This is a genomic window from Paraburkholderia sp. SIMBA_030 (assembly GCF_046535245.1).
Lineage (GTDB): Bacteria > Pseudomonadota > Gammaproteobacteria > Burkholderiales > Burkholderiaceae > Paraburkholderia.
Window position 1 is genome coordinate 57,672 of sequence record NZ_JAWRXB010000026.1, and the last position, 56,787, is coordinate 114,458.

General features: G+C 63.6%; 55 protein-coding genes (2 of these 55 running past the window's edge). 36 read left to right on the forward strand and 19 right to left on the reverse strand.

What is annotated here, in order from left to right; all coding sequences use genetic code 11:
- On the forward strand, positions 1-50 hold the end of the coding sequence (locus SB772_RS33965; protein WP_410837502.1) for an extracellular solute-binding protein. It extends 1,072 nt beyond the left edge of the window; the window shows 50 of its 1,122 coding nt (coding positions 1,073-1,122); the start codon falls outside the window, past its left edge; the stop codon is at positions 48-50.
- Positions 50-1,876 carry a diguanylate cyclase domain-containing protein gene (locus SB772_RS33970; RefSeq protein WP_410837563.1) on the forward strand — a complete coding sequence of 609 codons (1,827 nt, stop codon included), beginning with the start codon at positions 50-52 and terminating at the stop codon, positions 1,874-1,876. The genes SB772_RS33965 and SB772_RS33970 overlap by 1 nt, the downstream gene beginning before the upstream one ends.
- A 54-nt stretch (positions 1,877-1,930) precedes the next feature.
- Here the strand turns inward: SB772_RS33970 and SB772_RS33975 are convergent, their stop codons facing one another.
- Positions 1,931-3,430, reverse strand: coding sequence for a mannitol dehydrogenase family protein (locus tag SB772_RS33975; protein WP_410837503.1), 1,500 nt, complete (start codon positions 3,428-3,430; stop codon positions 1,931-1,933).
- A 262-nt stretch (positions 3,431-3,692) separates the two neighbouring features.
- Between SB772_RS33975 and manD the strand changes: the two genes are divergently transcribed.
- The 8 genes from manD (at position 3,693) to SB772_RS34015 (ending at position 11,119) form a co-directional block, all read left to right on the forward strand.
- On the forward strand, positions 3,693-4,901 hold the full coding sequence (gene manD / locus SB772_RS33980) for a D-mannonate dehydratase ManD (protein WP_410837504.1): 1,209 nt from the start codon (positions 3,693-3,695) through the stop codon (positions 4,899-4,901).
- A gap of 75 nt (positions 4,902-4,976) precedes the next feature.
- Positions 4,977-6,023, forward strand: a complete 1,047-nt coding sequence (locus SB772_RS33985; protein ID WP_410837505.1) for an L-idonate 5-dehydrogenase — start codon at positions 4,977-4,979, stop codon at positions 6,021-6,023.
- Between the two features lie 89 nt (positions 6,024-6,112).
- Positions 6,113-7,405: an MFS transporter gene (locus tag SB772_RS33990; protein ID WP_410837506.1), complete on the forward strand. Its 1,293-nt coding sequence runs from the start codon at positions 6,113-6,115 to the stop codon at positions 7,403-7,405.
- A gap of 72 nt (positions 7,406-7,477) precedes the next feature.
- A complete protein-coding gene (locus tag SB772_RS33995; protein WP_410837507.1) occupies positions 7,478-8,311 on the forward strand; it encodes a GntR family transcriptional regulator in 834 nt (277 codons plus the stop codon).
- Between the two features lie 383 nt (positions 8,312-8,694).
- Positions 8,695-9,003 carry a hypothetical protein gene (locus SB772_RS34000; protein ID WP_410837508.1) on the forward strand — a complete coding sequence of 103 codons (309 nt, stop codon included), beginning with the start codon at positions 8,695-8,697 and terminating at the stop codon, positions 9,001-9,003.
- On the forward strand, positions 9,000-9,356 hold the full coding sequence (locus tag SB772_RS34005; protein ID WP_410837509.1) for a hypothetical protein: 357 nt from the start codon (positions 9,000-9,002) through the stop codon (positions 9,354-9,356). Before SB772_RS34000 ends, SB772_RS34005 begins: the two co-directional genes overlap by 4 nt.
- A 58-nt stretch (positions 9,357-9,414) precedes the next feature.
- Positions 9,415-9,861 (forward strand): lytic transglycosylase domain-containing protein, encoded by a 447-nt coding sequence (locus SB772_RS34010; protein WP_410837510.1) that lies wholly within the window; start codon positions 9,415-9,417, stop codon positions 9,859-9,861.
- A 253-nt stretch (positions 9,862-10,114) separates the two neighbouring features.
- The gene (locus SB772_RS34015) at positions 10,115-11,119 is read left to right on the forward strand and encodes a lysylphosphatidylglycerol synthase transmembrane domain-containing protein (protein ID WP_410837511.1); all 1,005 of its coding nucleotides are present in this window, start codon (positions 10,115-10,117) and stop codon (positions 11,117-11,119) included.
- 43 nt (positions 11,120-11,162) lie between these two features.
- On the opposite strand, the gene SB772_RS34020 is transcribed toward SB772_RS34015, so the two are convergent.
- The 8 genes from SB772_RS34020 to phnG all read right to left on the reverse strand — a co-directional run bounded on the left by SB772_RS34020 (position 11,163) and on the right by phnG (position 17,946).
- Positions 11,163-11,927, reverse strand: coding sequence for a glycosyltransferase family 2 protein (locus tag SB772_RS34020; RefSeq protein WP_410837512.1), 765 nt, complete (start codon positions 11,925-11,927; stop codon positions 11,163-11,165).
- A gap of 105 nt (positions 11,928-12,032) precedes the next feature.
- Positions 12,033-13,166 (reverse strand): alpha-D-ribose 1-methylphosphonate 5-triphosphate diphosphatase, encoded by a 1,134-nt coding sequence (locus SB772_RS34025; protein ID WP_410837513.1) that lies wholly within the window; start codon positions 13,164-13,166, stop codon positions 12,033-12,035.
- A 72-nt stretch (positions 13,167-13,238) separates the two neighbouring features.
- Positions 13,239-14,003: a phosphonate C-P lyase system protein PhnL gene (gene phnL / locus SB772_RS34030; RefSeq protein WP_410837514.1), complete on the reverse strand. Its 765-nt coding sequence runs from the start codon at positions 14,001-14,003 to the stop codon at positions 13,239-13,241.
- An 8-nt stretch (positions 14,004-14,011) separates the two neighbouring features.
- A complete protein-coding gene (phnK, locus tag SB772_RS34035) occupies positions 14,012-14,782 on the reverse strand; it encodes a phosphonate C-P lyase system protein PhnK (RefSeq protein ID WP_410837515.1) in 771 nt (256 codons plus the stop codon).
- Entirely contained in the window at positions 14,779-15,699 is a 921-nt protein-coding gene (locus SB772_RS34040; protein ID WP_410837516.1) for an alpha-D-ribose 1-methylphosphonate 5-phosphate C-P-lyase PhnJ, read from the reverse strand. The genes phnK and SB772_RS34040 overlap by 4 nt, the downstream gene beginning before the upstream one ends.
- A complete protein-coding gene (locus tag SB772_RS34045; protein ID WP_410837517.1) occupies positions 15,696-16,850 on the reverse strand; it encodes a carbon-phosphorus lyase complex subunit PhnI in 1,155 nt (384 codons plus the stop codon). Before SB772_RS34045 ends, SB772_RS34040 begins: the two co-directional genes overlap by 4 nt.
- Positions 16,850-17,461 carry a phosphonate C-P lyase system protein PhnH gene (phnH, locus tag SB772_RS34050; protein WP_410837518.1) on the reverse strand — a complete coding sequence of 204 codons (612 nt, stop codon included), beginning with the start codon at positions 17,459-17,461 and terminating at the stop codon, positions 16,850-16,852. The genes SB772_RS34045 and phnH overlap by 1 nt, the downstream gene beginning before the upstream one ends.
- Positions 17,461-17,946, reverse strand: coding sequence for a phosphonate C-P lyase system protein PhnG (phnG, locus tag SB772_RS34055; protein ID WP_410837519.1), 486 nt, complete (start codon positions 17,944-17,946; stop codon positions 17,461-17,463). The genes phnH and phnG overlap by 1 nt, the downstream gene beginning before the upstream one ends.
- A 185-nt stretch (positions 17,947-18,131) precedes the next feature.
- On the opposite strand from phnG, the gene phnF reads away from it, so the two are divergent.
- From phnF to SB772_RS34075, 4 genes are all read left to right on the forward strand, one after another.
- Entirely contained in the window at positions 18,132-18,890 is a 759-nt protein-coding gene (gene phnF / locus SB772_RS34060; RefSeq protein WP_410837520.1) for a phosphonate metabolism transcriptional regulator PhnF, read from the forward strand.
- Positions 18,887-19,609, forward strand: a complete 723-nt coding sequence (locus SB772_RS34065; protein WP_410837521.1) for a DUF1045 domain-containing protein — start codon at positions 18,887-18,889, stop codon at positions 19,607-19,609. Before phnF ends, SB772_RS34065 begins: the two co-directional genes overlap by 4 nt.
- 2 nt (positions 19,610-19,611) lie before the next feature.
- Complete coding sequence (gene phnN, locus SB772_RS34070; protein WP_410837522.1) at positions 19,612-20,166, forward strand: phosphonate metabolism protein/1,5-bisphosphokinase (PRPP-forming) PhnN; 555 nt, start codon at positions 19,612-19,614, stop codon at positions 20,164-20,166.
- 121 nt (positions 20,167-20,287) lie between these two features.
- A complete protein-coding gene (locus tag SB772_RS34075; protein ID WP_410837523.1) occupies positions 20,288-21,478 on the forward strand; it encodes a M20 aminoacylase family protein in 1,191 nt (396 codons plus the stop codon).
- Positions 21,479-21,565: 87 nt separating this feature from the next.
- Here SB772_RS34075 and SB772_RS34080 read toward each other — a convergent pair whose 3' ends face one another.
- Positions 21,566-22,390, reverse strand: a complete 825-nt coding sequence (locus SB772_RS34080) for an IclR family transcriptional regulator (RefSeq protein WP_410837524.1) — start codon at positions 22,388-22,390, stop codon at positions 21,566-21,568.
- Between the two features lie 240 nt (positions 22,391-22,630).
- On the opposite strand from SB772_RS34080, the gene SB772_RS34085 reads away from it, so the two are divergent.
- The 8 genes from SB772_RS34085 to pcaF all read left to right on the forward strand — a co-directional run bounded on the left by SB772_RS34085 (position 22,631) and on the right by pcaF (position 31,170).
- Positions 22,631-23,335 carry a FadR/GntR family transcriptional regulator gene (locus SB772_RS34085; RefSeq protein ID WP_410837525.1) on the forward strand — a complete coding sequence of 235 codons (705 nt, stop codon included), beginning with the start codon at positions 22,631-22,633 and terminating at the stop codon, positions 23,333-23,335.
- Between the two features lie 59 nt (positions 23,336-23,394).
- Entirely contained in the window at positions 23,395-24,285 is an 891-nt protein-coding gene (gene ltnD / locus SB772_RS34090) for an L-threonate dehydrogenase (RefSeq protein WP_410837526.1), read from the forward strand.
- 15 nt (positions 24,286-24,300) lie between these two features.
- Positions 24,301-25,611, forward strand: a complete 1,311-nt coding sequence (otnK, locus tag SB772_RS34095; RefSeq protein WP_410837527.1) for a 3-oxo-tetronate kinase — start codon at positions 24,301-24,303, stop codon at positions 25,609-25,611.
- On the forward strand, positions 25,608-26,270 hold the full coding sequence (locus SB772_RS34100) for an aldolase (protein WP_410837528.1): 663 nt from the start codon (positions 25,608-25,610) through the stop codon (positions 26,268-26,270). Before otnK ends, SB772_RS34100 begins: the two co-directional genes overlap by 4 nt.
- A 67-nt stretch (positions 26,271-26,337) precedes the next feature.
- Complete coding sequence (locus SB772_RS34105) at positions 26,338-27,672, forward strand: MFS transporter (RefSeq protein ID WP_410837529.1); 1,335 nt, start codon at positions 26,338-26,340, stop codon at positions 27,670-27,672.
- A gap of 99 nt (positions 27,673-27,771) precedes the next feature.
- On the forward strand, positions 27,772-28,581 hold the full coding sequence (otnI, locus tag SB772_RS34110) for a 2-oxo-tetronate isomerase (protein ID WP_410837530.1): 810 nt from the start codon (positions 27,772-27,774) through the stop codon (positions 28,579-28,581).
- Positions 28,578-29,558, forward strand: a complete 981-nt coding sequence (denD, locus tag SB772_RS34115) for a D-erythronate dehydrogenase (RefSeq protein WP_410837531.1) — start codon at positions 28,578-28,580, stop codon at positions 29,556-29,558. Before otnI ends, denD begins: the two co-directional genes overlap by 4 nt.
- Before the next feature lie 409 nt (positions 29,559-29,967).
- Positions 29,968-31,170 carry a 3-oxoadipyl-CoA thiolase gene (gene pcaF / locus SB772_RS34120; RefSeq protein WP_410837532.1) on the forward strand — a complete coding sequence of 401 codons (1,203 nt, stop codon included), beginning with the start codon at positions 29,968-29,970 and terminating at the stop codon, positions 31,168-31,170.
- Between the two features lie 172 nt (positions 31,171-31,342).
- On the opposite strand, the gene SB772_RS34125 is transcribed toward pcaF, so the two are convergent.
- Both SB772_RS34125 and SB772_RS34130 read right to left on the reverse strand, forming a co-directional pair.
- The gene (locus SB772_RS34125; protein ID WP_410837533.1) at positions 31,343-31,723 is read right to left on the reverse strand and encodes a DUF2917 domain-containing protein; all 381 of its coding nucleotides are present in this window, start codon (positions 31,721-31,723) and stop codon (positions 31,343-31,345) included.
- Positions 31,724-32,153: 430 nt separating this feature from the next.
- Positions 32,154-34,118 (reverse strand): sigma-54-dependent Fis family transcriptional regulator, encoded by a 1,965-nt coding sequence (locus tag SB772_RS34130; RefSeq protein WP_410837534.1) that lies wholly within the window; start codon positions 34,116-34,118, stop codon positions 32,154-32,156.
- 444 nt (positions 34,119-34,562) lie between these two features.
- On the opposite strand from SB772_RS34130, the gene SB772_RS34135 reads away from it, so the two are divergent.
- The 5 genes from SB772_RS34135 to lipA all read left to right on the forward strand — a co-directional run bounded on the left by SB772_RS34135 (position 34,563) and on the right by lipA (position 39,934).
- On the forward strand, positions 34,563-35,627 hold the full coding sequence (locus tag SB772_RS34135; protein WP_410837535.1) for an ATP-NAD kinase family protein: 1,065 nt from the start codon (positions 34,563-34,565) through the stop codon (positions 35,625-35,627).
- A 49-nt stretch (positions 35,628-35,676) separates the two neighbouring features.
- Positions 35,677-36,660: a thiamine pyrophosphate-dependent dehydrogenase E1 component subunit alpha gene (locus tag SB772_RS34140; protein ID WP_410837536.1), complete on the forward strand. Its 984-nt coding sequence runs from the start codon at positions 35,677-35,679 to the stop codon at positions 36,658-36,660.
- Between the two features lie 144 nt (positions 36,661-36,804).
- Positions 36,805-37,809, forward strand: coding sequence for an alpha-ketoacid dehydrogenase subunit beta (locus SB772_RS34145; protein ID WP_410837537.1), 1,005 nt, complete (start codon positions 36,805-36,807; stop codon positions 37,807-37,809).
- 3 nt (positions 37,810-37,812) lie between these two features.
- Positions 37,813-38,925: an acetoin dehydrogenase dihydrolipoyllysine-residue acetyltransferase subunit gene (locus tag SB772_RS34150; protein ID WP_410837538.1), complete on the forward strand. Its 1,113-nt coding sequence runs from the start codon at positions 37,813-37,815 to the stop codon at positions 38,923-38,925.
- A 1-nt stretch (position 38,926) separates the two neighbouring features.
- Positions 38,927-39,934, forward strand: a complete 1,008-nt coding sequence (lipA, locus tag SB772_RS34155; protein ID WP_410837539.1) for a lipoyl synthase — start codon at positions 38,927-38,929, stop codon at positions 39,932-39,934.
- Positions 39,935-39,952: 18 nt separating this feature from the next.
- Here the strand turns inward: lipA and SB772_RS34160 are convergent, their stop codons facing one another.
- The 4 genes from SB772_RS34160 to SB772_RS34175 all read right to left on the reverse strand — a co-directional run bounded on the left by SB772_RS34160 (position 39,953) and on the right by SB772_RS34175 (position 42,166).
- Positions 39,953-40,759, reverse strand: a complete 807-nt coding sequence (locus SB772_RS34160; protein ID WP_410837564.1) for a class II aldolase/adducin family protein — start codon at positions 40,757-40,759, stop codon at positions 39,953-39,955.
- Positions 40,760-40,846: 87 nt separating this feature from the next.
- Positions 40,847-41,053, reverse strand: coding sequence for a hypothetical protein (locus tag SB772_RS34165; RefSeq protein ID WP_410837540.1), 207 nt, complete (start codon positions 41,051-41,053; stop codon positions 40,847-40,849).
- Between the two features lie 92 nt (positions 41,054-41,145).
- Positions 41,146-42,057 carry an acyltransferase family protein gene (locus SB772_RS34170; protein ID WP_410837565.1) on the reverse strand — a complete coding sequence of 304 codons (912 nt, stop codon included), beginning with the start codon at positions 42,055-42,057 and terminating at the stop codon, positions 41,146-41,148.
- Positions 42,014-42,166 carry a hypothetical protein gene (locus tag SB772_RS34175; protein WP_410837541.1) on the reverse strand — a complete coding sequence of 51 codons (153 nt, stop codon included), beginning with the start codon at positions 42,164-42,166 and terminating at the stop codon, positions 42,014-42,016. The genes SB772_RS34170 and SB772_RS34175 overlap by 44 nt, the downstream gene beginning before the upstream one ends.
- Between SB772_RS34175 and SB772_RS34180 the strand changes: the two genes are divergently transcribed.
- The 9 genes from SB772_RS34180 (at position 42,165) to SB772_RS34220 (ending at position 54,746) form a co-directional block, all read left to right on the forward strand.
- A complete protein-coding gene (locus SB772_RS34180; protein ID WP_410837542.1) occupies positions 42,165-43,484 on the forward strand; it encodes an Nramp family divalent metal transporter in 1,320 nt (439 codons plus the stop codon). The genes SB772_RS34175 and SB772_RS34180 overlap by 2 nt on opposite strands.
- Before the next feature lie 184 nt (positions 43,485-43,668).
- Entirely contained in the window at positions 43,669-44,691 is a 1,023-nt protein-coding gene (locus SB772_RS34185) for an aldo/keto reductase (RefSeq protein WP_410837543.1), read from the forward strand.
- Positions 44,692-45,292: 601 nt separating this feature from the next.
- Positions 45,293-46,303 carry a deoxyribose-phosphate aldolase gene (gene deoC, locus SB772_RS34190; protein WP_410837544.1) on the forward strand — a complete coding sequence of 337 codons (1,011 nt, stop codon included), beginning with the start codon at positions 45,293-45,295 and terminating at the stop codon, positions 46,301-46,303.
- Between the two features lie 16 nt (positions 46,304-46,319).
- On the forward strand, positions 46,320-48,713 hold the full coding sequence (locus SB772_RS34195) for an aldehyde dehydrogenase family protein (protein ID WP_410837545.1): 2,394 nt from the start codon (positions 46,320-46,322) through the stop codon (positions 48,711-48,713).
- Between the two features lie 150 nt (positions 48,714-48,863).
- Positions 48,864-49,838, forward strand: a complete 975-nt coding sequence (gene rbsK / locus SB772_RS34200) for a ribokinase (protein ID WP_410837546.1) — start codon at positions 48,864-48,866, stop codon at positions 49,836-49,838.
- Positions 49,839-49,872: 34 nt separating this feature from the next.
- Entirely contained in the window at positions 49,873-50,931 is a 1,059-nt protein-coding gene (locus tag SB772_RS34205) for an ABC transporter permease (RefSeq protein WP_410837547.1), read from the forward strand.
- 117 nt (positions 50,932-51,048) lie between these two features.
- Positions 51,049-52,053, forward strand: a complete 1,005-nt coding sequence (locus SB772_RS34210) for an autoinducer 2 ABC transporter substrate-binding protein (RefSeq protein WP_410837548.1) — start codon at positions 51,049-51,051, stop codon at positions 52,051-52,053.
- A gap of 68 nt (positions 52,054-52,121) precedes the next feature.
- Entirely contained in the window at positions 52,122-53,672 is a 1,551-nt protein-coding gene (locus SB772_RS34215) for a sugar ABC transporter ATP-binding protein (protein WP_410837549.1), read from the forward strand.
- Positions 53,673-53,687: 15 nt separating this feature from the next.
- A complete protein-coding gene (locus SB772_RS34220) occupies positions 53,688-54,746 on the forward strand; it encodes an ABC transporter permease (protein ID WP_410837550.1) in 1,059 nt (352 codons plus the stop codon).
- Positions 54,747-54,808: 62 nt separating this feature from the next.
- Here the strand turns inward: SB772_RS34220 and SB772_RS34225 are convergent, their stop codons facing one another.
- The 3 genes from SB772_RS34225 to SB772_RS34235 form a co-directional block, all read right to left on the reverse strand.
- Entirely contained in the window at positions 54,809-55,534 is a 726-nt protein-coding gene (locus SB772_RS34225; RefSeq protein WP_410837551.1) for a DeoR/GlpR family DNA-binding transcription regulator, read from the reverse strand.
- Between the two features lie 105 nt (positions 55,535-55,639).
- On the reverse strand, positions 55,640-56,485 hold the full coding sequence (locus SB772_RS34230; RefSeq protein ID WP_410837552.1) for an amidohydrolase family protein: 846 nt from the start codon (positions 56,483-56,485) through the stop codon (positions 55,640-55,642).
- Between the two features lie 44 nt (positions 56,486-56,529).
- A protein-coding gene (locus SB772_RS34235) for an MFS transporter (protein WP_410837553.1) crosses the window boundary here: on the reverse strand, positions 56,530-56,787 show its end. It continues 1,041 nt past the right edge of the window; only the last 258 of its 1,299 coding nucleotides appear in the window; its start codon lies off the right edge, out of view; the stop codon is at positions 56,530-56,532.

Here is a 56,787-nt window from a genome sequence, read left to right on the forward strand (position 1 = left end):
AGGACCTGTGGAGCAGAATCGTGTCGGGAGACCGGTCGGAGCGCTTTTGATCATGCGCCCGGGGCTCACTTTCAAGTTATCGGTGCTGCTTGCGTGCATCGGCGTGCTTGCGTCCGGAGCGACCGGCTATTACGCGTATCGCGCCAATCGCACGATGCTGGTGAGCGAAGCCGAACGCAGCCTGCTGACCTCGACGGAACTGTTGGGTCAGCGCTTTTCAGTGGAGATCGGCGACGCCGCCGCCGATGCGCAGGTGCTCGGCGGCATGCCGTCCGCGGCCGCCGTCGCGCAGTTCGACAACGGTCTCGGCGCAAATAAATCGCGCGAAAGGCTGGCGCAGGTATTCGCCAGTTTCATGGCTCACCACGCCGAATATTTGCAGATCCGTCTGATTGCCCGTCAACACTACGGGCTGGAATTGATCCGTTTCGATCGCGATGCCAACCGCGCGGTGCGAGTCGAGGGGAGCGCCTTGCAGGAAAAAGGCCAGTTTTCGTACGTGTTCGATACGCTGGCGCTGGCGCCGGGCCGCATCTATACCTCGCCGATCACGATCAATCGCGAACACGGCGCACATTCCGCCGAAGGCAAACCGACGCTGCGGCTCGGCACGCCGGTGGCGAACGCAAGCGGCGCGGTGGTGGGTGTCGTGGTCCTCGACATCGACCTCGCCGGACTGCTCAAACGTCTACAGAGCGATCTGCCGAGCGACTACCAGGTCTATCTCGCCAACGAGTGGGGCGATTTCCTGGTCCATCCCGATGCCTCGAAAACGTTCGGCTTCGACAACGGACGGCGCGTCTTCATGCAGGACAGTTTTGCCGCTACGCGGCCGCTCTTCGAGCAGTCCAGAAGCGAAGTACTTCTGAACGGTCTCACGCTGCCGGGGCAGGCTGCCGGTCAGGTGCTCGCCTTCGTTCGCAGACCGTTCGGCGTGTCGGAAGGCAACCGCTTCATCGTACTGGGCCTCGCCAAGCCGCTTGCCGACGTACTGTCCGACGCCAACCTGCTGGGCGATCGAATCATTCGGATGGTGTTGGTCTCGAGCGCGATGGCGATTATCCTCGCAATCCTGTTCGCTCGCGCATTGACCAAACCTTTGCATATTCTGGCGCACGCCGCGACCCATCTGTTCGCGGGCCAAGCGATGGAAACGCTGCCGCTCAAACGTACCGACGAAATCGGTGTACTGGCGCGCTGCTTCGATCGTCTGCGCCGCGAAATCAAGGCGCAAATGGATGTACTGCATAACAAGCAACATGAACTCGTTCATCTCGCCACGCACGATGGCTTGACCGGCCTGCCCAACCGCATGTTGTTCATGCAGAAGCTCGAAGCGGCGATCGAAGAAGCGACGAGGCGCGGTGAACGGCTCGCCGTGCTGTTCATCGATCTGGACCGCTTCAAGCAGATCAACGACCAGTTCGGTCATTCCGTTGGCGACAAGGTGCTCGTTGCGATGGCGCGGCGTCTGAGGCATGAGCTGATCGCAACAGACGTCGTGGCGCGGCTGGGCGGCGACGAGTTCATCGCGCTGCTCGAAGGCTCGCGTTCTGCCGACGCGGCGCCAAAGATCGCTGCGCGGATCATGGACACGTTGAATGAGGAATTGGTGATCGACGCACATTGCATGACGGTGGGCGCCAGCATCGGCATCAGCCAGTTTCCGGCCGATAGCGTGACAGCCGAGGAGTTGCTGCTCAACGCCGACGCCGCGATGTACGCGGCCAAATCCGGCGGACGTTGTGCGTATCTGAGCTACCGGGATCTGCTCGATGCGCAGAAGCGCGAGCAGGAGCGGGGTATGCAGGAGCGGGGCATGCAGGAGGACGCGGAAGGCAGCGGGTCGAGCCTGCTGCCTGAAGCGCCGGTTTGATGCGGTGAGCCGTGCCGAACCTTGCGGTCCGGATGCTTGCGGCAAGGAGCGTGTTCATTGCGCAGCGGCTATCGCACCGCGTGCGCCGTGGTCATGGAGCAACTGCAATGCGTCATGAAGGGTTGTTGCGAAGAGCGGCAGCGCGGCAAGCTGCTCCGGAAATACTTCGCGCACGGACAGTAACGCGGCAAGCAGCGCCTGCGGTTCACCACGCGCCGACGTTGCAAGCGCCTTCAGCCTATCGCCAAGCGGATCGCTGATTTCGTAGCGCGTGCCGTCGTCCGCATGGCCACGCAAAAACATCATCCATGCCGCGATCGCCAGCGCGAGGCGCGTGAATGGCTGGCCCGCCTCGATCCTCGCGGCAATCGTGCCGAGCAAACGCGGCGGAATCTTCTGACTGCCGTCCATTGCAATCTGTGCGCAGCGATGTTTGAGTGCCGGGTTCGCGTAACGATCGAGCAATGCGTCCCGATAGGCGAGCAGGTCGAATGACGCGGGCACGGTCAGCGTCGGCGCGATTTCGTGCGTCATCATCGCGTGAATGAGATTGCGCATGGCGGGGTCGGCGATCGCCGTGTCGATGGTGTCGAAGCCGCCTAGCATCGACAGATAGGCGAGCGTCGAATGCGCGCCGTTCAGCATGCGCAGCTTCGCCAGCTCGAACGGCGTGACGTCGTCGACGAGTTGCGCGCCAACCGCGTCCCACCCAGGACGTCCCCCCGGAAAACGGTCTTCGATGACCCATTGCCGGAACGGCTCGCATGGCACCGGCGCGGCGTCCCGATAGCCGAGCGCGGCGGCGGCCGAAGCGCGTTCGTCTTCGGTGGTTGCCGGCACGATGCGGTCGACCATCGTCGATGGAAACGCGACCTCGGCGGCGATCCAGTCGGCCAGTGAAGGATCGAGTTGCCGGGCGAACGAACAGACCACCTGACGCAGTGCAGCACCGTTATGCGCAAGGTTGTCGCACGACAGCACGGTAAATGGTTTGCCGTCCGCGATGTCCGCATCGCCGCGCCGCTCGCGCAACGCGGCCACGAGAATGCCCGGGACTGTGCGCGGGGAGAGCGGGTGCGCCAGATCGTGCGCGACGGCGTCGTCGTCGAGCGCGACCTCGCCGGTTTTCGGATCGCGGCAATAACCTTTTTCAGTCACCGTCAGCGAAACGATTCGCACCCGTGGATCGGCGAGGCGCGCGAACAGCGCTGCATGATCGTGCGGCATGGCCAGCACTTCCCGCAGCGCGCGCACGACGGTCACCTTGGCGCCGTCCGGCCCGCGCTCGACCACGCTGTACAGACCTTGCTGTTCCATGAGCGTGTCGCGCTTGCCGAGGTCGCCTTGCAGCGTCACGCCGCAAATGCCCCAATCGCCACCCGCGGCCAGCATGGCTTCTTCCGTATAAAGCACCTGATGCGCGCGATGAAAATTGCCGATGCCCAGATGAACGATGCCGATGCGCGGCTCGCGCCACTGCGTCGATAACAGGTGGGTTTCCAGCACGGGCAATGCTTGACGGCTGAGGCGAGGCAGGGCGGCGGCAGATGTCATGAGATGGAATCCAGGTAGCGGAAACAGCTTGAAAAACGACGTCGAAATAATGTCGATTAACGGGAACCAGCGGGGAAACAACGGGAAAACCCTGATTTGACGACTTGATATACTTGTATGGTAGCATCGTTCGAACGGCGTGAGTGATGCATGACACACGTGTTTTTGCACCTCGGCCGCCGCTCGAAACCACCACGAAAAGCTGCAAGTTGCGTGCCGCCGTATGTCGCGGTCTGCCACTCGCCTCTGCAAGGAAGCTGTCATGAAGATCGTTCGCGCCGACGTGATCGTCACGTGCCCGGGCCGTAATTTCGTCACGCTGAAAATCGTCACCGACGAAGGCGTGCACGGCATCGGCGATGCAACGCTGAACGGTCGCGAGCTCGCAGTCGCGTCGTATCTGAAAGACCATGTGTGTCCGCTCCTGATCGGCCGCGACCCGGGCCGTATCGAAGACACCTGGCAATATCTGTACAAAGGCGCGTACTGGCGGCGCGGGCCGGTCACGATGACGGCGATCGCCGCGGTCGATATGGCGCTGTGGGACATTCTCGGCAAGGTGACGGGTGTGCCGCTGTACAAGCTGCTCGGCGGCGCGTCGCGCGACGGTGTGATGGTGTACGGTCATGCCACCGGCCGTGACATTCCCGAAGCGCTCGATCGCTACGCCGAGCACATCGAGGCCGGATACCGGGCCATTCGCATTCAATGCGGCGTGCCGAATATGCGTGCGGTGTACGGCGTGTCGAAAGGCAGTGGCATGTACGAGCCGGCCACCAAGGGCGCGGTCGAAGAACAGAGCTGGTCGTCGGAAAAGTATCTCGACTTCGTGCCGAAACTGTTCGAAGCGGTGCGCGACAAATTCGGCTTCGACACGCATTTGCTGCATGACGTCCACCACCGTTTGACGCCGATCGAAGCGGCGCGCCTCGGCAAGTCGGTCGAGCCGTATCGGCTCTTCTGGATGGAAGACCCGACGCCTGCCGAAAACCAGGCCGGCTTCCGGCTGATTCGCGAGCATACGGTCACGCCGATCGCGGTCGGCGAAGTCTTCAACAGCATTTGGGATTGCAAACAGTTGATCGAGGAGCAGTTGATCGACTACATCCGCGCGACCTTGACGCACGCGGGCGGCATTACGCATCTGCGGCGTATTGCCGATTTCGCTTCGCTGTACCAGGTGCGTACCGGTTGCCACGGTCCATCCGATCTGTCGCCGGTGTGCATGGGCGCGGCGCTGCATTTCGATCTGTGGGTGCCGAACTTCGGCGTGCAGGAGTACATGGGCTTTCCTGCCGAAGCGCTCGAGGTATTCCCGCATGCATGGCGTTTCGACAACGGGATGATGCATCCAGGCGAGGCGCCGGGCCACGGCGTCGATATCGACGAAGCGGCTGCCGCGCGCTATCCGTACGACCCGGCCTGGCTGCCGGTCGCGCGTCTCGACGATGGGACGCTTTGGAACTGGTGAATGGGCTCTCATCTTCGTCTTCATCGTCAATCGCGCAGCACTAAGCGTGCGGCCTTTGCCCTACCGGAGTTCACCATGCTGGCAGCCGTCCTTCACGAACCCAAACTGATCCGCATCGACGAAGTCGATCCGCCCGAACCCGGCCCAGGCCAGGTACGCGTGCGCGTGCGCGCCGGCGGCATTTGCGGCTCCGATCTCTCGTACTACTTCAAAGGCAGGAGCGGCGATTTCGCGGTGCGCGAGCCGTTCGTGCTCGGGCATGAAGTGGCCGGCGAGATCGATTCGCTCGGCGCGGACGTGAGCGCGGAAACGAGCCTGACGCCAGGGCAGCGCGTCGCCGTCAATCCGGGGCTGGCATGCGGGACTTGCCGCTTTTGCATCGGCGGCATGCCGAATCACTGTCTCGACATGCGCTTCATGGGCAGCGCTTCGACGTTTCCGCATATGCAAGGCATGTTCCGTCAGTACATCGTCGTTGCGGCGCGGCAGTGCGTGCCGGTGCCGAACGGTGTCGATTTCGCTCAGGCGTCGATGGCCGAGCCGCTCGCCGTCGCGTTGCACGCTGTGAAGCAGGCCGGCTCGCTGGTCGGCGCGAGTGTCTTGCTGGTGGGTTGCGGGCCGATCGGCTGCATTCTGCTGACGGTGGCACGCCGCGCGGGCGCGCATCGCACGGTTGCGCTCGATCTGTCGAGCCGCGCGTTGCAGGTCGCCTGGCAACTCGGCGCGGATCAGGTTGTGAACGCCACCGATCGCGCCACGATCGATCAATGGTCCGCGCAGCGCGGCACCTTCGACGTCGTCATCGAAGCGTCGGGCAGTCCCGCCGGTCTCGACACGGCGCTGCGCTCGGCGCGCGCGGGCGGCACGGTGATCCAGGTAGGCAATCTGCCGGCCGGCCAATCGCCGGTGGCGGCCAATCTCGTGATGGCGAGAGAGCTCCGCTACCAGGGCTCGTTCCGTTTCACCGACGAATACGCGATCGCCGCCGATGAAATCGCCTCAGGCAAGGTCGATCTGCGACCGCTGATGACGCATTCTTTCGCGATGAACGAAGCGAATCACGCGTTCGAAATAGCGCTCGACCGCTCGCAATCGATGAAGGTGCATCTGAACTTCGACTAGCCGCTGACCGTTACCAGGGCGTCGCATCCGCCGCGCCTTCACAATTTCATTCAAGCGCCCGTCACGAGGCGAACCGAAGGAGACATTCGATGATCAGGAGCCAACGCTGGTTTGTCGTCGCGCTGCTGTTTCTGGCAGGCGTGATCAACTATCTCGACCGCTCGGCGCTGTCGATCGCCGCGCCGCTGATACAGAAAGACCTGCACTTCTCGCATGCGCAGATGGGCATCGTGTTCAGCAGTTTTTTCGTCGGCTATGCGCTGTTCAATTTTGTTGGCGGCGTGCTCGCGGATAAAGTCGGCGCGAAGCGGGTGTTCGGCACCGCGATGGGCGTCTGGTCGATTTTCTGCGGCGCGACCGCGTTGGCGACCGGCATCGGTTCGCTGATCGTGCTGCGCGTGTTGTTCGGCATGGGCGAAGGTCCGTTCAGTTCGTCGAACAGCAAGATGGTCAATAACTGGTTCCCACGCAAGGAAGTCGCGAGCGCGATCGGCGTGATCAGTTCGGGCACGCCGCTCGGCGGCGCGCTGGCAGGTCCGGTGGTCGGCTTTATGGCGGTGCAGTTCGGCTGGCGCTGGGCCTTTGTCGCGATCATGATGCTGGGGCTCGCGTGGCTCGTCTTGTGGGCGGCGGCGACCACCGAACATCCGCACGGGAATTCGCGTGTGACGCCTGAAGAGATCGAACTCATCCGCGCGGGCCAGGCCGATGAACATGCCATTGCTCACTCCGCCGATGGCGAGCGGCTCGGCCTGGGCCACTTTCTGCGCAAGCCGATCATTCTGGCGACCGCCTTTGCGTTCTTTTCCTATAACTACGTGTTGTTCTTTTTCCTGTCGTGGTTCCCGACCTACCTGACCGAAGCGCATCACCTGAGCTTGCACGACATGAGCTTCGCGACGGTGATTCCATGGCTGCTCGGCAGCATCGGGCTGGCGGCAGGCGGCTTCATCTCGGACCTCATCTTGCGCTTGACCGGCAAGCCGCTGCTGTCGCGCAAGATCGTGCTCGGCACATGTCTCGGCGCGGCAGCGGTGTGCGTTGCGTTGGCCGGCCGTGTCGCCAGCATGCAGGGCGCGGTCGCGCTGATGTCGGTGTCGATCTTCTTCCTGTATGTGACGGGCGCGGTCTACTGGGCCGTGATTCAGGATACCGTGCCGCGCGAACACGTGGGTGGCGTCGGCGGCTTCGTGCACCTGCTGGCGAATCTGGCCGGCGTGATCGGGCCTGCGGTGACCGGCTTCATCGTCGAAGCGACACACGGCGCTTACGGCAGTGCGTTCGTGCTGGCGGGCGCGGTTGCGGTGCTCGGCGCGGTGTGTTCGCTGGTATGGATTCGCGAACCGCGCGGCAGCGCGCTGCGGATGAAACGTGCATGGTAGTATGGTGCGACACGCCTGCATAGCCTGAACGCGCGTGCCGTCTCCCTCATATTTCGTCCGCTGTTTTGCCTGATGCCGAATAAAAACCTCCGCGCTGCCAAGTCGTCTTTCTCCGCCGATGCGGCGCTCGCTGCACCTCGCACGCGGCGTCGCGCGAGCTTGCAGGGCGGCCCTCGCGTTGCGCTCCCGGATCTCGCCGCCGAGGTCTCGTTCGATTCCCACGAGCCGGTCGGCAAGCAGATTTTCCGCGCGTTGCGCCAGGCGATTTTCGCCGGTCAATTGGTGCCGGGCACGCCGCTCTCGGAGAAGGAAGTCTCGGACATGTTTCAGGTGTCGCGGCAGCCGGTGCGCGAAGCGTTCATCAAGCTGGTCGAAGCGGGCGTGCTGCAGGTATTGCCGCAGCGCGGCACCTTCGTTAAACGCATATCGCCGCGTCAGGTGCGTGAAGGCCGCTTCATTCGCGAGGCGATCGAGACCGCGGTAGTCCGCAAGGCAGCCGTGTCGATCACCGACGAACAGTTGCAGGCGCTCGCCGACAATCTGCGCGATCAGAAGCTCGCGGCGAAATCGAGCGACACCGCCGCGTTCCTCGCGCTCGACGAGGCGTTTCACTATGCGATCGCGCAAGCCATCGACTGCACGGCGGCATGGGACACCATTCAGGACATCAAGGCGCAGATGGATCGAGTGCGCTATTTGAGCCTGCCCGAGGTGTCGCCGCTCGATCTGCTGATCAGGCAACACGCAAAAATTCTGGCGGGCCTGCGCGCGCACGACCCGAGCGCCGCGGAAGAAGCGATGCGCAGCCATCTGCGCGAGATTCTGGTGTCGCTCGTTCCGATTGCCGAGCGCAATCCGGCGTGGTTCGAAGCGGACGAGCCGGAACGCGTGCCGCTGTCGACCTGACGCGCGCCGATAAACGGCCAGCACGCCTTCAGCCTCGCAGGCGGCCTGAGAACCTCGCCGCCTGATCCATTGCTCCCCGATTCATCCATCCCGCCTGTGCCGCGCGTCGAAACCGCTTTTCGACAGCCAATCATCAGACGATTTCACGCCCGAAACAACGAGGCAACTTTGCTTCGAACGGTGCTTCGCCGAGCGCCGGAGCAATCGTTTGCGCGAATCTTGAGGTAACTCCTTTTGATTTGCGCAGGCCAGTTTTCCGTCTATCAACTTTCTCCGTCAGCCTGCCGAAAACCTCGTTATAGCAACAGGACTGACTGGAGATTCGTGTGAAGCGACAGGTGTTGTTTGCGGTACCCATGCTTGCGTTGGCCGGATGCGCACAAATGCCTCCACCGACTGCCGCACGCCCGGACAAGGCGCCGAACGAGGTCATCAGTTTCGAGATTCCGCCGGACGCGCTCGGCGCGCGCGACCCGCAGCTCACCGCTGTGCTCGCCAAGGCAGGCGCATTGGCTGCCGCGCAGAAGCAGTCCACGGTCGTTCTCGTCACCGCGCTGGGCCAGGATTTTGCGTACCTGAATCAGGCTGTCTGGAAGGGCGTGCCGACCCAGCGGATGACAAAGGTGAGCTTCGAGAATCGGACCGCCGGCCTCGGTCAGCCATATAGCGTGTCGATCAGGACGGTTCAATGAAGGAGGCCATCGTGATGGTCCGGATGACTTTACTGGTGTTGGCAACGCTGCTGAGCGCGCCGGCCTTCGCGGGGCAGCCGGGCGCCGACCTGCAGTCGGCGAGCGCTTTTCCCGCTGCGGCGGACAAGGTCTATCCGCCGTTGCCGACGCTGGCGATGCTGCCACCGTCGAGCGGCGACGATGACGAGTTGCCGGCGAAGCCGACGCTGCATCGAAAGAAAGCGCGTGCGCCGGTACACGTTCAGGAGAACAAACCGCCTCCGGTTCCGGTCGCACGGCTCGTCGTATCCGACGCCTCGCATGCTTACCTCGAATCCGTGCAACGGCAGATCGATCAGGCGTCGAGCAGGTAAACCGGCCGGCGACCCGGAGCTCACTACTCTTTATCGCTATCAAGCGAAAGGATGAATCATGTCCTTGAAATTCGGCCTCGCTGCGCTCGCATGCTTGTTGGCGTACGGTTCGGTGCATGCAGCCGACGATTGCTTCAACGAAGCCGCGGCTTATCAGGGCGTCAACCCGTGGGTGTTGCGCGCCGTTGCGTGGTACGAATCGAAGGGCGACCCGAGCGCAATCCGGCGGAACGCGAACGGTTCGATCGACGTCGGTCAGTTGCAGATCAATTCGATTCATTTCGGCGACCTTGCGCGCGAAGGCGTGCCGCATCGCGCGCTGATCGACCCGTGCGTCAACGTCTACGTGGCCGCCTGGCTGCTGAAACAGAAGATGGTCAAGCACGGCAATACCTGGCGCGCGATCGGCGCCTATCATTCGGAAACGCCGAAACAGCGCGACGCCTATGCACGGGGCATTCAGAAGGTACTGGTCGCATGGGGGCAGTTGCCGTCCGAGCGCTAGACATGCCGGGCAGCACGGCACGAGCGAGCCGCCCGTACCGGGCATCGACGCCGGCATGATGTGGGCCGCGCACCACCGTCACGCGGCGTCACGTGCTGTTACGCACTGTCACGCGCCGTCACGAAATCGCAGCTTTGATCGAATATCATGAGGCACCCGAGGGCCTCGATTTCACGCGACGCGACGCGGCGCCATGCATGCCGCGTCGTGCGGAGAACGGCGCCTTGCTAACCGCGCCTGCTGAGGCCTCTCCGTGATCGGATCACATACGCGTAAAGCGGCAGTGCTGGTGGCGCTTGCCGGTATCGGCCTCGCCATCGGCGCGCCTTTTGTCCTCAATTCGCAAGCCGCGCTCGCCGGGCTGCGCGACATCTCCCTGTACGTCTTCGTCGCGCTGGTCGCGAGTGCCGCAGTCAGCGCGCTGGCCAAGGCCGGCAAGCTGCATCTGATGCAAACCGCGCTCGGCTTTCGCGTGAGTTTTCTGCGCACTTTCGCCATCACCCTGGCCACCGATTTCGCGTTTCTGGCCTCTCCGCTGGGCGCGGCGGGCTATGGGGTCAACATCGGCTTGCTGCAGCGCGCGGGCGCGCCCTGGTCACTGGCGACCACGGTCGTCGGTGCGGATCAGGCGCTCGACCTGGCGTTTTTCGCGACCGCTGTGCCGATTTCTCTTCTGTTCGCATTCGGGCCGCTGATGCAAGTGATCCCAGTCGCGAGTGCGCCTGTCGTGTTCGGCGTGCTGGCCGGCGGTGCTTTTGTCGTGGGCGTCTTCTGGGTCAACCGTCAGCGTTTGGCAGCCGCGTTGGATGCCACCGGCCGGCGGGTTCGCTGGCTGAACGAGCGCCGGGCGAGGTGGAGCCGGTTTTGCCGCAGCGTTCGCGGGCAATGGCTGGAACTGGTCGCCGTGCCGAAGTGGCGGCTTGCCGCATTGTTGCTGCTGACGACGCTGCAATGGCTGCTGCGCTATGGCGCCATCTGGTTTATCTTGCGCGAACTCGGCTACCGCCTGCCGTTGGGTTTCGTTCTGGCCGTGCAGGCCGTCGCCCTGCATGCCGCGCTGTGGACCGGCGTGCCCGCGGGCGGCGGCACGGGCGATATCGCGCTGGCTGCCGCGTTCGCGAGCTGGGTGCCCCGTGCGAGCCTCGCGACGGCACTGGTGCAGTGGCGCTTCGCGACGCTTTACTGCCCGCTGATGCTGGGCGCGGCAGGTTTCGTTGCGCTGGCGACGAGGGGCGGCACGCTCACCGCAGCCGAATGAGCCCCGCAGGTTAAAGCAAACGCAACGGCGCGGCGAACGCGCTTCACCGCGAGTTATCGGGTGCTTTTCTGATGCGCGCCGAAAAACGCGCCCGTGGGCCGTGGTCGATGCGCAAGCAAAGCAGTTGAAAGGTTTGTGAAATCAGCGCGAGCGGATAAACCACCTTCAGGAGATCCGCGATCATGCGCCATTCCGCGCGGATGCCCTTCCAGTAGCCGAGTTTCTCGGTCTTGCGCGCCTGCGTGACGTGCGGCCAGTGAGTGACCGCGATGGGCAGACGGCGCTCGATGATCCTGCGATTCATGAACACCTCGACGCCGAAGCGCGGCAAACCGCGAACCTCCTGCAGCACTTCGCCCAGCAGCGTTTTTTTGACCACCCGTTCGCCGGAAACGAAATCGAGGCCGATGGCGCGAAACGCCAACAGGCTGTTCTGGCGCAAACTCAGGCTCACTTGCGCGCTGCCTTGCAAAACGGGCAGGGCGAGCGCGCCGATGTACTCGGCAGTCAGTCCCTTCAAATCGGCATCCAGCAGCATGATCAGCTCGCCTTGCGCGGCCGCGATTCCGGCCGCCAAGGCGGCGCTTTTACCGCGGTTTTCGCCGCACCGGATCAGTTGTACCGATGTGAAGCGCTCGACGACCTCGGCGGTGCCGTCGGTCGAACCGTCGTCCACCACGATGACCTCGCCGAACAAAGGGTGCGCGGCGGCCACGGCCAGCACGCTGCCGATGCGGGGCGCTTCGTTGTAAGCACAGATGACACAGGAAATTCGTGGGGGACGACGCAGTGGGGAATGAACAGTCATTGGCCAGGCCGTGACGAAGAGGGAGGTGCCTCGCTGGACGCGCTGGATGCGTTGGGAAACGGTCGAACCGTCACTGCCCGCGCCCGACGAGGCTTGAAAGCATCTTCAAACGATGCGCGCTCCGGCCCGATAAGTCGCGCGCGGCACCGGCAGCGTGTCGAGCATCGTCACACGCACGAGGTCGCCGCGCAAGCCCGGCGCGATCGCGCCGCGGTCGTACAGGCCGGCCGTGCGTGCCGGCTCGGCCGAAACAGTCGCCATGGCGCGCGGCAAACTCCAGCCGGCCTTGTTGACCAGCTCGAACACGGCGGTCAGCAAACTGGACGGCACGTAATCCGACGACAGGATATCGAGCAGATCCGCTTTGGCCAGTTCGAGCGCCGACACGTTGCCCGAGTGCGAGCCGCCGCGCACGATATTCGGCGCGCCCATGATGGTCGAAATGCCGTGCTGGCGCGCCGTCTCGGCGGCGATGCGCGTGGTCGGGAATTCGGCCAGCACGATGCCCTCGGCCTTGGCCTGCTCGACGTGCTCGATCAGCGTGTCGTCGTGGCTCGCGACCGGAATGCCGAGCCGGTTGCAACGTGCGACGATCTCGCGGCGGTGCAGGTCGGCATAACGCTGCTGCTCGTCGGAGAGTTCGGCAAGCGCCGTGGCGACATGTTCGTCGCTCAGCTTGCCGTTGCGTTCCTGGAAGCGGCGCCATTGATCGCGATCGTGCCATTGACGCTGACCGGGCGTGTGGTCCATCACCGAGGCAAGCCGCAACAACGGATGCGCACACAACGAGTCGAATACCTCCACAACGTCGGCGGTGGCGATTTCGCAGCGCAGATGCAGGAAGTGTTCGGCGCGCAGCAAGTTGCGCTCGGAGAAGCGCGTCAGCGCTTCGGCGCATTGGGTTTGCAAATCGCGGCCACGCAGGCCGACATTCGAACGCGAACCGATCGCGAGCGCATCGAAAACCGTGGTGATGCCGGCCGCTGCCACCTGTGCGTCGTGGATCACGAAAGCGGCATCGGTGTTCCATTGGACGCCCGGACGCGGCGCGAGATGCTTTTCGAGGTTGTCCGTGTGCAGTTCGATCAGGCCTGGCAACAGATAGTCGCCGTCCCAATCTTCGGCTTCGCGTGCCGATGTCGTGCCGCGCTCGACGTCGCGAATCGTGCCGTCTTCGATGCGGACCACGCCGGTGAATACTTCGTCTCGCGTCACGATGCGAGCGTTTCTGATCAACATCGACTTGCTCCGTAGTCAGTCAGACCCGAGTGTTTTAGCTCGGTGCCTAGTGTAGTGCACGTTTCGTGCCAGCTAGTGACGCAGCGGCGGCTGGAGTTCGAGACGGCGTGTCGCCACCTTGCTGCGCGTATCTTCGTCGTGAAAGATACCGACGATCGCCGCGCCACGTTCGCGCGCTTCGACGATCAGATCGGCAACGACATCACGATTTTCCGCGTCGAGCGAGGCGGTCGGTTCGTCGAGCAGCAACACCGGATGCCCGGCGATCAAGCCGCGGGCGATGTTCACGCGTTGCTGCTCGCCGCCGGAAAAGGTGGCAGGCGCCAGCGTCCACAGCCGTTCGGGCACATTGAGCCGGGCCAGCAGCGCGGCCCCGCGCGCACGGGCTTCATCTTCCGCTACGCCGCGCGACACCAGCGGTTCGGCCACGAGCGTGAGCGTCGGCACCCGTGGAATCACACGCAGAAACTGGCTGACGTAGCCCACTGCGCCGCGGCGCAGGCGCAACACGTCGCGCGGCTCGGCACCGGTGATCGACACCGGTTCGCCATTGTCCGCACCGTCACGAATGGCGATGGAACCCGCGCTCGCGAGGTAATTGCCATACAGGCACCGCAGCAGCGTGCTCTTGCCCGCGCCGGACGGTCCGACCAGCACCACGCACTCGCCGCGTTCGACGTCGAGCGAAACATCGGCGAGCGCTTCGATTTGCACGCCGCCCTGGCCGTGCAGCGTAAAGGTCTTGCCGATATTGGACGCGCGCAGCATCAGCGCGGCGTTGTCGATGAAAGCGCGGTCGGCTGAGCGTGATTCACTGCTTGTTTCAATGGATCGCATTGTGAGCCTCAAACCGGCAGAACCGAGGAAACCAGCGTTTGCGTGTACGGATGCTGCGGATCGTCGAGTACCTGATCGGTCAGCCCCGCCTCGACCACCTCGCCGCCTTGCATGACCATCAGACGATGCGCGAGCAACCGCGCCACGCCGATATCGTGCGTGACGATCAGCACCGACAGATGCAGTGTGGACGTCAACGTGCGCAGCAGATCGAGCAGGCGCGCCTGCACCGATACGTCGAGACCGGCGGTCGGTTCGTCCATGAAGACGAGGCGCGGACCCGTGACGAGATTGCGCGCGATCTGCAAACGCTGTTGCATGCCGCCGGAAAACGCCGCCGGAAATTCGTCGATGCGAGTGGAATCCAACTCGACGCGCTCCATCCATTGCGTCGCCGTGTGGCGAATGTCGCCGTAATGACGCGCGCCGACTGCCATCAAGGGCTCGCCGATATTCGCGCCTGCAGAGACGCCGCTGCGCAGGCCGTCGCGTGGATTCTGCTGCACGAAGCCCCACTCGGTGCGCATCAGCAGGCGCCGGCGCGGTTCGGACAAGGCCAGCAGATCGAGCATCTTGCCATGCGTCGCGGCGTAATGCAGCGAGCCGCTGTCGGCTGCGGTCTTCAAGGCGAGCGTATTCAACAGCGTGGTCTTGCCCGAGCCGGATTCGCCGACGATGCACAACACCTCGCCCGGATAGAGATCGAAACTGACATTGGTGCAGCCGTTGCGGCCGCCGTATTGTTTGGTGAGCGAACGGGCGCTCAACAGCGGCGTCATGCTGTCTCTCCTTTGCGTTGCGGGTCCGATTGCAGTTCGAGGTCCTGATCGCCGCGGCGTTCGTGGCAGTAGTCGCTATCGGAGCAGACGAACATCCGCTTGCCCGCATCGTCGACGATCATTTCGTCGAGGAAGCTCTGCGTCGATCCGCACAGCGCGCAGGCGTGCTGCCATTTCTGTATCTCGAACGGATGATCGTCGAAGTCGAGACTGCGTACCGGCGTGTACGGCGGAATCGCATAGACGCGGCGCTCGCGGCCGGCGCCGAACAATTGCAGCGCGGGGTTCATATGCATCTTCGGATTGTCGAACTTCGGAATCGGCGACGGCGAACTCAGATAGCGGTTGTTGACGATCACCGGGTAGTCGTAGGTGGTGGCGATGCTGCCGTGATGGACGATGTCCTCGTATAGCTTCACGCTGATCAAACCGTAGTCGGCCAGCGCGTGCATCTTCTTGCATTCGACGACGCGCGGTTCCAGTTTGTACAACGGCTCGGGCATCGGCACCTGGTAGACGAGAATCTGCTTGTCGGAGAGCGGCTTTTCGGGAATCCGGTGACGTGTCTGGATGATCGTCGCCTCCGCCGTGCGCCGCGTGGTCGCCACGCCGGCGGTGCGCGCGAAGAATCGGCGGATATTGACCGCGTTGGTGGTTTCGTCGGAGCCCTGATCGATGACTTTTAGCGTATCGCTTTTGCCGATGATCGCTGCGGTAACCTGAATGCCGCCGGTGCCCCAGCCGAACGGCAACGGCATTTCACGCGACGCGAATGGCACCTGATAGCCCGGTACGGCGACGGCTTTGAGCAATGCGCGGCGCAGCATGCGTTTGGTCTGCTCGTCGAGGTAAGCGAAGTTGTAGCCATCCGCGGCGCTGTCGTACGCGGTGGCGAGTGAGGTATCGGGTGCGTTCATGCGGCTTGCTCCTGCGTCTGAGCCTGGGCTTGCGCGTGGTTCTCATTCGGCGCGCCGTGTTGCGCACGCAGACGCCGCACGAGTTCGAGTTCGGACTGGAAGTCGACGTAGTGAGGCAGCTTCAGATGCTGGACAAAGCCGGACGCTTCGACGTTATCGCTGTGCGACAGCATGAATTCGATGTCCTGGGTCGGCGACCCGAGCGTCTCGCCGAGTTCTTCGGCGCGCAACGCGCGGTCCACCAATGCCATTGCCATCGCTTTGCGCTCCGAGTGGCCGAACGCGAGACCGTAGCCTTGCGTGAACGCCGGCGGGACCTCGCCGCTGCCGGCAAACTGGTTGATCATCTGGCATTCGGTGATATCGATGTCGCCGATTTCCACCGCTTCGCCCAGTTCGTCGAGTTCCATTTCAACGGCGATCGTGCCGAAGCGGATCTCGCCGGCAAACGGATGCGAGTTTGCGTAGCCGCGCTGCGTGGCATAGCCCATCGCGAGCAGAAAGCCTTCGTCGCCGCGCGCGAGATTCTGCAGGCGCGTTGTGCGGCTCGCGGGAAAGGCGAGCGGTTCGCGCGACAGATCGCCGGGTTCCGGCGCATCCGGCGTGGGGCGTTCCTGTTCGATCAGGCCTTCCCGGTCGAGCAGCGTGATGACGCGCGGCATGGCTTCGGCTTCGGGCAGCGCGGCCTGAATGACGGATGCCGTTGTGGCTGCATCGGTTTCAGTGCCGCCTTCAGTGTCGCCTTCAGCCAGTAACGCGAAATCCAGCAGACGCTGCGTGTAATCGTAAGTCGCGCCGAGCAATTGACCGCCGGGCACGTCCTTGAACGTTGCGGAAATACGGCGCGCGACCTGCATGGCTTCCGAATCGATTGCCTGCGTGTAGCCGAAACGCGGCAACGTAGTGCGATACGCGCGCAGCAGAAAGATCGCCTCGACCAGATCGCCGGCGGCCTGCTTGATTGCCAGCGCGGCCAGTTCTTCGTCATAGACCGAGCCTTCGGTCATGACGCGCGCGACGGCGAGGCGCAATTGCTCGCGAATCTGCGCGACGCTGAGTTCGGCGAGCCGCGTATCGCCCCGGCGCGCCTTGTCGAGCAGACGCCACGACGCCTCGATCGCACGTTCTCCACCTTTGACGGCAACGTACATCAGTTCACCTTCGCTTTGGTTGTGCGCGGCAGACCGATCAGCGTGCCGCCGCAGACAAGATAGCAATCGATGCCGCACGGAAAGAGCGGCGCGAGGGCGGCGCGTTCGCGCCAGAAACGCTCGGGCAGGCCGACCGGCGCGATCGTCGCCGTGTGCTGGATGCCGGGGCCGCTCAGTACGACCGGCGTGCCGCCCGTGAGCGCTTCCACGCGGATCAGCAGCGTCACCGATTGTTCGGGCGATTCCGCTTCGCCAGGCGCAAAGTTCTCCAGCGACGGTAGTGCGTCTGCGTCGTGGATATAGGCGAAGGCGGCTTGCGCAGGTTCATCGACCAGCGGCGCGCCGGTATGAAAGCGCAGCGCCGAAGCCAGGGCCGTATCAGGTTGCGCGAGCCAAACGGGCGTGGCGTAGTCGCATAGCGTGAGCAGCGCGGTGAATGCGGCCAGCTCCGCGCGGGTTGCCCGCACCCCGGGCAACCCGTTCTCGACGACGCCGACCGTGCCTGGTCGCGACAGCGCGTCGAGCAGGGTGCGGAATACCGCCTGGGTGTCGTGGACCGGGTCGGCGAAACCCGGCGTCAAGCTGGACAATGCAATTTGCGAGTTTTCCATCAGTCGCCCCGGACCATCGTGAAGAATTCGACGCGTGTCGACGCGGCGTCATGGCGGTGTTCAACGCGTTTGGCAGCCTGCTGTGCTGCAAACGGCTCGATTAACTGTCGATACAGCGCAGCTTGATGCTCGGGCATTTGCAGCAGCGCGTCCGCTAGCGCGGCGAGTTCGGCACGGCGGCGATCGCGGCCCAGATGACACGCGACGCCAACCGCGGCTTGAGCGTCACCGGCACTGCGCAAGCGCAAGGTGGCGCGCGTCACGGTGGCTTCGCCGAGATTGAACGGGTCGCCGGTGCCGCCGACGCGGCCGCGCACCATCGCGAGGCCGATTTCGGGTGGCCTGAGCCAATCGTAGGCAGGGGCCGGGATGCCCTGAAGCAAGCGCTCAAGCGCGGCTTCGAGATCGGCGCGCGGCGTGCGCGCAAGCACGGCCATCCATGCGCGCCGCATGGCGGAGGACGGCGGGGCGGAGGGGGCACTCATCGAGAACTCCTGTTGATCCAGCGAGTAGACATTTGACCATCTATTCGTCTAAACGTCTAGACGTTTAGAGGTAAACTTGCTGCGTCTTGTTGCACGCGGCCGCCATTTCACATTTCCATCACGGCTTGCGCACTACAATGCACGATATGGCGAATATTATTTGAACCCAAGGGAATGACAACACCATGACATCGAACGACAACGCGACGCCGGGCACGCTGCTCGAACGCGGCGCGGGCGTTGCCGTGTGGCGGCAGATCGAGCAGATTCTTGCCGCGGAAATCGCGGCGAGCGGTTTCGGCGAGGAGGGCCGCTTGCCCAGCGAAGGCGAACTGGCCAAGCGCTTCGACGTGAACCGGCATACCGTGCGCCGGGCGATGCTGGGTCTGGCCGCGCTCGGTCTTGTCAGCGTCGAGCAGGGACGCGGCACCTTCGTGCAGCCTGGTGCCATCGACTATTCGATCGGCCGCCGCACACGCTTTACAGAAAACTTGCGGCAGCAGCATCATGCGGCAGCGGGTACGATGCTGTCGGCCGCGCGCGTGAAGGCCGAGCCGAATGTCGCAAAGGCGCTCGGCCTGCGGGCGGGTGCGCCGGTCTATCGGATCGAATCGCTGCACGAGTCGGACGGCGTGCCGCTCACGTTCGCGCGCAACTGGTATCCGGCGGTGCGTTTTGCGGACCTGCCGGAGGTGCTGGAGCGTACCGGCAGTATCACGAAGTCGATGGTGGAATTCGGCGTGACCGATTACTTGCGCAAGTGGAGTCGCATCGGCAGTGTATTGCCTGAGCCGGAAGTCGCGCGGCGTTTGAATATCAACCGGCAGCAGCCGGTGCTGTGGGTCGAGAACGTCGATGTCGATCTGGAGGGCACGCCGATCAAGTACGGCTTCACGCATTTTGCCGCCGACCGTGTGCAACTGCTGGTGGAGCACGACCTATGAGCGGCGGCGTGTGGGGCGCCGATGCACGTTTCGCGCTGTACTACGCGCCTTCGCGCGATTCGGCATGGTGGCGGGCGGGATCGCAGTGGTTGGGACGCGACGCGGAAAGCGGCGAGGCGTGCGTGCCGCCGCAACCGGAAGGCGTGATGCGGCCATTAGCGGATTTGACCGAGGCGCCGCGTCGCTATGGATGGCATGGCACATTGGTGGCGCCGTTTCGTCTGGCTGACGGGGTGACTCAGCACGACGTGCTGCAAGTGGCGCGTGAATGGGCGCACTCGCAAGCCGCGTTCAGGTTGCCGGTAGAAGCCGCGACGCTCAGCGATTTCGTCGCGCTGCGTCCCGCGGATCAGGACGGCGAAGCGAACATCGGTGCCGTCGCCGCAAGCGCATTGCGGTCGCTCGATGCACTGCGCACCAAGCCGTCCGCTACCGATCTCGCCCGCCGTCTTGCCGCGCCGCTGAGCGAACGGCAACGCGCGTTGTTGGTCGAATGGGGCTATCCGTACGTCTTCGACGAATTCCGTTTTCACATGACGCTATCCAGTTCGCTGGCGGATGCCGATGAGCGTGCGACGCTGGTCGCATGGTGGCAGGCGCAAACGCCTAGGCTCGGGCCGCTCGCAATCGACCACGCGGCACTCTTTGTCGAGCCTGCGCCCGGTGCGCCGTTCGTGTTGTGGCAACGTGTGCCGTTTCAGATTCGTGAGGTGAATTAGCAATGGCAGGTCGTTTGATCTATGTAATGGGGCCGTCCGGTGCGGGCAAGGATTCGTTGCTGGGGTTTGCACGCAGGCGCTTGATGGGCGAGCCGATTCTGTTTGCTCATCGCTACATCACACGGCCGAGCGGCAATGGTGAGGAACATGTCGCGCTGAGCGTTGAAGAGTTTGCCGCGCGTTCCGTGCTCGGACTGTTCGCACTCGAATGGTCGAGCCATTCGTTGCGTTATGGCATCGGTATCGAACTCGATGCGTGGCTCGCGCGCGGTTGCACGGTGGTCGTCAACGGTTCGCGTCAGCATGTGCAGCACACGTTGGCGCGTTATCCGCACACGGCAGTCGTGCACGTGGACGCTGCGCCGCACATTCTCGAAGCGCGGCTCGGCGCGCGTGCACGCGAGTCCGCGGCGCAGGTCGCGGCAAGGCTCGCACGGCGCGCGCCGTTTTCGTTGCCTGAAGGAATTCGCTGTACGACGATCGATAACTCGGGTGAACTCGATGACGCCGGCCATGCGTTGATCGATTTTCTGAAGGCCCACGCCAATATGCGCTAGACCGGCAAGGCCAGCCGTTCATCGGGATGAAAATACAGCATCTTATTCGAACAAAATGGCGAGGCTATAGTGCTCGCCGGTTCGCAGCGGTCATGCGGCGTGAATCCATGGAGCGAGAACGATGAGCGAAGCTGCGCGTTTTACCGAAGTGTCCGATCTGGCGCCCGCCGCCGACAGCCTGCGCGAAATTCGCCATCACATCCATCGCCACCCGGAACTGGCCTACGAGGAAGTGGCAACGGGCGCGTTAGTGGCCGAAAAGCTCGAGCAATGGGGCTGGCAGGTGACGCGCGGCGTCGGGCAAACCGGCGTGGTCGGCACGCTGAAGGTGGGCGACGGCAAGCGCAGCATCGGCATTCGCGCCGACATGGACGCGCTGCCGATCATCGAACAGACCGGTCTACCGTACGCGAGCGGCACGCACGGCAAGATGCACGCATGCGGGCACGACGGCCACACGACGATGCTGCTCGGTGCCGCTCAACACCTCGCCGCCACGCGTAATTTCTCCGGCACCGTGCATCTGTACTTCCAGCCCGCTGAGGAAAGCGGCATTGACAGCGGCGCGTTGAAAATGATCGACGACGGTCTGTTCGAGCGCTTCCCGTGCGACGCCGTGTTCGGTCTGCACAACCATCCGGGCGCGGCGCCGGGTGTGCTGCTGTTCCGCAAGGGGCCGTTCATGTCGGCGGGCGACAAGGCGATCATCACGATCGAAGGTGTCGGCGGCCACGCGGCGCGCCCGCACCTGACGGTCGACCCGGTGGTGGTGGCGGCGAGCATCGTGATGGCGTTACAGACTATCGTCGCGCGTAATGTCGATCCTGCGCAGCCGGCGGTGGTGACAGTCGGCTCGATGCATGCAGGTACCGCGAGCAATGTGATTTCGAGCAGCGCAAAGCTGGAGTTGAGCGTGCGTTCGTTCAGCCCCGAAGTGCGTGCGCTGCTGAAACAACGCATCACCGAGCTCGCCGAAAGCCAGGCCGCGAGCTATGGCGGCAAGGCGGTGGTCGAGTACATCGCGGGCTATCCGGTGGTAATCAATTCGGATGCCGAAACGGAATTTGCGGTGGCGGTGGCGCGCGAGCTGGTCGGCGACGACAAGGTGATCGCGCAGACCGACATCCTGATGGGCAGCGAAGACTTCGCGTTCATGTTGCAGAAGCGGCCGGGCACGTTCCTGCGGATCGGTAACGGCGTGGGCGAGGACGGCTGCATGGTGCACAACCCGCATTACGACTTCAACGACCACAATCTGCCGGTCGGCGCGGCGTTCTGGGCGCGGCTGGTCGAGCGCTATCTGGGGCGATGAATCGGCTGGCGAGCCCGCGCGGCCAGATTGAGCAGTCACTGAGGCGCGCTCAAGCGCGCGTGATGAAACCGCGCGCTGCCATCAGCCTCAACCGCGCCGCGCCACCATCTCCGACACCGTCTGCGCTGCCTGCTGCAACGGTTCCAGAAATGCCTTCACCATCTGCCTGGCCGAATTGCGCTGCGCGTTGCCGCTGATATTCATCGCCGCGATCACGCGCCCCTGGCGATTGCGAATCGGCGCGGACAGCGAAATCAGACCGCCTTCCAGTTCCTGATCGACGATCGCCCACCCTTGGCGGCGTACCTGCGCGATCAGTTTTTTCAGTTCTTCCTTGTCGGTGACCGTGCGCGGCGTGTGCGCATAGAGCGGCGTCGAACTCAGGGTCGCGTCGAGCGCTTCGTCGTCGAGTGCGGCGAGCAGCACGCGGCCCATCGACGTGCAATACGCCGGCAAGCGGCTGCCGATCGACAGATTGATCGTCATGATCTTGTGGGTCGGCACGCGCAGCACATAAACGATCTCGGTGCGATCGAGCACGGCCGCCGAGCAGCTCTCGTGTACCTGCGCCGACAGTGCTTCCATCACCGGCTCGGCGAGGTTCCAGAACGGCATCGAGGTCAGATACGCGAAGCCGAGATCGAGAATCTTCGGCGTGAGACGGAACAGGCGGCCTTCGGCCTCCACATAGCCGAGCGTCTGCAAGGTCAACAGGATGCGGCGCGCGCCGGCGCGCGTGAGGCCGGCGGCGGCGGCAACGTCGGTCAGTGTCTGTTCGGGGCGCGTGGCGTCGAACGCGCGAATCACCGCGAGGCCGCGCGCGAACGACTGCACATACGAATCGCCCGGTTTGTCCGGGGCCGGTTCGGCGCTGACAGGAACGGCAGAAGACGGCGGCAGGGCTTTGCTCATGGGCCTTTGCTAAAAACGTTCGAAGAGGGCATATGCCGCTCGCGGACAAGCGAGGCGACCGAGGCGCGACCGGGACACAAGCGGGGCGGCGCGATGTCGCGGAAAGCCGTGACGATAGCTTAAGCCTTGGCTTTCGCCAACCTCGCAGGTTTTTTGGTCGATAGCCCAGGGTTTGCATGGATGCGGTCTGGATTCAAAATTTGTATGATGACCCGATAACATGATCAATCGAGGCAATCGATGTTCGACAAGATTCCTGCGCGGGCGCTGAGCGACACCGTCGCGCAGCAGCTTCTCAAGCAGATCGACAAAGGCACCTTCAAGCGCGGCGGCAAGCTGCCGACCGAGGCCGTGCTGGCGCAGCAGTTCGGCGTGAGCCGCACGGTGATCCGCGAGGCGATCTCGCGGCTGAAGAATGAAGGCGTGGTCGAGCCGCGCCAGGGCAGCGGCGTGTTCATCGCCGCGCACGGCGCGATCCGGCCGCTGCGCATCGATTACGCGGAAGCTATCGAGGCGGGCTCGGTGCTGCAAATCCTCGCGCTGCGGCGGGCGATCGAAGCGGAAGTCGCATCGGAAGCCGCCATGCGCCGCAGTGACGCCGACATGGTGTCGATCGACACCGCGCTCGCGAAGATCGACGAGGTGGTGGCCGAAGGCGAGGACGGCGTCGCCGAAGACGTCGCGTTCCATCGCGCCATCGCCGCGGCCACCGGCAATCCGTATTTCCTCAAAACGCTCGCATTCCTGAATCAGTACCTCGAAGCGGGCACCGTGGTGACGCGGCGCAACGAAGCGCTGCGCGAGGACTTCTCCCGTCAGGTGCGTGAAGAGCATGCGGCCATCGCCGCCGCGATTCGTGCGGGTGATCCGATGGCGGCGCGCAATGCGGCGCGCACGCATATGTACAACGCTGCGCGGCGGCTCGCGGAAGCGGGTATTTGCTGAGCTGGGCCGGATGGGCGCCATTGGGGCGCCAGCCGCCAACGAATTCTCAGGGGTCAAGCATGTCCAGAAATGTCGGTGTCATCGGTCTTGGTGCAATGGGCCTGGGTGTCGCGCGTTCGTTGTTGCGCGCGGGTTTTCGGGTTCACGCGTGCGATCTGCGCAGCCAGGTTCTGCAAGCGTTCGTCGCGGAAGGGGGCGTGGGTTGCGCCTCGCCCGCGGAGCTCGGGGCGCAATGCGAAGTGGTCGTCACGCTGGTCGTCAATGCCGCGCAGACCGAAGCGGTGCTGTTCGGTGCGCAAGGTGCAGTCGCTGCAATGAAAAAGGGCAGTGTGGTGATCGCCAGCGCGACGGTCGCGCCGGACTTCGCGATCGATCTCGGCAAGCGGATCGAGTCGGCCGGTTTGCAGATGCTCGATGCGCCGGTTTCGGGTGGCGCGGCACGCGCCGCATCCGGTGAAATGACGATGATGACGTCCGGTCCCGATGCAGCCTATGCCGCGTGCGAGGACATGCTGGCCGCGATGGCCGGCAAGGTGTATCGCCTCGGTTCGGCGCACGGCGCCGGGTCGAAAGTGAAGATCATCAATCAGTTGCTGGCCGGCGTGCATATCGCGGTGGCTGCCGAGGCGATGGCGCTCGGTTTGCGCGAAGGCGTGGATGCCGATGCGCTGTACGAGGTCATCACGCATAGCGCGGGCAATTCGTGGATGTTCGAGAACCGCGTACCGCATATTCTGAATGGCGATTACACACCGCTGTCGGCGGTCGATATTTTCGTGAAGGATCTCGGCCTCGTGCTCGATACCGCGCGCCGTTCGAAGTTTCCTTTACCGCTCTCGGCGGCGGCGCATCAGATGTTCATGATGGCATCCTCCGCCGGTCACGGTGGTGAGGACGATTCCGCGGTGATCAAGATTTTCCCCGGCATCGACGTGCCGGCGGCGAAATAAGCGCTGGAGCCCGCCATGACCACCCCTTCCAGACGCGCGCTGCTCGGCTGTATCGCCGACGATTTCACCGGCGCCACCGATCTCGCCAACATGCTGGTGCGCGGTGGCATGCGCACCGTGCAGACCATCGGTGTGCCTGCGTCGAACGAAATCATCGAGGCCGACGCGCTGGTCGTCGCGTTGAAATCGCGCACGATTCCCGCTGCCGACGCGGTCGCGCAATCGCTCGCCGCGCTCGACTGGTTGCGCGCGCAAGGATGCCGCCAGTTCTTCTTCAAATACTGCTCGACCTTCGACTCGACCGATGCGGGCAACATCGGTCCGGTAACGGATGCTTTGCTCGATGCGTTGTCCGCGGACCCAGAAGCAAGCGCCTTCACGATCGCCTGTCCGGCGTTTCCCGAGAATGGCCGCACGATCTATCGCGGTCATCTGTTCGTCGGCGATACCTTGCTCAACGAGTCGGGCATGGAAAACCATCCGCTCACGCCGATGCGCGATGCCAATCTCGTCCGCGTGCTGCAACGGCAGACCGAGTCGAAAGTCGGCCTGGTGCGTTATGACGCTGTTGCCAAAGGCGTTTCCGCCGTACGCGAATCGTTCGATGCTCTGTGTAACGACGGCGTGCGGATGGCGATTGCCGATGCGGTGTCGGACGCGGACCTTTACGTACTCGGTGAGGCATGTGCCGACCTCGCGCTGATCACGGGCGGCTCCGGTGTCGCGCTCGGGTTGCCCGGCAACTTCCGCCGTGCGGGTTTGCTCGCGGAGCAAACTGACGCCGCGCAGTTGCCTCGAGTCGAAGGATTGTCGGTTGTACTGGCCGGCAGTGCATCCAAAGCGACCAACGCGCAAGTGGCGGCGTGGCGCGAAACGCGGTCTTCGTTCCGCATCGATCCGCTGGCGGTTGCGCGCGGCGAGCCGGTGGTCGAACAGGCCCTGGCGTTCGCAGAGGAACACTTCGACAAAGCCCAACCGGTGCTGATCTACGCCACTGCCACGCCCGACGAAGTCAAGGCGGCGCAGCGCGAACTCGGCGTCAACGAAGCGGGACATCTGGTCGAAACGACCTTGGCGTCGATCGCGCGCGGCCTGCGCGAGCGCGGCGTACGCAAGTTCGTGGTGGCGGGCGGCGAAACCTCGGGCGCGGTAGTGCAGGCACTCGACGTGCACACGCTGCGCATCGGCGCGCAGATCGATCCCGGCGTGCCGGCCACCGCGACGACCGGCGCCGAGCCGCTCGCACTGGCGCTGAAATCCGGCAACTTCGGTACGACCGACTTCTTCGAAAAGGCGTTGCGCCATCTCGATGGAGCGGTGCAATGACCGGCACACCCGCACTCCATACGACGAACGAAGCCAAGGTCCGCGAAGAAATCTGCGTGACCGGCGCGAGTCTCTATCAGCGCGGCTACACCGTGGGCACCGCCGGCAACATCAGCGCGCGTCTCGACGACGGCTGGCTGATCACGCCGACCGATGCGTGCCTGGGCCGGCTCGACCCCGCCGACATCGCCAAAGTCGATCTGGCCGGCAACGCGGTATCCGGCGGCAAGCCGTCGAAGACGCTGGCGCTGCATCGCGGCATCTACGCGCGTAACGGCGAAGCACGCGGCATCGTCCACACGCACTCGACGCATCTGGTCGCGCTGACGCTTGCCGGCGTCTGGAGCGACCAGGACGTGTTGCCGCCGATCACGCCGTACTATGTGATGAAGGTGGGACACGTCCCCTTGATTCGTTACAAGCGCCCGGGCGATCCACAAGTAGCCGGGCAGATCGCCGCGCTCGCCGATACCGTTCGCGCTGTCTTGCTCGAGCGCCTCGGCCCGGTGGTTTGGGAGCGCTCGGTCGCGCAGGCGTCATATGCGCTCGAAGAACTCGAAGAGACCGCGCGCCTGTGGCTGATGACGAACCCGCGGCCCGCGCCGCTCGACGAAGCAGCACTCGAAGAACTGCGCACCGTGTTCGGCGCGCGCTGGTAGTACCCGACATAAACAAAGCCACGCGCCGCACGCGGCGCATCAGGCTACCCATTGAAGGAGACAATGCATGAGTTCTTATCAGACGGCATCGAGCCGCCCCATTGCAGCGGCTGCGGGACAACCCGGCGCTGCCGAAGTCGAACGCACTTATAAGAAAGTGTTCTGGCGCATCGTGCCGTTTCTGATGCTGTGCTACGTGGTTGCGTATCTGGACCGCGTGAATGTCGGCTTTGCGAAGCTGCAAATGTCGCAAGACCTCGCGTTCAGCGAAACGGTGTTCGGCCTCGGCGCCGGCGTGTTCTTTATCGGCTACTTCCTGTTCGAATTGCCGAGCAACATTCTGATGCACAAACTCGGCGCGCGTATCTGGATCGCGCGGATCATGATCACGTGGGGCCTGCTGTCCGCCCTGTTCGTGTTCGTCAGGACGCCGATGCAGTTCTACATCTTGCGGTTCATGCTAGGGCTGGCCGAAGCCGGTTTCTATCCCGGCGTGATTCTGTATCTGACGTACTGGTTTCCGTCGCATCGGCGCGCGAAGATCATCGCGGTATTCATGTCGGCGATTCCGGTCTCGGGGATTTTCGGCAATCCGCTGTCGGGCTGGATCATGCAGTCGTTCCACCACAACTCGGGTTTGGCGGGCTGGCAATGGATGTTCCTGATCGAGGCGATTCCCGCGATTGCGATCGGCATCGCGACGATCCTGTATCTCGACAACGGCATCTCCAGTGCGAAGTGGCTGAGCGAGCGTGAAAAGCGTTTGCTCACCGATGAAATCGCCGCCGGTGAGCCACCCCAAAAAACGCAGGCGCACTCGCTCGGCGCAGTGTTCCGCGATCCGCGCACGTGGTGGATGTCGCTGATCTATTTTGCGTTCGTCACCGGGCAATACGGCCTGACGTTCTGGATGCCGACACTCGTCAAATCGACCGGTGTGAGCGGCGCATTCGAAATCGGCCTGCTGAGCGCGATTCCGTTCCTGTGCGCGATTGTCGTGATGAACCTGATGGGCCATAGCGCGGACAAGCGCCGCGAGCGCCGCTGGCATCTGATCGTGCCGGCGCTGTTCGGCGCGATCGGCTTTACGGTAGCCGCCTCGTTTGCGGACAACACGGTGGTGTCGATCGCGTTTCTCTCGCTGGCCGCGGCGGGCGTGCTGACCTGCGCACCGTTGTTCTGGTCGCTGCCGACTGCGTTCATGTCGGGTGCGAGCGCCGCTGCCGGCATTGCGATCATCAATTCGATCGGCAATCTCGCGGGTTTCGCGAGTCCGTACATGATCGGCTATCTGAAGGATCTCACGCATAGCACCCAGACCGGCATGTATGTGCTGGCCGCCATGCTGGTGATCGGCGCGATTGCCACGTGGCTGACGCCGGCCAGGCTGGTCAATCGCTAAACTGGATACCGCGCGCGGGGCAACACTGCCGGGCAATGCTGATTGCGGCTTGTTGCCGATATCGCGCGCTGATTCAACTGTTTTCAAGGAGTTGCTGCCATGCCTCGCTTCGCCGCCAACCTGACGATGATGTACAACGAGCACGCTTTCCTCGACCGTTTTGCCGCTGCGGCACAAGACGGCTTCAAGGCGGTCGAGTTTCTGTTTCCGTATGATTTCACTGCCGCGGATATCAAGGCGCGGCTCGACGACAACGGTCTGACCCAGGCGCTCTTTAACGCGCTGCCCGGCGACTGGGCCGCGGGCGAACGCGGCATTGCCTCTCTGCCGGGCCGCGAAGACGAGTTCCATCGCAGTGTCGAAACCGCGCTCGATTACGCGCGCGTGCTGGGAAACCGCAAGCTGCATATGATGGCGGGGTTGATCGGCGCGGATCAGCCGCGCGCCCGGCATCGCGAGGTGTATCTGAAGAATCTCGCGTATGCCGCGCAGGCCGCGCAAGCTGAAGGCATCACCATCGTGATCGAGCCGATCAACACGCGCGATATTCCCGGCTTCTTTCTCAACCGCCAGGACGACGCGCAGGCGATTTGCGCGGAAGTGGCTGCGCCGAATCTCAAGGTGCAGTTCGATTGCTATCACTGCCAGATCGTCGAGGGCGATCTCGCGGTGAAACTCAAACGCGATATGGCGGGCATCGGCCACATTCAGATCGCCGGCGTGCCGGAGCGCCATGAACCGGATGCCGGCGAATTGAATTACCCGTATCTGTTCGACCTGATCGACACGCTCGGCTATGACGGCTACATCGGTTGCGAATACCGGCCGCGTGCGGGCACTTCGGCAGGCCTGGGATGGATGAAGCCGTATCTGCACGACGCTCGCCAAGAGGGACAAACGACATCATGAAAGTACTGATTACCGGCGGCGCGGGTTTTCTCGGCCAGCGTCTCGCGCGCGAACTGCTGGCACGCGGCTCATTGAAGGACACGGACGGCAAGCCGCAAGCCATGACCGAACTGGTGCTGCTCGACGTGGTGCGCGCGGGCGATTTCGGCGACAGCCGCGTGCGCACGGAAGTGGGCGACATCGCGGAGCCAGGCATGCTCGAAAGCGTGATCGACGCCAGGACCACGGCGATCTTCCATCTGGCCGCGATCGTCAGCGGCCAGGCGGAGGCGGATTTCGATCTCGGCATGCGCATCAATCTGGACGCGTCGCGTTTGCTGCTCGAAACGTGCCGGCAGCGCGGACACAAACCACGTGTGCTGTTCACGAGTTCGGTGGCGGTCTACGGCGGCGATCTGCCCGAGGTCGTGCGCAACGACACCGCGTTGAATCCGCAATCGTCGTACGGCGCGCAGAAGGCGATCGCCGAGCTCCTGCTCAACGATTACGCGCGGCGTGGTTTCGTCGACGGCCGCGTGCTGCGGCTGCCCACTATCAGCGTGCGGCCGGGCAAGCCGAATGCGGCGGCGTCGTCGTTTGCGAGCGGCATCATTCGCGAGCCGTTGAATGGCGAAGCGGCGGTGTGTCCGGTAGCGGGCGCGACGTGCCTGTGGCTGCTGTCGCCGCGCAAGGCGATCGAAAACCTGATCGCCGGGCTCGAAATCGATGCAGCCGCGCTCGGCAACCAACGCGTACTGAATCTGCCGGGAATTTCGGTGAGTGTCGACGAGATGGTTGCGGCACTGCGCGAGGTCGCCGGCGACGAGGTTGCGAGGCGGATCGTCTGGCAACCGGACGCGCGCGTGGAGAAGATTGTCGGCAGTTGGCCGGGGCGGTGGGATACGTCGCGTGCCGAGCGGCTCGGCCTGAGCGGCGACCGCAGTTTCGCCGACGTGATTCGCGGCTATATCGAAGACGAGCGGATTCAGGTCCGCTGAGAAAACACGCCCCAAGCCTCGTGCCGGTGGTTCTCCATGGGCCGCCACGCTGATTCGACCGGCACGAGCGCGCCATTTGTCTGATGCTTTGCGCAGGCCGCGAGGCTGCACGTATTCCCTGGTACCGGCGTCGCTTTGCTTGACATGGTTTCCGTCACACGCCTATTATCGAGCCTTAATGTTCGATACATGACCTACTGTTCGTGTAAAGAACAAATGGCCGAGACATCGAACCCATGGTTCGTCATCCTGCGCTAAGCTGATCTGACATGACGGCCGCCATACAGCCGTTTCTCGTTGCGCTCGCCTAGGTCGAGTCTTTGCGGATCCGGCCCGCGCCATGCGCAAGCGGCCGGCGCTGCTACCGGTAGCGGCGCAGCGCACGCAGCACACCAACTGGAGACATCACATGACCGAAGCATTCCTGTGCGACGCCATTCGCACCCCGATCGGCCGCTATGCGGGTTCGCTGTCGTCGGTTCGCGCCGACGACCTGGGTGCAGTGCCGCTCAAAGCGCTGATGGAGCGCAACAAGGACGTCGACTGGAACGCGATCGACGACGTGATCTACGGCTGCGCGAACCAGGCCGGTGAAGACAACCGCAACGTCGCGCGCATGTCGCTGTTGCTGGCCGGTTTGCCGCAAGGCGTGCCGGGCTCGACGGTGAACCGCCTGTGCGGGTCGGGCATGGATGCGGTCGGGATCGCCGCGCGCGCGATCAAATCGGGTGAGGCCGCGCTGATGGTGGCCGGTGGTGTCGAAAGCATGAGCCGCGCGCCGTTCGTGATGGGCAAGGCAACCAGCGCGTTTTCGCGTCAGGCCGATATCTTCGACACGACGATCGGCTGGCGTTTCGTCAACCCGTTGATGAAGCAGCTCTACGGTGTCGATTCGATGCCGGAAACCGGCGAAAACGTCGCGACCGACTACAACGTCAGCCGTGCCGATCAGGATGCATTCGCGCTGCGCAGTCAGCAGAAAGCGGCCCGCGCGCAACGCGACGGCACGCTCGCGCAGGAAATCGTCGGCGTGACGATTGCGCAGAAGAAGGGCGATCCGATCACGGTGTTGCAGGACGAGCATCCGCGCGAAACCAGCCTCGAAACGCTTGCCAAACTGAAGGGTGTGGTGCGCGCGGACGGCACGGTGACCGCTGGTAACGCATCGGGCGTGAACGACGGCGCCGCGGCGCTGCTGCTCGCCAACGAAGCCACCGCCAAACGCTTCGGCCTCACGCCGCGGGCGCGCGTGCTGGGTATCGCAACGGCCGGCGTCGCGCCGCGCGTGATGGGCATCGGCCCGGCGCCCGCCACGCAAAAGCTGATGGCGCGCCTGAACATGACCATCGACCAGTTCGACGTGATCGAATTGAACGAAGCATTCGCGTCGCAAGGGCTTGCCGTGCTGCGTGCGCTAGGTGTCGCGGACGACGACGCGCGCGTGAACCCGAACGGCGGCGCGATCGCGCTCGGTCACCCGCTCGGCATGAGCGGCGCACGTCTGGTGACGACGGCCATGTATCAACTGCAACGCACGCAAGGCCGCTTTGCGCTGTGCACGATGTGTATCGGCGTAGGCCAGGGTATTGCGATCGCTATTGAACGCGTGTGAAGCGCTAGCACTGCGGTAGCGAAGGCGGGTGCGTCGTCGGACGCAAGCCGCCGTGCGCAGCGGTCCAGTCAGTTCTCTCGCAGTTTCATGAACAGCCCCATTCGCTCATGCGATGGGGCTGTTTCTTTTCGTGTCGCGCATGACTTCAGCCTTTGCGTCACGGCATGCCATGTCAACGCGGCGTCGGCGCGTCGAGGTTCAGCCATGCCAGCCGCGCCAGCCAACGGCTCACCGGACCACGGCGTGCGGGCAGCGCGCTAGTCAACGACACACGCGCGGCGATCTCGCCATCCGTGCTGAGCCACACGCGTTCGCCGCGTTGCAGGCGAAACACGTTGCCGGGTTGGAGCCAATGATCGTACGGGGAACTGACGCGCGTGAGCCACACACGGGCATCTTGCACACTGAGCGCGCTGTCGGCATCGACACGCCATGTCAGCGTCGCTCCGGGCATCACGAAAAAATGCACCACCACCTTTGGGAGACGTTCATCGTGCTGGTACGCATACCGGCTTGAGTCGTCATCCATGCACTGCGGGCTTGCCTGATCCATCTTGCTCTCCGTCATCGAGCCGGCGGACGGGACGCCCACAAAACAAAAGGCCCCTTCCGTTACCGGCGGGGCCTTGGGGGTGTTGTTTTGCAGATTCAGACTGCTAACGCGCACATGCTCCCGAAGGCCAGCCGATGATGGCTCGCGTTGGGTTTTTAACCGCGTGGACGGTGAAGGTGTGCGTCAACATGAGATCGAGTGTGCCGTTTTGCCGCAGGTCTTGTCAATAAAAAAATCGCAATGGATTCAAGCGAGAAGCATTGCACATCGTTTCAGTGCGCGGAGCCCACGGCGACGTCCGGGCGAATCCGCGTGGCGAGCGCGCTTCGCAATGCGTAACGCTTGCGGCGAATCCTGCATTCGACGCGGTGCCAGGAATTGTCGAGAACGCCCGCGATTCCGCTCAACGCACAACACGGCAAGAACCGCATCAACTGCGATGCGGTCCCACGATGCCCAGCTTCGCAATGCGCCGGTACAAGGTCGCGCGCGAAATACCCAAAGCCTGTGCGGCGGCGTTCGGCCGCCATTGATGGCGGGTGAGCGCGTCGACAATGCGCATGCGCTCGTCGCGCGGGTCTTCGTGTGAGTTTGCGTACATCAGTGCGCGATTATCCGCCGCCTCAGGCGCCAGCACCGCTGCGATATCGGGCGCGACGTGCCGCAGTTCCACGCGCGAGGAATCGCAGATCGCGCATGCGTAGCGCAGCACGTTGCGCAGTTGGCGAATGTTGCCCGGCCAGCTAAACGCGGCGAGATGCTCGGCGAGACGGGCGTCGAGTGTGAGCACGTGGCCGGCCATTTGCGCCTCTTCGTCGAACACCGCCTCGATCACGTCGCGAATATCCGCACGCTCGCGCAACGGCGGCATCGGTAAGCTCGCGCCGCTGAGCCGGTAGTAGAGATCTTCGCGGAACGAACCCTCGGCGGCCATCTGCGCAAGATCGCGGTGGGTCGCGCAAATCACGTCGATATCCACGCGCACGGGCGCATCGCCGCCGAGCGGCATGACCTCGCCTTCAGCCAGCACGCGCAGTAGCCGCGTTTGCAGATTGAGCGGCATATCGCCGATCTCGTCGAGAAACAGCGTGCCGGTATGCGCTTGCGCGATCTTGCCGCGCGCGCCGCGGCTGCGCGCGCCGGTGAATGCACCAGGCGCGTAGCCGAACAGTTCGCTCTCGATCAACGATTCCGGAATCGCGCCGCAATTCACCGCGATGAATGGCCGTGTGCGCCGCGCGCCCGCATCGTGGACCGCGCGCGCGAACACTTCCTTGCCGACGCCGGTTTCGCCGAGAATCAGAATCGGCAGCCGCTTGCCGGCGATGCGCAATGCCACCGCCGCGTTGTTTGCAATGCGCTTGTCCGCGCTGTGAAGAAAGCGGCCGAGCGCACCGAGTTGCAGATCACCGTGCGAATTCGCCTGCTGCGCTCCGGCGACGCCGTCCGCCACGCCGGTTGTTCGGCGGGAGATGCGTTTGAGCGGCGCACGAATGCGCGCGTATAGCGTCGCGCCGGTCGCGCGCAGACGCAAACCGATAATCGCATCGGTGCGCGCAACATCGTGCAGATGCACGTCGGATGTATCGAATACATCGTCGATGTGACGCGGGCCGTTCAGGGCCGGAATACATTCGCGTGCCTTGCGATTGGCGGCGACCAGATTGCCGCATTCGTCGAAGGCGATCAACACTTCGGGTTGCGCCTCGACGAAGTTGCGGCTCGAATGGCCGAACAGAATCCAGTGCTGCGTAGTTTGGTTGAGGAAATAGCCATCTTCGATCAGACCGGCGCTTTGCCGCACCAGCTGAAACACGAGGCGCTGACTGTCGCGGTTATCCGGCGACTGCACCGCGGACGCGTCGAGCACGCCGATCATCTCGCCGGTCGGCGCGAAAATCGGTGCGGCGCTGCATGTGAGCGTCGTGAAGGCCGCGCGGAAATGGTCGGTCTTGTGCACCGTGATAGGCGCGAGATCGGTCAGCACATTCGCGACGCCACAGGTGCCTTCCTCGCGCTCCGACCAGCATGAGCCGATGTACAGCCCCGCATGCTTGAAATCGCTGCGGCGTTCGCGGTCGATCCGGTAATCGATCGTGACGCCGTGCGCGTCGGTGAGCATCACGCAATAGTCGGCCACGCGAATCATGTCGTGCAGGCGTGTCAGGCACTGGCCCGACGCGCGCAAAAAGGCCTCTTCCTTGCCTTGCACTTCGCGCAACTCCGCCGACGTGAGGACACGCGGTCCGATCACGGCACCCGGATCGAGCCGGTACTGTTCGAACGAACGCTGCCACGACGACACGAGGCGTGCGGAATCGGCGGGCGCGGGCAGCCGTCCTTCGATGGCGCCGCGCACGCGGTCGATGTGCTGGGTCTGCGAAACGTAAGGCATGGTCGGCTCCAGTCGAGCGACGCACAGGGAGTTCAGGCTGTTCTTGTAGCACATCCGGCTTCATCAATCACATTGCAATGCAGCACGTGAGACGCGTGAGACGTTCGTCTCACCAGTGCTTGAGACGGCCTGTCTCACCCTTCAGATTCAGACGCGCAAAGGCTTTGCGCTCGCTCTTCCGGCCTTGATTCTTCGCCCGGAACGTCGCACGCCGTGCGCTTGAGACGCCGCGCAAGTTGCGCCGCATGGTGTTCGTCAGCCGCTACAAGCACGCGATTTTGTTTCCAGGCCCTTTAAACAAGGCTTTGCGAAGCCGACGCGATTGTTTGAGCAAATTGGCACATCCTTTGCAGTGTCTTGCGCATCAGAAAGCGCCATTGCGAGTAGCGAACATGGCGCCCCCCTATATGAGTCCGCGCACGACGCGGGCAGGAGACAAGCACAGTGCCATCGTCCGTCACCGTCGGTGTGATCGCGAACCCGGCCTCGGGTCGCGACATTCGCCGCCTCACCACGTATGCGTCGGTATTTCCGACCGCCGAAAAAGCCAATATGGTTGTGCGTCTGCTGGCCGGCCTCGGCGTGCTCGGTGTGGAACGCGTGCTGACGTTGCGCGACCGGACCGGCGTTGCCGCGTTGCTGCTGCGTGCGCTGGACACGCATGCGGCCGTAGCCGTGCAGCAGCGCTGGCCGGAAGTCGACTTCATCGAACAGCCGATCACCGATAGCGTGACCGACACCCACACGGGTGTTGCCGCGATGCTGCAAGCGGGCGTCGAACTGATCGCGGTGCTGGGCGGCGACGGCACGCACCGCGCGGTTGCCGCGCATTGCGGCAAGGTGCCGTTGCTGACCTTGTCCACCGGCACCAACAACGCGTTTCCCGATCTGCGCGAAGCGACGGTTGCCGGCCTCGCCGGCGCGCTGGTCGCGTCCGGCGCGGTGCCGCCGGACGTGGCGCTCACGCGCAACAAGCGCCTCGTGGTGCGTTGCGTTGCCGGGCCGAATCGGGGCCGCGAAGAGATCGCCCTGGTCGATGTGTGCGTGAGCCGGCAACGCTTCGTCGGCGCGCGCGCCGTGTCGGACCCGGCCGATATCGAAACGCTCTTTCTCACCTTCGCCTCGCCTGACGGGATTGGCCTCTCGTCGATCGGCGGTGCGTGGGCGCCAGTCGAACGTACTGCCTCGCATGGCTTGCATCTGCGCTTCGCTCGCGCCGGCGAATCCGGCGTGCCGCTGGTCGCGCCGATTGCGCCGGGCCGCGTCGAACGCGTGCTCATGCGTACCTGCGAGCGCTTCGAAGTCGGCCGATGGACGCCGCTCGATACCGGGCACGGCACGCTCGCTTTCGATGGCGAGCGCGAAATCGAACTGGAGCGCGGCGATCGCTATGAGATCGCGCTCGATTGGGAAGGGCCGCTCACTGTCGACGTCGAACGCACGCTGCGCTTCTCGGCGTCGCGGCAACTCGTGCGGGAGGTGGCGAACGTGGTCGCGCATCAAAAGTAGTGAGGTTGGTCTGTCAGCAAGCAGTGCATTCATTCCAAGGAGACACACCATGTCGGTTTCAAGTGATTTGAGCAAGGACGAACTGCAGAAGGCGTATCGAATGATGCGCACGATCCGCGAGTTCGAGGAACGCCTGCACGTCGAATTCGCGACCGGCGAAATCCCCGGCTTCGTGCATCTGTACGCGGGTGAGGAAGCGTCGGCGGTGGGGACGATGCTGCATCTGAACGACGCGGATTACGTGGCGACCACGCACCGCGGTCACGGTCACTGCATCGCCAAGGGCGTCGACGTACGCGGCATGATGGCCGAGATCTACGGCCGCAGGACCGGCGTGTGTCACGGCAAAGGCGGCTCGATGCATATCGCCGATCTGTCGAAAGGGATGCTCGGCGCGAACGGTATCGTCGGCGCGGGCGGGCCGCTGATTTGCGGCGCGGCGCTCGCGGCGAAGTACAAGAATTCCGGCGGCGTCGGCGTGTGCTTTTTCGGCGATGGCGCGTCGAATCAGGGCGTGATTTTCGAATCGATGAATCTGGCTTCGGTATGGCGCCTGCCGGCGATCTTCGTGGCCGAGAACAACGGCTATGCGGAAGCGACTTCGTCGACGTGGTCGGTCGCGACCGACAACATCGCGGATCGCGCGAGCGGCTTCGGCATGCCGGGCGTGATCGTCGACGGCTTCGACTTCTTCGCGGTGCACGAGGCGCTAGGCGAAGCGATCGAACGGGCGCGTCACGGCGGCGGCCCGACACTCGTCGAAGTGAAATTCTCGCGTTATTTCGGTCACTTCGAAGGCGATGCGCAAACCTATCGCGCACCGGGCGAAGTGCAGAAGCTGCGCGACGAGAAAGACTGCCTGAAGCGTTTCGAAGAGCGCGTGGTGCGCGCCGAAATCCTCACATCCGATCAATTGCGCGGCATCGATGCCGAGGTCAAGATTTTGATCGACAGCGCCGTGACCGAGGCCAAAGCCGCGCCCCTGCCGACCGCTGAAGACCTGTTGAGCGACGTCTACGTGTCTTATCCATAACGCGCGCGTAGCAAACCTAAACGATTTGGAAACCATCTTTCATGGGACCGGAGTAAGTGCTTTGCATGGGACCAGAGTAAGCGCTGAAGCGCCAACTCTGGTCGACAGCTGAAGCGCTAACTCCGGTCGACAAAGGAGACAGACATGGCACGCAAGATCACATTTTCTCAGGCAATCAACGAAGCACTGAGTCAGGAAATGGCCCGCGATGAAACCGTCATCGTGATGGGCGAGGACAACGCGGGCGGAGCGGGTTCGCCCGGCGAGCAGGACGCATGGGGCGGCGTACTCGGCGTAACGAAAGGACTCTTCCACAAATATCCGGGCCGCGTGCTCGACACGCCGCTCTCGGAAGGCGGCTATATCGGCGCGGCAGTGGGCGCGGCCGCATGTGGGATGCGGCCGGTCGCGGAACTGATGTTCATCGACTTCATGGGCGTGTGCTTCGACCAGATCTTCAATCAGGCCGCCAAGTTTCGCTACATGTTCGGCGGCAAAGCGGTCACGCCGGTCGTGATTCGCGCGATGCAGGGTGCCGGCTTGCGCGCGGCGGCGCAGCACTCGCAGATGCTGACTTCGTTGTTCACGCATATACCCGGCCTGAAAGTGGTGTGCCCGTCGACGCCGTACGACGCGAAAGGCCTGCTGATTCAGGCGATCCGCGACAACGACCCGGTGATTTTCTGCGAGCACAAACTGCTGTACGGCCGCGAAGGCGACGTGCCGGAAGAGTCGTATGCGATTCCGTTCGGCGAGGCGAACGTGGTGCGCGACGGCGACGACGCCACTATCGTCACCTATGGCCGCATGGTGCACTACGCCACCGAGGCCGCGGAAAAACTCGCGAAAAACGGCGTTCAGGTCGACGTGATCGACCTGCGCACCACTTCGCCGCTCGACGAGGAAACGATTCTCGAAAGCGCGGCGCGGACCGGCCGCGTGGTGGTGGTCGACGAAGCGAATCCGCGTTGCTCGATGGCGACCGATATCTCCGCACTGATCGCGCAGCGCGCGTTTCACTCGCTGAAGGCGCCGATCGAGCTCGTGACCGCGCCGCATACGCCGACGCCGTTTTCCGGCGTGCTCGAAGACATGTACATTCCGTCGGCGCAGCAAATCGCCGAAGCCGTTCTGAAAGTGAGGGGTTAAGCGATGCCGATTCATATGATTACGATGCCCAAGTGGGGCTTGTCGATGGAGCAGGGGCAGGTCAACGGCTGGCTCAAAACAATCGGCGACAAGGTGGCGAAGGGCGACGAAGTGCTCGATGTGGAGACGGACAAGATCTCGTCCGGCGTCGAATGTGCGTTCGACGGCACCTTGCGCCGGCAGATCGCGCAGGCGGGCGACACGCTGCCGATCGGCGCATTGCTGGCGGTGGTGGCCGACACGGAAACGCCGGACGCGGAGATCGATGCGGCGGTCGAAGCGTTCCAGCGCGATTTCGTGCCGGCAAGCGCGGAAGCGGGCGAAAGCGGCCCGCTTCCGGAGAAAGCGCAGATTGGCGGACGCACCGTGCGCTATCTGAAACTCGGCGAAGGCGGCACGCCTGCGGTGCTGATTCACGGTTTCGGCGGCGATCTGAATAACTGGCTATTCAATCACGCCGACCTCGCCGCGCATCGCACCGTGTGGGCGCTGGATTTGCCGGGCCACGGCGAGTCCGGCAAAGCGGTCGAAACCGGCAGCGCAGAAGAACTTGCGGACAGCGTGATCGCGTTTCTCGACGATCGCGGCATCGGCAATGCGCATCTGATCGGACATTCGATGGGCGCGCTGGTAGCGATGACGGTCGCCGCGAAGGCACCGGGGCGGGTCGCTTCGCTTGCGTTGATTTCGGGCGCGGGTCTCGGCGATGAGATCAACGGCGACTACATCGCCGGCTTTGCCGAGGGCAGTAGCCGCAACGCGCTCAAGCCGCATCTGGCGAAACTCTTTGCCGACCCGGCGCTGGTGACGCGTCAGCTGGTCGAGGATATCGTCAGGTACAAGCGGCTCGAAGGCGTGAACGATGCGTTGCGCAAGATCGCATCTTCAGCGTTTGACGGCAACGTGCAGCGCGTGGGCTATCGCGACCGGCTCGCTCAGCTTGCTCCGCGCACACTACTGATCTGGGGCGCGGAGGATCGGATCATTCCGGCCTCGCATGCGCAAGGGTTGGCAGGCGACATTCGCGTCCATGTGCTCGAAGGCAAGGGGCATATGGTGCAGATGGAAGCGGCCTCGGAGGTCAATCGCCTGCTCGACGACTTTCTGGGGCCTTGAAATGGACGCCGCACTGCATGGCGACAGCGTCACAGCGCTCGGTCAGCATGGCAAGCGCAGCGCCGACAAGCTCGCGCGGATTCCGGTGAAGATCGTGCCGGTTTCCGGCGCCGAGATCTTGCCGAAGCCTTCGTGGCTGCACGCCAGGCCGATGATGAGCGAGACGGTTGCCGGCGTCGCGGCGATCCTGCGCGAACACCGTTTGCATTCGGTCTGCGAGGAGGCGATGTGTCCGAACATCGGCGAGTGTTTTGCGCAACGCACAGCCACCTTCATGATCATGGGCGGCATCTGTACGCGACGCTGTGCGTTTTGCGACGTCGCGCATGGCCGTCCGGCGCCGCTGGATGACGAGGAGCCGCAGCGGCTCGCCGACGCGGTGGCGGCGCTTGCCTTGCGCTACGTCGTCGTCACGTCGGTGGATCGCGACGATTTGCGTGACGGCGGCGCCGCGCATTTTGCCCGCTGCGTCGCGTTGTTGCGCGAGCGTGTGCCGGGGATCCGCGTCGAAGTGCTGACACCGGATTTTCGTGGCCGCGTCGAGCGGGCCTTGCTTGCACTGTCGCAAGCGTGGCCGGATGTCTTCAATCACAACCTCGAAACGGTGCCGTCGCTGTGCCGGGCGGCGCGGGCGGGTGCTGATTATCGCGGCTCGCTTGAATTGCTGGCGCGTGTCAAAGAGGCGAATGAGGCCGTGCTCACGAAGTCAGGCTTGATGGTCGGCCTTGGAGAAGCCGACGACGAGCTGGTCGACACGATGCGCGATTTGCGTGCGCATCGTGTCGATATCCTGACTATCGGGCAGTACCTCGCACCGTCGCGTTTTCATATGCCGGTGCGCCGGTATGTGGCGCCGGAGCAGTTTGCTTCATGGCGCGACGAAGGATTGAAGATGGGCTTTCGCGAGGTGGTGGCCGGGCCGCTGGTGCGGTCTTCGTATCATGCGGATCGGGTGGCGGATGCAGCCAGCAGGTCCGTGCCTATACGCCGACAGAATTCGGATTTCTAATCCTTACTATCAGGACGGCTAGCTGCGGTAATCGGATTGCGGGTCGTCTATGAGCCGAAGTGCAGCGCGCCACGCCATGTCCGCGATTTCCGCCGAGGCTTCACGATTGAACTGGGCGGCGGTCAATTCGCAGACCTCGCGCGGCGGAATGCGCAGTGCGGTACCGCCGGCCAGCGCCTGGATCTGCGCCTGGCAGGCCCGCTCGAGAAAATAGATCTCGTGAAATGCTTCGGCAGCCGTGGCGCCCGCTGCGAGCAGTCCGTGATTGCGCAGGATCATCGCCTTGCAGGAACCAAGATCCCGAACCAGACGTTCGCGTTCGCCGAGTTCGAGGGCGATGCCTTCGTAGTCGTGGTAGCCAAGCTTGCCGTAGAACTTCAACGCATGCTGGCTGATCGGCAGCAGCCCATGCTCCTGTGCCGACACGGCGGTGCCGGCAGCCGTGTGCGTGTGGATCACAAAATGCAGATCGTCACGCGCTGCGTGAATTGCCGAGTGAATCGTGAAACCCGCGGCATTCACCCGGAACAGTTCCGGCTCGCTGTGCGCACGCTCGTCGACGACGTGGCCGTCATGATCGATCTTCACCAGGTCCGACGCGCGCATCTCGTGAAAAAGTATGCCGTAGCGATTGATCAAAAAGGTCGGTGGCTCTCCCGGCCGGCCTGGCAGGCGCGCCGTGATGTGCGTGTCGATCATGTCCGTCATGCGGAAGTGCGCGACCAGACGGTAGAGCGCGGCGAGCTCCTGTCGTACACGGCTTTCCGCGTCGAATTGGGCGTCGAGCGGCGTGGCTTTTTCGATCATGGGATCTGGCGTGTGCATCGTTTGCATTTCAAAAGACTCCGGATTCGCATGGGTTGTCGTATGTGTAGTGTTCGCTCGCGTGGAAGGCTCGTCAACTTTATTGTTCTAATGCTGATCATTAGACGCATGGATACCGTGCGGTATGAAGCATGGCAGGACATCGCGAACCGGCTCTTTCGCGTCGAGACGCACCAGTGTCGCGGGTTTCGCCAGGTCGGACGCGAGCGCCATATCGATCACGGCGGCGACAGTCGGCGCGTCGGTAAGCAGTACACCGTTATCGTCGGCCAGCACGATATCGCCGGGCCGCACGGGGACCTACTCGAACGTTCAGGACATTCCGGGCAGCGGCTCGAATTTCCACGACACGGCGATCTTCGATACCGGCGGTGCCGTACTGAAAGTCAGGCCGCCGGCGCCGTCGGCGCGTCCGGCGTGTATTTCCGTAGCCGCTGGGAAATCAGATGCGAGGGCCTTTCGATGATCCGGTAGAACGCATAGCTGATCGCGAACGCCAACGCCACCTGTACGAACCATGCGAAGCGGGAGGTGTCGTCGAAGCTGGTCATCTCCAGCAGTGCAAGCGCCATCTTGTGGCAAAGATAGAGGCTATAGGACCACGCGCCGAAAGCGGCCAGTCTGGACCATACGCCTGCTTTGGACGGCGTGGCTGTCTCCGCCGCGATCCAGACTGCCGCAAGGAACTGAAATAGCGGCAGCGTGATATCGGGCGTGATCAGCGGCACGGTTGCCGGTTTGAGATTCGATTCGGATAGCAAAATCATCACTGCCGCCCCGGCCGCGACAACCGCGACTCTGAGCGCAACCAGACGGTCTGCCAGGTAATGAGTGGTCCGGTCGAGGCCGCGCTTGATCATCATGGTGAGCGGCGAATACGCGCCACGTATGTGGAACTGCTCCGCGTTGCGCTGGGTTTCGGCGATCAGGCAGCCGAAAATCCATCCGGCCGCATACAGCAAAGCCGTACCTGGAATTCGATACGTTTCATAGACGCAGCTGTGGCAAACGGGGTGCCCAAACAGACGAACCACTGCCACCATCACACCGGCCGCAAGCGCGCTGCCGGCGATCATTTCGCCGATATAGCGAAACCGCGGGCGCAAGACTGGGTAAATGGCGTAATACACCATCTCACAGTAGAGCGACCAAAGCACGGATTCCAGATAATTCTGTCCCGTCGTTAAAGGTTGGACGAGGCACAGCAGAATGACCAGCGGTAATCCAATACGAATAAATCTGGACGCGTAATAGTTAATCGGCTTGAGCGTGACATGGCGAACGCGCTTCGCCGGAATCGAGCACCATTACGTTATCGGTAGCCTGTGCCCGATTTGTGACTATCGGCGTAGAGTAGGCAGCAGTGCCCGGTATTTCCAGCACCGCTTCCTGGATGAGGTAAAACATGGATGATCGCGTCAAGGAGCCGGTCCGCCACGGCAGGTTGACCGAAAAGACGACCGTTGCGATCCGCGAGGCGCTCGATGGGCGTCGCGGCGGGCTGGCCATGCTCCTTCCGTTCGCTGGTCCGGCGGTGGTCGTATCGGTCGCCTATATGGACCCGGGCAACTTTGCGACGAACATTCAGGCGGGCGCGCGCTACGGTTATTCCCTGTTGTGGGTGGTGCTGCTGGCCAACGTGATCGCGATGCTGTTTCAGGCGCTCTCGGCGAAACTTGGCATTGTCACGGGGCAAAATCTTGCGGAGTTGTGCCGCACACATTTCCCGAAGCCGCTCGTCTGGCTGATGTGGGGCGTGAGCGAGGTTGCCGCGATGGCGACTGATCTGGCTGAATTCCTCGGCGGCGCGATCGGCCTTGCGCTGCTTTTCCATATGCCGCTTTTCGCGGGCATGGTCCTGACGGCGCTGATCACTTACGGTTTGCTGCTGTTCGAGAAGGCGGGCTTCAGGCCGCTCGAGCTGGCGATCGGGGCGCTCGTGGGTATCGTCGGGTTATGTTATCTGGCAGAACTGTTCCTGACGCCGGTTCATTGGCCGGACGTTGCCAGGCACCTCTTCACACCCCAGGTACCCGATGCGCAGGCGCTCACCATTGCGGTCGGCATCATCGGCGCAACGGTGATGCCGCACGCGCTTTTCTTGCATTCCGGGCTGACTCAGCGCCGAGCGTCCGCACGAACCGAAGGCGAGCGTGTGAAGCTGGTGCGCTTCTCCAATATCGAGGTGATGATCGCGCTGACGATAGCCGGACTGATCAACATGGCGATGGTCATCATGGCCTCCGGCGCATTTCATGCCGGACACCCGGAGGTCGCGGAAATCGAGTCCGCCTATCACACGCTCGCGCCGCTGCTCGGAATCGGGGCAGCAGGCGTATTCCTGCTGTCGCTGATTGCCTCCGGCATATCCAGCTCGGTCGTCGGGACGATGGCGGGGCAGATGGTCATGCAGGGTTTCGTCGGCTTTCAGATTCCGCTGTGGCTGCGCCGGGTGGTCACGATGATCCCGAGTTTTCTTGTCGTCGGCTTCGGCGTGAACGCCACCCAGGCACTGGTCGTCAGCCAGGTCGTGCTGAGTATCGCACTGCCGTTTCCGATGGTGGCGCTCGTGTGGTTCACCTGCCGGCGCCAGGTGATGGGCGTGTACCGCAGTCACGCCGTGACTGCGGCGCTGGCTATCGCGGGGGCTGTCGCTGTCCTGTCCCTCAACGTCGTCCTGGTGTTGCAGATTTTCGGCGTCCAGATACCGGGCCTCGCTACGTGACGAAATGTGCGTTGCCGCGTGCCTGCGTGACGGCGACGAATGCTTTCAGGTCGGAAAGGTCAGGTTCCTGCATCGTTCGTTTTTCCGCGCAGGTTATCCGGATTGAGGTGGATTATCGCACGCGCCAATTCGCCGATACTTCTGGTCAAGCGCCCTCCTTGTGGCGCAACTACCGAGGAACATCATGAAGCAACTTCAACTGGGTAAGACTGGCGCGCAAAGCTCCGCCATCGGTCTTGGCTGTATGGGCATGTCGGGTATGTACGGTCCGTCCGATCGCGCTGAAAGCATCGCGACGATCCACGCCGCGCTCGAAGCAGGCATCACGCTGCTCGATACCGGCGATTTCTATGGGTCCGGCCACAACGAGATGCTGATCGGCGAGGCGCTGAAAAGCGCTCCGGCCTCACGGCGCGACGCGGCGATCGTCAGCGTGAAATTTGGGGCGATGCGCGATCCCGCGGGTGGCTGGTCGCTCTACGACGCGCGGCCCGCGGCGGTCAAAAACTTTCTCGCTTATTCGCTGCAGCGCCTGGGCGTCGATCACATCGACATCTACCGGCCCGCGCGGCTGGATCCGAACGTGCCGATCGAAGACACGATCGGCGCGATCGCCGACATGATCAAGGCCGGCTATGTGCGGCACATGGGCTTGTCCGAAGTCGGCGCGGCGACTATCCGTCGTGCGGCGGCGGTGCACCCGGTGAGCGACCTGCAGATCGAATATTCGCTGATTTCGCGCGGCGTCGAAGCAGAGATCCTGCCGACCTTGCGCGAACTCGGTATCGGCGTGACGGCCTACGGTGTGCTGTCGCGCGGCCTGATCAGCGGACACTGGACCAAAGATTCCGCGGGAAAAGGCGATTTTCGCGCGATGAGTCCGCGCTTTCAGGGGGACAACGTCGATCACAATCTCGCGCTCGTGGATGCCCTTCGCAAGGTGGCCGATGCCAAAGGCGTCACGGTCGCGCAGATTGCCATTGCGTGGGTTGCCGCGCAAGGCAGCGATATCGTGCCGCTGGTTGGCGCACGCCGGCGCGATCGTCTTGCCGAGGCGCTCGGCGCGGTCGACGTGACGCTCACCACGGAGGATCTGACTGCGATCGCGCAGGCGGTGCCTAAAGGGGCCGCGGCGGGTGAGCGTTACGCGGCGGCGCAGATGGCGCATCTCGACAGCGAAAAGGGAAGCCACGGCCACGCGGCCTGATTCGACGGCTTCAAGCGTCGCTCCTGACCTTGCGTGGCGAGCGTACCGAGCGCGGTTTCTTGTTGGTCTCAGGAGCAGCCCTCCTTGGCCTCTGCCCCCTGGGAATGGGCGTCGGCCGCCGTGCGTCGGCGCCGCGCTCCCCCTGCCCAAGCATCAGCCACAAGCCGGCTTTGCTTTCTTGCATGCGTCCGCAAGCTGGGCCGGCGGGTCTTTCTTGAAGACGGTCTTGTAAGCCTCGAGCACGGTCGCCTGGACTACCGGCAAAGACTGCACGCCGATCCACGCCCGCGACACGGATCAATGGCACCTGTGGCGATGAAGCGGCCGTGACCGCAACCGGCTCACTCATCTGGCATGTCTCCTTCGTCGATGCGACGAAATTCTTTTCTTTGTGTGTCGCGATCGATCGCGACAATGGTTGTGATCTTCGAACCATGGATATGGTGCGTCAATAATATTTAAGGCGTTAAGGCAGGTTCAGCTAGGCTAAATGTAACGATTGGTTCGCAAAGCTTGTTATGATTCTATCAATCGTTGTAGCATAAGTGCGGATCAATCGTCGGCCGCTGGTTGTGCGTCGCATCAAAATTCCGGATGTCTCATGCCTGAAAGTTCTTCCTTGTCTTCTTCGGTCGTTGCGCTGCGCGGCGGGCCGCACATCCATCCGGTTCGCAACCCGGGCACGCCGTTCGACGCGTCATGGCTGGACGGTCTGCGCGTCAACCAGTCCGCGGTCGAACGGCGCACGTCCACGCTTGCCACGCGCCGTACCGTCAAGAAGGATGCGCAGGCCGCGTGGCTGCTGAAGGCCGTCACCTGCATCGACCTCACGACGCTCAACGGCGACGACACCGAAGGCCGCGTGCGGCGCCTCTGCGCGAAAGCGCGCCAGCCGGTGCGCGCCGATCTGCTCGACGCGCTCGGCATCGCGCCGCAGGGCATCGCGACGGGCGCGGTCTGCGTGTACCACCGCTTTGTCGCGGCGGCGGTCGATGCGCTCCATGGCAGCGGCATTCCGGTCGCCGCGGTATCCACCGGTTTTCCGGCCGGACTGATTCCGCATCCGCTGAAGCTGAAAGAGATCGAGGCTTCCGTCGCGGACGGCGCGATGGAAATCGACGTCGTGGTGACGCGCGAATACGTGCTCACCGGCAACTGGCAGGCGCTTTACGACGAAGTGCGCGAGTTCCGCGCGGCGTGCGGCCCGGCGCATCTGAAGACGATTCTGGCGACCGGCGACATTCGCACGCTGTCCAACGTTGCGCGCGCATCGATGGTCTGCATGATGGCCGGCGCCGACTTCATCAAGACATCGACCGGCAAGGAAGGCGTCAACGCGACGCTCGACGTGTCGCTCGTGATGGTGCGCATGATCCGCGAATACCAGGCGCGCACGGGTGTGCCCATCGGTTTCAAGCCCGCGGGTGGCGTGTCGAACGCGAAGTCCGTGCTGTCGTACCAGATCCTGATGAAGGAAGAACTCGGCCGCCCATGGCTCGAACCGGCGTTGTTCCGGATCGGCGCGTCGAGTCTGCTGGCCGATATCGAACGCCAGCTCGAACATCATGTGAGCGGCCGTTATTCCGCTTTCAACCGTCACCCCGTAGCCTGAACACAAGACCGATCCCATGAGCGTAGCCGAGTATTTTTCATCGATGGAGTACGGTCCCGCACCCGAGGACGACCACGCCGCGCGCGCATGGCTCGCGCAGCACGAGACGAGCTTCGGGCATTTCATCGGCGGTGCGTGGCATGCGCCGGCCGCCGGTGAGCGCTTCGTCTCGCACGCGCCCGCGACGGGCGAGCGGCTCGCCGATATCGCGCAGGGCGAGGCGGCCGATATCGACGCGGCCGTGGCCGCTGCGCGCGCCGCGCAACCGGGCTGGCTCGCGCTGGGCGGCGCCGGGCGCGCGCGGCACCTGTACGCGCTCGCGCGCATGGTCCAGCGTCATAGCCGGCTGTTCGCCGTGCTCGAAGCGCTCGACAACGGCAAGCCGATCCGCGAAACGCGCGATATCGATGTGCCGCTCGTCGCGCGGCACTTTCTGCATCATGCTGGCTGGGCGCAGTTGCAGGACAGCGAATTCGCCGGTTACGCGCCGCTCGGCGTGGTCGGTCAGATCGTGCCGTGGAATTTTCCGCTGCTGATGCTCGCGTGGAAGATCGCACCGGCGATTGCCACGGGCAACTGCGTCGTCCTGAAGCCCGCCGAATACACGCCGCTCACGGCCTTGCTGTTCGCCGAGCTCGCGCATCGGGCAGGCTTGCCGGCAGGTGTGCTGAACGTCGTGACGGGCGACGGCCGCACCGGCGCGGCGCTCGTCGCGCATCCGCAGGTCGACAAGATCGCCTTTACGGGTTCGACCGAAGTCGGGCGATCGATCCGCTCGGTTACGGCCGGCTCGGGCAAATCGCTGACGCTCGAACTCGGCGGCAAGTCGCCGTTCATCGTGTTCGACGACGCGGACCTCGACGGCGCTGTGGAAGGCGTAGTCGACGCGATCTGGTTCAACCAGGGGCAGGTCTGTTGCGCCGGTTCGCGGCTGCTCGTGCAGGAGGGGATCGAAGCACGCTTCATCGCGAAGCTGAAGCGCCGCATGGAAACGCTGCGCGTCGGCACCTCGCTCGACAAGAGCATCGATATCGGCGCGATCGTCGATCCGGTGCAGCTCGAACGCATCGCGTCACTGGTGGAAAGCGGGCGGCGCGAAGGCTGCTCGATCTGGCAGCCAGCCAATGCAACGACGCCGGCCGGCGGCTGCTTTTATCCGCCCACGCTTATCACCGGCGTGGCGCCGGCTGCCACGCTCGCGCAGGAAGAAATCTTCGGCCCCGTGCTGGTGACGATGAGCTTCCGTACGCCCGATGAAGCCATCGCACTCGCCAACAACTCGCGCTATGGGCTCGCCGCCAGCGTGTGGAGCGAAACGATCGGCCGCGCGCTCGACATCGCGCCGCGTCTTGCGTGCGGGGTCGTGTGGATCAATGCGACGAACCTGTTCGACGCGGCGGTCGGCTTCGGCGGCTATCGCGAATCGGGCTATGGGCGCGAAGGCGGACGTGAGGGCATCCACGAATATCTGAAACCGCGTGCGTGGCTCAACCTTGCGGAGCGTCGGCCGGTGGTTCGCGCGGCGGGCGCAGGCGCAGGCGAGCGTGATCGGCCGGCGGCTATCACGTTGATCGACCGTACCGCGAAGCTGTTCATTGGCGGCAAGCAGGTGCGTCCAGATAGTGGGTATTCGTTGCAGGTTCACGCACCGGATGGCACGCCGGTCGGCGAAGTGGGCGAGGGTAACCGGAAGGACATTCGCAACGCGGTCGAAGCGGCACGGGCGGCGCAGAAGTGGTCGCAGGCGAGCACGCATCACCGCGCTCAGGTGCTGTTCTACCTCGCCGAGAATCTTGCCGTGCGCGCGGACGAATTCGCGCGGCAGCTCGTCGTGAGAAACGGGGCGACGGAAGCGGCGGCGCGTGCGGAAGTCGAGGCAGCGGTAGCGCGCCTGTTCACCTACGCCGCGTGGGCCGACAAGTTCGATGGCGCCGTGCATACGCCGCCGCTGCGCGGCGTCGCACTGGCGATGCACGAACCGCTTGGCGTGATCGGCATTGCCTGTCCGGACGAGGCGCCGTTGCTCGGTTTCGTTTCGCTGGCGGCGCCCGCGCTGGCGATGGGCAATCGCGTCGTCGTGTTGCCGGGTGAGGCGTGTCCGCTGACGGTCACCGATTTTTATCAGGTGGCCGAGACCTCGGACGTGCCCGGCGGCGTGCTCAACATCGTGACGGGTGAACGCGCAGCGCTGCTGCCGGCGCTCGCCGGACACGGCGATGTCGATGCCGTCTGGTGCTTCGGCAATGCGGCGGATTCGACGCTGGTCGAAGGCGAATCGATCGGTAATCTGAAGCGTACGTTTGTCGATCACGGCCGCCGGTTCGACTGGTTCGACCGTTCGAGCGAAGGCCTGCCGTTTTTGCGCCAGGCCGTGCAGGTAAAGAACATCTGGATACCGTACGGAGACTGATCGACAGTTGGAGTGAACGTCTGAACGACATGCACGCCAACCAGAAAATGGAGGAGACAACGTGCTGAAGAATCTGGATCTGCTGTTGAATACCGTGCCGTTGAATGCCGATGGACTGATCGCTACTGTTACCCCGCGAGCGGAACGCACATGAACGCACCCCAGCAACGAAGCGGGCGCATCGTCATTCTCGGCATCTACGTCACCGACCTGACGTTTCGCGCCGAGCGCATGCCGCTGATCGGCGAGACGATCGCCGGCTCGGCATTCGCGATGGGGCCGGGCGGCAAGGGTTCGAATCAGGCGGTCGCGGCGGCGCGTGCCGGCGCTGAAGTGGTCTTCTGCACCCGCATCGGCAACGACGCGTTCGGCGCGATTGCCCGCACGACGTGGGCTGCCGAAGGCATCACGGCGCGCGCGTCGGTCGTCGAAGGTGTTTCCACCGGCGCGGCGCATATCTTCGTCGACGACACCACCGGCATGAACGCGATCATCGTCGCATCCGGCGCGGCCGGCACGATGAACGCCGCCGACGTCGACGCGATCGAAGCCGACATCGCCGCCGCGCGCGTGTTTGTCACGCAGCTCGAACAGCCGCTGCCTGCCGCGCGCCGCGGTCTGCAAGTTGCGCGCAAACACGGCGTCATCACCGTGTTCAATCCGGCGCCCGCGTTGCCGCTCGACGACGGCATCTTCCCGTTGTGCGACTACATCACCCCGAACGAAACCGAAGCCACTGCGCTGACCGGCGTGCCGATCGCGAATGCGGACGATGCGCGCCGTGCCGCCGATGTGCTGCTCGCCAAGGGTGTCGGCGCGGTGATCGTCACGCTCGGCGAAGGCGGCGCGTTGCTGCATTCGGCGACCCAATCGGTACACGTGCCGGCTTACCAATGCGGTCGCGTGGTGGAAACCGCCGGTGCCGGCGACGGCTTTACGGGCGGCTTCGCGGCGGCGCTCGCACGCGGCGACGATGCGATTACCGCGATGCGCTTCGGTTGCGCGCTCGCGGGCATTTCCGTGACGCGTCCGGGCACGGCGCCCTCCATGCCGACGCTCGATGAAGTGAAGCGGGTAATGAACCAGTCCGGGAGCCAGTCGAGCCGGACGTCCCAGGCATGCTGACTATTTGTGCAGGTTGAAGGAGATCGTCATCACCATGAAGTCCTCGTTCGCCGCTGGAAAGCTGTTTGCCGACCGGCAACTGAATTTCCTGCTGATCGTCAATGTGCTCGTCGTGCTGGTCGCGACGTGGCTATCGCACGGGCAGTTCGTCGACATCGACAACCTGCAATCGATGGGCGGCCAGTTGCCCGAACTCGGTTTGCTCGCGCTCGGCATCATGCTGTCGATGGTATCCGGCAACGGCGGGATCGACCTGTCCGGCGTCGGGCTTGCCAATCTGTCGGGCATGGTCGCCGCGATGGCCGTGCCGCACTTCGTCAACGGCGACGACTCGCCGGTGCTCTATACGGCGCTGTTCTGCGCGATCGTGGTGGCGGTGGGGCTGCTGGGTGGGCTCCTGAACGGCGTGGTCATCGCGCGCCTCAGGCTCACGCCGATTCTCTGTACGCTCGGCACACAGCTGCTGTTCACGGGCTTTGCCGTGGTGCTGAGCAACGGCGCGTCGGTGCACGTCGACTATGTCGACCCGTTGTCGAGTATCGGTAACGGGACGGTGTTTCAGGTGCCGATCGCGTTTTGCATCTTTATCGCGGCAGTCGTCGTGCTGGGGTGGCTGCTCAAACGCAGCCCGTTCGGCCTGCGCCTCTATCTGATGGGCACCAATCCCAAAGCCGCGTTCCATGCCGGCATTCCGCGCGCGCGGATGCTGATCACGACCTATGCAATGTGCGGCGTGCTTGCCTCGCTGGCGGGGCTCATCAGCGCGACGCACACGTCCAGCGCGAAATGGGATTACGGCAATTCATATCTGCTGATCGCGATTCTGATCGCGGTGATGGGCGGCGTGAATCCCGCGGGCGGCCACGGCCGCATCATCTGCGTGTTCTTTGCCGCGACGGTGCTGCAGTTTCTTTCGAGCCTGTTCAATCTGCTGGGCGTGTCGCAGTTCTTTGGCGATTGCGCGTGGGGTTTTCTGTTGTTGCTGTCGCTGGCATTTGCGGGCGGCGAGCGGGTGCGGGCGATTTTCGGCTTCGGCGGCGGTGGTGGTACCGGCGTCAGTACCAGTGGCGCGGGCACGGCGCGCAAGCGTTAGCTTTCGGGCGCGCGCAGGCAGGAGGCGCAACAAGAGTTTCAGTACGCGGCGGACAACGAGCCCTGGCTGTCCGCGACCGTGAAGAGGGGCGACATCGAACGATAAAGGAGACATCGCATGAAATTGACTCGACTGGGCGCCGCGCTCGCGGCAGGCGTCTTTACGGTGGGCGTGATCGCCGCTGCGCAGGCTGCAACCAACGAGACGATCGTCACGGTCGTCAAGGTGACGGGCATCAACTGGTTCAACCGGATGGACGACGGCGTCAAGGCGTTCGCGAAGGACAACCCCGGCGTGAACGCCTATCAGACCGGTCCGGGCCGCGCGGATGCCGCGCAGCAGCTGAAGATCATCGAAGACCTGATCGCGAAGAAGGTCACGGCGATTGCCGTCGTGCCCTACGACCCACCCACGCTCGAACCGGCGCTGAAGAAAGCGATGGATCGCGGCATCAAGGTGGTCACCCATGAGGCCGATAACGCGAAGAACACGATGGTCGACATCGAAGCGTTCGACAACACCGCATACGGCGCCGGCCTGAACGAGCGTCTCGCCTCATGCATGCACGACGACGGCAAGTGGGCCGTGCTGGTCGGTTCGCTCGGCAGCCGCTCGCAGGTGCAGTGGGCCGACGGCGGCATCGGCAATGCGAAGGCCAAATATCCGAAGATGGATCTGGTCGAGCCGAAGCTCGAAACCAACAACGATGGCGAGCGCGCGTACGAAGTCGCGAAGGAAGTGCTGCGCAAGCATCCGGATCTGAAGGGCTTCCAGGGCTCGTCCTCGCTCGACGTGATCGGCATTGGCCGCGCGGTCGAGGAAGCCGGCATGCAGGGCAAGATTTGCGTCTACGGCACGGGCTTGCCGACCGAAGCGGGCAAGTTCCTCGAAAGCGGCGCCGTCAACGGCATCGCGTTCTGGGATCCGAAGCTTGCGGGCATCGCGATGAACAAGGTCGCGCAGATGCTGATCGACGGCAAAACGGTCGAGAACGGGGCCGATCTCGGCATTCCTGGCTACACGAAGGTCACGGTCGCGAAGGGGCCGGGCAAGGGCATCATCGTGCGCGGCCAGGGCTGGGTGAACGTCGACAAGTCGAACTACAAGCAGTATCCGTTCTGATCCACGTTTCATGTTTTATGTGTTCCGGCGTGCCCAGGTGGGCACGCCTTACCTAGCGGTTCGCCATCATGAAACAACACGTATCGTCACCGCAGTCTCAACCGTCGCAGCCCTTTCTGCAGGTTGTCGGCGTGCACAAGCGGTTCACCGGCGTGCATGCATTGCGCGGCGTGAGCCTGTCGTTCGAGCGCGGTCAGATTTATCACCTGCTCGGCGAGAACGGTTGTGGCAAGAGCACGCTCATCAAGATCATTTCCGGCGCACAGCCGCCTGACGAAGGCGAGCTCATCATCGAAGGCGAAAGGCATGCGCGGCTCTCCGCGCTTGAAGCCCTCGCGGCGGGCATCGAAACGGTCTATCAGGACCTCTCGCTGCTGCCTAACATGAGCGTGGCCGAAAATGTCGCGCTTACTTCCGAGCTGGCCCTGCACGAAGGCAGGCTCGCCCGCACGTTCGACCGGCGCGCGCTGGCGCGCACGGCGGCGCGTGCACTCGAAGCAGTCGGTCTGCCCGGCGACCCGGATTTTCAGTCGACGCTGATCGAACAATTGCCGCTCGCGACGCGTCAGCTCGTCGCGATTGCCCGCGCGATCGCGAGCGAGGCGAAGTTCGTCATCATGGACGAGCCCACGACGTCGCTCACGCAAAAGGAAGTCGATAACCTGATTGCGGTACTTGCCAATCTGCGCGCGCAGGGCGTGACGGTGCTGTTCGTGAGTCACAAGCTCGACGAGTGCTACGCGATCGGCGGCGAAGTGATCGTGCTGCGCGACGGACAAAAAATGGCGCAGGGACCGATCGCGCAGTTCACGAAAGCGCAGATCAGCGAGTTGATGACCGGACGTCATCTGTCGAACGAGCGCTATCGTGAAGGTAGTCTTGGGAACGACGTCGTGCTCGATGTGCGGGGTTTCACGCGCACCGGCCAGTTCAATGACGTGTCGTTCGCACTGCACGGCGGCGAAATTCTGGGTGTTACCGGTCTGCTGGATTCGGGGCGCAACGAACTGGCCCGTGCGCTGGCAGGCGTCGCGCCGGCGCAGTCGGGGCAGGTCGTGCTCGACGGTCATGCCGTTTCATTGCGCACACCGTCGGACGCGAAACGACATCGCATCGGCTACGTGCCGGAAGACCGCTTGAACGAAGGCCTGTTCCTCGACAAGCCGATCCGCGACAACGTGATCACCGCGATGATTTCCAGTTTGCGCGACCGCTTCGGCCAGATCGATCGCGCACGCGCGCAGGCGCTCGCGGAGCAGACGGTGCAGGATTTGCAGATCGCGACGCCCGGCGTCGACAAGCCGGTGCAGTCGCTCTCGGGCGGCAATCAGCAGCGCGTGCTGATCGGCCGCTGGCTCGCGATCGAGCCGCGCGTGCTGATCCTGCATGGACCGACGGTCGGCGTCGACGTCGGATCGAAGGACATCATTTACCGCATCATGCAGCGGCTGTCACAGCGCGGCATCGGCATCATCCTGATCAGCGACGACTTGCCCGAACTGCTGCAGAACTGCGACCGCATCCTGATGATGAAGAAGGGGCGCGTCGCGAGTGAATACCGCGCCGACGAGCTGAATGAAGCTGATCTGTATCACGCGCTGCTTTCGGAAGCGGCATAGAGGACGCCAACACCCATGAACTCGCGCATGAATCCGCGCATGAACCAGACCATGAGCACCCCGACCGTCGTCGAAGTAACGCCCGAGGTCAAGCCGCCGGGCTTGCGGGCGAAGCTCGCGCGCAAGCCCGAGTGGTTCACCGTCGCGCTGATCGCAGTGACGTGCCTGATTGTCGGTGCGATCAATCCGCGCTTCTTCCAGCTCGCGACGCTCTTCGACCTGTTGCACTCGGCCACCACGATGTCGCTGTTCGCGCTGGGCACGCTGGTCGTGCTCGCCTCGGGCGGCATCGATGTATCGTTCACCGCGATCGCCGCGCTGACGATGTACGGCATCACCAAGGCGGTGTTCGCGTGGTGGCCCGACGCGCCCTTCGCGCTGATCCTGATCGCGGGCGCGCTCGGCGGCGTCGTGCTCGGCGTCGTCAACGGCCTGCTCGTGCACCGGTTGAAAGCGCCTTCGCTGATCGTCACGATCGGCACGCAGTATCTGTATCGCGGGCTTTTGCTGACGTTCATCGGCACGACGTTCTTCATGAACATTCCGCACAGCATGGATCGTTTCGGCCGCATTCCGCTGTTTTTCTATCACACGGCTGACGGACTGCGCGCGGTGCTGCCGGTTTCGGTGCTGGCGCTGGTGGCGGCCACCGTCGTCACGTGGTGGCTGCTGAACCGGACGATGATGGGGCGGGGCGTCTATGCGATGGGCGGCAGTCTGGCGATTGCCGAGCGGCTCGGCTACAACCTGCGCGCGATCCATCTGTTCGTATTCGGCTATACGGGCATGCTCGCCGGTATCGCCGGCATTCTGCATGTGTCGAACAACCGTCTCGCGAATCCGTTCGATCTGGTCGGCTCGGAACTCGATGTGATCGCGGCGGTGATCCTGGGCGGCGCGCGCATTACGGGCGGTACGGGTACGGTAGCGGGTACCTTGCTCGGCGTCGTGCTCGTGACGCTGATCAACAGCGTGCTGATTCTGGTCGGCGTGCCGAGCACCTGGCAGAAGGTGATCATCGGCGCCTTCATTCTGATCGCCGGGACGCTCTTCGCGTTGCAACGCAAAGGCTGAACGCCGCGATCGGCACGCCCGGTAGCGCAACGCGCGCTGCTGTGGCGTCGTGCCGTGGGCGATTACCTGCGCTTGCGGAACTCCTGGCCCTTCTCGGTGATGATCGAATCGAAGTCGTCGACTTGCGAGAAACGCACCGCTTTCACCACGCCGAACTTGCTCTGGTCCACCACCAGATGCCGTTCGACGGCACTCGCCATGGCGGCCTGTTTCAGCGCGACTTCGTGAAAATTCCAGCAGGTGACGCCGCGTGCGGTGTCCACGCCGCCCGCGGAAATGAACGCCTTGTTGATCCCCATGCGGCGCAGCATCTCCAGACTTTCTTCGCCCGCAAACGAATCTGACGACGGCACATAGACGCCGCCGAGCAGAATCATCCGCACATTCGGCTTGCGCCGCAGAATCTCCGCGACATTCAGCGAATAGCACACCACGGTGACATGGCGCTCGACCGGAATGAGCCGGGCCAGCGTGGTGAGCGTCGTGCCGCAGTCGATGAACAGCGTTTCGTTGTCGCCGATCAGCGTCGCCGCGATCGCGGACGCTTCTGCCTTGGCCTGCGCGAAGTGGTCTTTTTCCTCTTCGAGTGAATAGCCGGCGTTGTTCGGCACGTCAGTCGCGCTGACGATGTAGCCGCCGAGATAGGTGAATCGTTCTGGACTGCCTGCGATGTCGCGCCGGACAGTCATCTCCGATACGCCCAGCAGGCTGGCGGCGTCGCGCAGGCGCATCACGTTTTGCCTGGCCAGCGCATCGGCGAGGGCGCGGAGGCGATCGGGTTTCAGCATGGAGGTCCTGTCGCGCAGTGTGTGGGTGGGGCGTTATGGTTTGTTCGATTTGGTGAAAGAATTATAACAAGCCCTTGTCTGCGCGGCGAGCCTGGTTTGGTGACATCAAGACGTGCGTTGAAGCGTTTGCGCAGTCGATGCGTTGTGGTTCGCAGGCGCCTGCTCGAATCTGTAGAAGGCATGCGGGGTTGTGCACAAGATCGAGTCGACGACAGCGGGATCCAGTCCAAGGTCCAACAGCGTCGATAACGACTGGCCGTAGTCCATCACATGTTCATTCTGTGTGTGGGGCCAGTCGCTTCCCCACATCAGGCGCTCGGGACCGAAGTGTTCCAGGAGTCGGCTCGTCGCGTCACGGACGAAGCTTGAATCGGGCGCCGTGCAGCGGTACGCTCCCGAGACTTTGACCCAAACCCGCGCTGTCCTGCCAAAGCCAAGAAGCGCTTTGAACCCGGGGTCGCCTGTTCCCTTGTCTGGATCGGGCCGCCCGAAATGGTCGACTACGACCGGCAATCCCGCCTCGAGAAGGCAGTCGATCAACGGTGCCAGGTCATGCGCTTGCCTGTGCAATTCGACATGCCAACCGAGTCGCGACACTCGGTCCAGCAGGGTTGTCCACGATTTCGCGTGCAGGTCCGGTAACGCCTGCTCCATCAAGTTGAGCCGTACGCCGGTAATGCCTCGCTCATGCAGGTCAACTAACGTTTCTTCGGAGATATCGGGCGCGACAACCGCAACGCCCCTCAAGCGGCGGGTGTCACGGGACAGTGCCTGTAGCAGATAGCGGTTGTCGGTCCCGAGAAAGCTAGGTTGCACCAGAACGGCTAGGCCGATGTCGTGCGCGTTCAGAAGTTGCAGATAGGCCGCGAGGGTTGCATCGTAGCCCGGCGCGTAGCGCCGTCCGGCTGTCAGTGGCAAGCCTCGCTCGAAGACGTGCGCATGCGTGTCCACGCGACAGGGTCGCGACCGTACGGTGGATGCTGGCGCGTTCATCGTCAGCCCCGCGGAGGGTTCAGGGTCAACCGCGCGTGGTCGGCAGCATCGGGTGTGTGTTCCGGCGCAGCCTCACGTAACCGCTTGCCGCGCGTCTCGGGAAGGAGCAGAACGGCGACCATCGCAAGTCCATATGCAATTGCCGCGTCAATGCCGATGGCTGCGCCGAGCGACATCGAATGACTCATATAGCCGACGAGAACTGGAAATGCCGCCGAGGCGATGCGCCCGAAGTTGTAGCAGAATCCGACGCCGGTGCC

Bases quoted from the DNA above. Each gene is read 5' to 3' on its own strand.
- SB772_RS33985 (WP_410837505.1), top strand. From the start codon at position 4,977: ATGCTGGCAGCCGTCCTTCACGAACCCAAACTGATCCGCATCGACGAA.
- SB772_RS34080 (WP_410837524.1), bottom strand. From the start codon at position 22,390: ATGAGCAAAGCCCTGCCGCCGTCTTCTGCCGTTCCTGTCAGCGCCGAA.
- SB772_RS34180 (WP_410837542.1), top strand. From the start codon at position 42,165: ATGGATGATCGCGTCAAGGAGCCGGTCCGCCACGGCAGGTTGACCGAA.
- ltnD (WP_410837526.1), top strand. From the start codon at position 23,395: ATGTCCAGAAATGTCGGTGTCATCGGTCTTGGTGCAATGGGCCTGGGT.
- SB772_RS34020 (WP_410837512.1), bottom strand. From the start codon at position 11,927: ATGACTGTTCATTCCCCACTGCGTCGTCCCCCACGAATTTCCTGTGTC.
- SB772_RS34160 (WP_410837564.1), bottom strand. From the start codon at position 40,759: ATGCACACGCCAGATCCCATGATCGAAAAAGCCACGCCGCTCGACGCC.
- SB772_RS34075 (WP_410837523.1), top strand. From the start codon at position 20,288: ATGAGCGAAGCTGCGCGTTTTACCGAAGTGTCCGATCTGGCGCCCGCC.
- rbsK (WP_410837546.1), top strand. From the start codon at position 48,864: ATGAACGCACCCCAGCAACGAAGCGGGCGCATCGTCATTCTCGGCATC.
- SB772_RS34140 (WP_410837536.1), top strand. From the start codon at position 35,677: ATGTCGGTTTCAAGTGATTTGAGCAAGGACGAACTGCAGAAGGCGTAT.
- denD (WP_410837531.1), top strand. From the start codon at position 28,578: ATGAAAGTACTGATTACCGGCGGCGCGGGTTTTCTCGGCCAGCGTCTC.
- otnK (WP_410837527.1), top strand. From the start codon at position 24,301: ATGACCACCCCTTCCAGACGCGCGCTGCTCGGCTGTATCGCCGACGAT.
- SB772_RS34150 (WP_410837538.1), top strand. From the start codon at position 37,813: ATGCCGATTCATATGATTACGATGCCCAAGTGGGGCTTGTCGATGGAG.
- SB772_RS34210 (WP_410837548.1), top strand. From the start codon at position 51,049: ATGAAATTGACTCGACTGGGCGCCGCGCTCGCGGCAGGCGTCTTTACG.
- SB772_RS34105 (WP_410837529.1), top strand. From the start codon at position 26,338: ATGAGTTCTTATCAGACGGCATCGAGCCGCCCCATTGCAGCGGCTGCG.
- SB772_RS34085 (WP_410837525.1), top strand. From the start codon at position 22,631: ATGTTCGACAAGATTCCTGCGCGGGCGCTGAGCGACACCGTCGCGCAG.
- SB772_RS34195 (WP_410837545.1), top strand. From the start codon at position 46,320: ATGAGCGTAGCCGAGTATTTTTCATCGATGGAGTACGGTCCCGCACCC.
- SB772_RS34040 (WP_410837516.1), bottom strand. From the start codon at position 15,699: ATGAACGCACCCGATACCTCACTCGCCACCGCGTACGACAGCGCCGCG.
- otnI (WP_410837530.1), top strand. From the start codon at position 27,772: ATGCCTCGCTTCGCCGCCAACCTGACGATGATGTACAACGAGCACGCT.
- SB772_RS34215 (WP_410837549.1), top strand. From the start codon at position 52,122: ATGAAACAACACGTATCGTCACCGCAGTCTCAACCGTCGCAGCCCTTT.
- manD (WP_410837504.1), top strand. From the start codon at position 3,693: ATGAAGATCGTTCGCGCCGACGTGATCGTCACGTGCCCGGGCCGTAAT.
- phnN (WP_410837522.1), top strand. From the start codon at position 19,612: ATGGCAGGTCGTTTGATCTATGTAATGGGGCCGTCCGGTGCGGGCAAG.
- SB772_RS33995 (WP_410837507.1), top strand. From the start codon at position 7,478: ATGCCGAATAAAAACCTCCGCGCTGCCAAGTCGTCTTTCTCCGCCGAT.
- SB772_RS34220 (WP_410837550.1), top strand. From the start codon at position 53,688: ATGAACTCGCGCATGAATCCGCGCATGAACCAGACCATGAGCACCCCG.
- SB772_RS34065 (WP_410837521.1), top strand. From the start codon at position 18,887: ATGAGCGGCGGCGTGTGGGGCGCCGATGCACGTTTCGCGCTGTACTAC.
- pcaF (WP_410837532.1), top strand. From the start codon at position 29,968: ATGACCGAAGCATTCCTGTGCGACGCCATTCGCACCCCGATCGGCCGC.
- deoC (WP_410837544.1), top strand. From the start codon at position 45,293: ATGCCTGAAAGTTCTTCCTTGTCTTCTTCGGTCGTTGCGCTGCGCGGC.
- SB772_RS34005 (WP_410837509.1), top strand. From the start codon at position 9,000: ATGAAGGAGGCCATCGTGATGGTCCGGATGACTTTACTGGTGTTGGCA.
- SB772_RS34010 (WP_410837510.1), top strand. From the start codon at position 9,415: ATGTCCTTGAAATTCGGCCTCGCTGCGCTCGCATGCTTGTTGGCGTAC.
- SB772_RS33975 (WP_410837503.1), bottom strand. From the start codon at position 3,430: ATGACATCTGCCGCCGCCCTGCCTCGCCTCAGCCGTCAAGCATTGCCC.
- SB772_RS34185 (WP_410837543.1), top strand. From the start codon at position 43,669: ATGAAGCAACTTCAACTGGGTAAGACTGGCGCGCAAAGCTCCGCCATC.
- phnH (WP_410837518.1), bottom strand. From the start codon at position 17,461: ATGGAAAACTCGCAAATTGCATTGTCCAGCTTGACGCCGGGTTTCGCC.
- SB772_RS34125 (WP_410837533.1), bottom strand. From the start codon at position 31,723: ATGGATCAGGCAAGCCCGCAGTGCATGGATGACGACTCAAGCCGGTAT.
- SB772_RS33990 (WP_410837506.1), top strand. From the start codon at position 6,113: ATGATCAGGAGCCAACGCTGGTTTGTCGTCGCGCTGCTGTTTCTGGCA.
- phnL (WP_410837514.1), bottom strand. From the start codon at position 14,003: ATGCGATCCATTGAAACAAGCAGTGAATCACGCTCAGCCGACCGCGCT.
- SB772_RS34175 (WP_410837541.1), bottom strand. From the start codon at position 42,166: ATGTTTTACCTCATCCAGGAAGCGGTGCTGGAAATACCGGGCACTGCT.
- SB772_RS34130 (WP_410837534.1), bottom strand. From the start codon at position 34,118: ATGCCTTACGTTTCGCAGACCCAGCACATCGACCGCGTGCGCGGCGCC.
- SB772_RS34000 (WP_410837508.1), top strand. From the start codon at position 8,695: ATGCCTCCACCGACTGCCGCACGCCCGGACAAGGCGCCGAACGAGGTC.
- SB772_RS34045 (WP_410837517.1), bottom strand. From the start codon at position 16,850: ATGTACGTTGCCGTCAAAGGTGGAGAACGTGCGATCGAGGCGTCGTGG.
- lipA (WP_410837539.1), top strand. From the start codon at position 38,927: ATGGACGCCGCACTGCATGGCGACAGCGTCACAGCGCTCGGTCAGCAT.
- phnG (WP_410837519.1), bottom strand. From the start codon at position 17,946: ATGAGTGCCCCCTCCGCCCCGCCGTCCTCCGCCATGCGGCGCGCATGG.
- SB772_RS34205 (WP_410837547.1), top strand. From the start codon at position 49,873: ATGAAGTCCTCGTTCGCCGCTGGAAAGCTGTTTGCCGACCGGCAACTG.
- SB772_RS34025 (WP_410837513.1), bottom strand. From the start codon at position 13,166: ATGTTGATCAGAAACGCTCGCATCGTGACGCGAGACGAAGTATTCACC.
- SB772_RS34225 (WP_410837551.1), bottom strand. From the start codon at position 55,534: ATGCTGAAACCCGATCGCCTCCGCGCCCTCGCCGATGCGCTGGCCAGG.
- SB772_RS34100 (WP_410837528.1), top strand. From the start codon at position 25,608: ATGACCGGCACACCCGCACTCCATACGACGAACGAAGCCAAGGTCCGC.
- phnK (WP_410837515.1), bottom strand. From the start codon at position 14,782: ATGACGCCGCTGTTGAGCGCCCGTTCGCTCACCAAACAATACGGCGGC.
- SB772_RS34145 (WP_410837537.1), top strand. From the start codon at position 36,805: ATGGCACGCAAGATCACATTTTCTCAGGCAATCAACGAAGCACTGAGT.
- phnF (WP_410837520.1), top strand. From the start codon at position 18,132: ATGACATCGAACGACAACGCGACGCCGGGCACGCTGCTCGAACGCGGC.